The sequence below is a fragment of the Thioalkalivibrio sp. ALE12 genome (genome assembly GCF_000381105.1).
Taxonomy (GTDB): Bacteria; Pseudomonadota; Gammaproteobacteria; order Ectothiorhodospirales; family Ectothiorhodospiraceae; genus Thioalkalivibrio.
Genome location: NZ_KB905906.1, coordinates 414071 through 468703 on the forward strand (window position 1 = coordinate 414071; position 54633 = coordinate 468703).

Annotated in this window: 58 protein-coding genes and 1 tRNA gene (2 of these 59 only partly in view); 33 read left to right on the top strand and 26 right to left on the bottom strand. The window is 68.1% G+C overall.

What is annotated here, in order from left to right; all coding sequences use genetic code 11:
• Positions 1 to 93, bottom strand: partial view of a methionine adenosyltransferase gene (metK, locus tag F614_RS0105265; protein ID WP_018865944.1) — the 5' end (the start) only. The gene continues 1080 nt to the left of window position 1, outside the view; the window shows 93 of its 1173 coding nt (coding positions 1-93); it begins with the start codon at positions 91 to 93; its stop codon lies beyond the left edge, outside the window.
• Positions 94 to 498: 405 nt separating this feature from the next.
• Between metK and tkt the strand changes: the two genes are divergently transcribed.
• From tkt to F614_RS0105295, 6 genes are all read left to right on the top strand, one after another.
• Positions 499 to 2499 carry a transketolase gene (tkt, locus tag F614_RS0105270; RefSeq protein WP_018865943.1) on the top strand — a complete coding sequence of 667 codons (2001 nt, stop codon included), beginning with the start codon at positions 499 to 501 and terminating at the stop codon, positions 2497 to 2499.
• Positions 2500 to 2540: 41 nt separating this feature from the next.
• Positions 2541 to 3539 carry a type I glyceraldehyde-3-phosphate dehydrogenase gene (gap, locus tag F614_RS0105275; RefSeq protein ID WP_018865942.1) on the top strand — a complete coding sequence of 333 codons (999 nt, stop codon included), beginning with the start codon at positions 2541 to 2543 and terminating at the stop codon, positions 3537 to 3539.
• A gap of 138 nt (positions 3540 to 3677) precedes the next feature.
• Positions 3678 to 4856 (top strand): phosphoglycerate kinase, encoded by a 1179-nt coding sequence (locus tag F614_RS0105280; RefSeq protein ID WP_018865941.1) that lies wholly within the window; start codon positions 3678 to 3680, stop codon positions 4854 to 4856.
• Between the two features lie 38 nt (positions 4857 to 4894).
• Positions 4895 to 6325, top strand: a complete 1431-nt coding sequence (gene pyk / locus F614_RS0105285) for a pyruvate kinase (protein ID WP_018865940.1) — start codon at positions 4895 to 4897, stop codon at positions 6323 to 6325.
• 78 nt (positions 6326 to 6403) lie between these two features.
• Positions 6404 to 7468: a class II fructose-bisphosphate aldolase gene (fba, locus tag F614_RS0105290; protein WP_018865939.1), complete on the top strand. Its 1065-nt coding sequence runs from the start codon at positions 6404 to 6406 to the stop codon at positions 7466 to 7468.
• Between the two features lie 104 nt (positions 7469 to 7572).
• A complete protein-coding gene (locus tag F614_RS0105295) occupies positions 7573 to 8349 on the top strand; it encodes a lipid-binding SYLF domain-containing protein (protein WP_018865938.1) in 777 nt (258 codons plus the stop codon).
• Here F614_RS0105295 and bioD read toward each other — a convergent pair.
• The gene (gene bioD, locus F614_RS0105300; protein ID WP_018865937.1) at positions 8289 to 8993 is read right to left on the bottom strand and encodes a dethiobiotin synthase; all 705 of its coding nucleotides are present in this window, start codon (positions 8991 to 8993) and stop codon (positions 8289 to 8291) included. The two genes, F614_RS0105295 and bioD, sit on opposite strands and share 61 nt — an antisense overlap.
• Positions 8990 to 9886 carry a phosphoribosylaminoimidazolesuccinocarboxamide synthase gene (locus F614_RS0105305; RefSeq protein WP_018877228.1) on the bottom strand — a complete coding sequence of 299 codons (897 nt, stop codon included), beginning with the start codon at positions 9884 to 9886 and terminating at the stop codon, positions 8990 to 8992. The genes bioD and F614_RS0105305 overlap by 4 nt, the downstream gene beginning before the upstream one ends.
• Positions 9887 to 10137: 251 nt before the next feature.
• On the opposite strand from F614_RS0105305, the gene purE reads away from it, so the two are divergent.
• From purE to trpC, 13 genes are all read left to right on the top strand, one after another.
• Positions 10138 to 10653 carry a 5-(carboxyamino)imidazole ribonucleotide mutase gene (gene purE, locus F614_RS0105310; RefSeq protein WP_026329809.1) on the top strand — a complete coding sequence of 172 codons (516 nt, stop codon included), beginning with the start codon at positions 10138 to 10140 and terminating at the stop codon, positions 10651 to 10653.
• Positions 10650 to 11819, top strand: a complete 1170-nt coding sequence (locus F614_RS0105315; protein WP_019558415.1) for a 5-(carboxyamino)imidazole ribonucleotide synthase — start codon at positions 10650 to 10652, stop codon at positions 11817 to 11819. Before purE ends, F614_RS0105315 begins: the two co-directional genes overlap by 4 nt.
• Complete coding sequence (locus F614_RS0105320) at positions 11816 to 12433, top strand: class I SAM-dependent methyltransferase (protein ID WP_018881708.1); 618 nt, start codon at positions 11816 to 11818, stop codon at positions 12431 to 12433. The genes F614_RS0105315 and F614_RS0105320 overlap by 4 nt, the downstream gene beginning before the upstream one ends.
• Positions 12434 to 12435: 2 nt before the next feature.
• Positions 12436 to 13101, top strand: coding sequence for an energy-coupling factor ABC transporter permease (locus F614_RS0105325; protein WP_018875970.1), 666 nt, complete (start codon positions 12436 to 12438; stop codon positions 13099 to 13101).
• 143 nt (positions 13102 to 13244) lie between these two features.
• Entirely contained in the window at positions 13245 to 13568 is a 324-nt protein-coding gene (locus F614_RS0105330) for a c-type cytochrome (RefSeq protein WP_026279172.1), read from the top strand.
• Positions 13569 to 13758: 190 nt separating this feature from the next.
• Complete coding sequence (gene rpe / locus F614_RS0105335) at positions 13759 to 14448, top strand: ribulose-phosphate 3-epimerase (RefSeq protein ID WP_018865930.1); 690 nt, start codon at positions 13759 to 13761, stop codon at positions 14446 to 14448.
• Between the two features lie 23 nt (positions 14449 to 14471).
• On the top strand, positions 14472 to 15155 hold the full coding sequence (locus F614_RS0105340; protein ID WP_018865929.1) for a phosphoglycolate phosphatase: 684 nt from the start codon (positions 14472 to 14474) through the stop codon (positions 15153 to 15155).
• Positions 15156 to 15257: 102 nt separating this feature from the next.
• Complete coding sequence (trpE, locus tag F614_RS0105345) at positions 15258 to 16745, top strand: anthranilate synthase component I (protein WP_018865928.1); 1488 nt, start codon at positions 15258 to 15260, stop codon at positions 16743 to 16745.
• A gap of 11 nt (positions 16746 to 16756) precedes the next feature.
• Positions 16757 to 17557, top strand: coding sequence for a triacylglycerol lipase (locus F614_RS0105350; RefSeq protein ID WP_019558416.1), 801 nt, complete (start codon positions 16757 to 16759; stop codon positions 17555 to 17557).
• Between the two features lie 142 nt (positions 17558 to 17699).
• Positions 17700 to 18293, top strand: a complete 594-nt coding sequence (locus F614_RS0105355) for an aminodeoxychorismate/anthranilate synthase component II (protein WP_018865926.1) — start codon at positions 17700 to 17702, stop codon at positions 18291 to 18293.
• Positions 18294 to 18325: 32 nt separating this feature from the next.
• Complete coding sequence (locus F614_RS0105360; protein WP_018875973.1) at positions 18326 to 19504, top strand: multidrug effflux MFS transporter; 1179 nt, start codon at positions 18326 to 18328, stop codon at positions 19502 to 19504.
• Between the two features lie 28 nt (positions 19505 to 19532).
• A complete protein-coding gene (trpD, locus tag F614_RS0105365) occupies positions 19533 to 20567 on the top strand; it encodes an anthranilate phosphoribosyltransferase (protein WP_019558417.1) in 1035 nt (344 codons plus the stop codon).
• Positions 20564 to 21379 (top strand): indole-3-glycerol phosphate synthase TrpC, encoded by an 816-nt coding sequence (trpC, locus tag F614_RS0105370; RefSeq protein WP_018877234.1) that lies wholly within the window; start codon positions 20564 to 20566, stop codon positions 21377 to 21379. The genes trpD and trpC overlap by 4 nt, the downstream gene beginning before the upstream one ends.
• 94 nt (positions 21380 to 21473) lie before the next feature.
• On the opposite strand, the gene crp is transcribed toward trpC, so the two are convergent.
• Complete coding sequence (crp, locus tag F614_RS0105375) at positions 21474 to 22121, bottom strand: cAMP-activated global transcriptional regulator CRP (protein WP_018865922.1); 648 nt, start codon at positions 22119 to 22121, stop codon at positions 21474 to 21476.
• A 233-nt stretch (positions 22122 to 22354) separates the two neighbouring features.
• Between crp and F614_RS0105380 the strand changes: the two genes are divergently transcribed.
• A complete protein-coding gene (locus F614_RS0105380; protein WP_019558418.1) occupies positions 22355 to 22783 on the top strand; it encodes an OsmC family protein in 429 nt (142 codons plus the stop codon).
• 86 nt (positions 22784 to 22869) lie between these two features.
• Complete coding sequence (gene speD / locus F614_RS0105385) at positions 22870 to 23679, top strand: adenosylmethionine decarboxylase (RefSeq protein WP_017942843.1); 810 nt, start codon at positions 22870 to 22872, stop codon at positions 23677 to 23679.
• A gap of 58 nt (positions 23680 to 23737) precedes the next feature.
• Here speD and coq7 read toward each other — a convergent pair whose 3' ends face one another.
• Together coq7 and F614_RS0105395 are read right to left on the bottom strand one after the other, a co-directional pair.
• Entirely contained in the window at positions 23738 to 24379 is a 642-nt protein-coding gene (gene coq7 / locus F614_RS0105390) for a 2-polyprenyl-3-methyl-6-methoxy-1,4-benzoquinone monooxygenase (RefSeq protein ID WP_019558419.1), read from the bottom strand.
• A gap of 63 nt (positions 24380 to 24442) precedes the next feature.
• Positions 24443 to 25741, bottom strand: a complete 1299-nt coding sequence (locus tag F614_RS0105395) for a (Fe-S)-binding protein (protein WP_081619682.1) — start codon at positions 25739 to 25741, stop codon at positions 24443 to 24445.
• Between F614_RS0105395 and F614_RS0105400 the strand changes: the two genes are divergently transcribed.
• The 5 genes from F614_RS0105400 to F614_RS0105420 all read left to right on the top strand — a co-directional run bounded on the left by F614_RS0105400 (position 25740) and on the right by F614_RS0105420 (position 29860).
• On the top strand, positions 25740 to 26477 hold the full coding sequence (locus F614_RS0105400) for a YdiY family protein (protein ID WP_018865918.1): 738 nt from the start codon (positions 25740 to 25742) through the stop codon (positions 26475 to 26477). The two genes, F614_RS0105395 and F614_RS0105400, sit on opposite strands and share 2 nt — an antisense overlap.
• Positions 26478 to 26574: 97 nt before the next feature.
• Positions 26575 to 26880: a ferredoxin gene (locus F614_RS0105405; protein ID WP_018865917.1), complete on the top strand. Its 306-nt coding sequence runs from the start codon at positions 26575 to 26577 to the stop codon at positions 26878 to 26880.
• Positions 26881 to 26945: 65 nt separating this feature from the next.
• A tRNA-Met gene (locus F614_RS0105410) sits at positions 26946 to 27022 on the top strand.
• Positions 27023 to 27189: 167 nt separating this feature from the next.
• Complete coding sequence (locus tag F614_RS0105415; protein ID WP_018865916.1) at positions 27190 to 27399, top strand: hypothetical protein; 210 nt, start codon at positions 27190 to 27192, stop codon at positions 27397 to 27399.
• 211 nt (positions 27400 to 27610) lie between these two features.
• Entirely contained in the window at positions 27611 to 29860 is a 2250-nt protein-coding gene (locus F614_RS0105420; RefSeq protein ID WP_018875990.1) for a hypothetical protein, read from the top strand.
• A gap of 36 nt (positions 29861 to 29896) precedes the next feature.
• Here F614_RS0105420 and F614_RS0105425 read toward each other — a convergent pair whose 3' ends face one another.
• From F614_RS0105425 to F614_RS0105435, 3 genes are read right to left on the bottom strand one after another with little or no spacing between them, the layout of a single operon-like run.
• A complete protein-coding gene (locus tag F614_RS0105425) occupies positions 29897 to 30910 on the bottom strand; it encodes a M14 family metallopeptidase (protein WP_018881703.1) in 1014 nt (337 codons plus the stop codon).
• 8 nt (positions 30911 to 30918) lie between these two features.
• Positions 30919 to 32358 carry a glutamate-cysteine ligase family protein gene (locus tag F614_RS0105430; RefSeq protein WP_018881702.1) on the bottom strand — a complete coding sequence of 480 codons (1440 nt, stop codon included), beginning with the start codon at positions 32356 to 32358 and terminating at the stop codon, positions 30919 to 30921.
• On the bottom strand, positions 32358 to 32816 hold the full coding sequence (locus F614_RS0105435) for a hypothetical protein (protein ID WP_018865912.1): 459 nt from the start codon (positions 32814 to 32816) through the stop codon (positions 32358 to 32360). Before F614_RS0105435 ends, F614_RS0105430 begins: the two co-directional genes overlap by 1 nt.
• Before the next feature lie 148 nt (positions 32817 to 32964).
• Here F614_RS0105435 and F614_RS0105440 point away from each other — a divergent pair, with 148 nt between their 5' ends.
• From F614_RS0105440 to F614_RS0105450, 3 genes are read left to right on the top strand one after another with little or no spacing between them, the layout of a single operon-like run.
• Positions 32965 to 33528, top strand: a complete 564-nt coding sequence (locus tag F614_RS0105440; protein ID WP_017942834.1) for an RNA polymerase sigma factor — start codon at positions 32965 to 32967, stop codon at positions 33526 to 33528.
• A complete protein-coding gene (locus F614_RS0105445; RefSeq protein ID WP_018865911.1) occupies positions 33518 to 34342 on the top strand; it encodes a hypothetical protein in 825 nt (274 codons plus the stop codon). The genes F614_RS0105440 and F614_RS0105445 overlap by 11 nt, the downstream gene beginning before the upstream one ends.
• Before the next feature lie 22 nt (positions 34343 to 34364).
• A complete protein-coding gene (locus F614_RS0105450; protein ID WP_018865910.1) occupies positions 34365 to 34853 on the top strand; it encodes a DsrE family protein in 489 nt (162 codons plus the stop codon).
• A gap of 45 nt (positions 34854 to 34898) precedes the next feature.
• On the opposite strand, the gene murU is transcribed toward F614_RS0105450, so the two are convergent.
• From murU to F614_RS0105465, 3 genes are read right to left on the bottom strand one after another with little or no spacing between them, the layout of a single operon-like run.
• Positions 34899 to 35573: an N-acetylmuramate alpha-1-phosphate uridylyltransferase MurU gene (gene murU, locus F614_RS0105455; protein WP_018880864.1), complete on the bottom strand. Its 675-nt coding sequence runs from the start codon at positions 35571 to 35573 to the stop codon at positions 34899 to 34901.
• A gap of 21 nt (positions 35574 to 35594) precedes the next feature.
• Positions 35595 to 36590, bottom strand: a complete 996-nt coding sequence (locus F614_RS0105460; protein WP_019558421.1) for an aminoglycoside phosphotransferase family protein — start codon at positions 36588 to 36590, stop codon at positions 35595 to 35597.
• Positions 36587 to 37357 carry a phosphodiesterase gene (locus F614_RS0105465; RefSeq protein WP_019558422.1) on the bottom strand — a complete coding sequence of 257 codons (771 nt, stop codon included), beginning with the start codon at positions 37355 to 37357 and terminating at the stop codon, positions 36587 to 36589. Before F614_RS0105465 ends, F614_RS0105460 begins: the two co-directional genes overlap by 4 nt.
• A gap of 161 nt (positions 37358 to 37518) precedes the next feature.
• Here F614_RS0105465 and dksA point away from each other — a divergent pair, with 161 nt between their 5' ends.
• A complete protein-coding gene (dksA, locus tag F614_RS0105470) occupies positions 37519 to 37944 on the top strand; it encodes an RNA polymerase-binding protein DksA (protein ID WP_018865906.1) in 426 nt (141 codons plus the stop codon).
• Between the two features lie 7 nt (positions 37945 to 37951).
• Here dksA and argA read toward each other — a convergent pair whose 3' ends face one another.
• The 3 genes from argA to F614_RS0105485 all read right to left on the bottom strand — a co-directional run bounded on the left by argA (position 37952) and on the right by F614_RS0105485 (position 40169).
• A complete protein-coding gene (argA, locus tag F614_RS0105475) occupies positions 37952 to 39319 on the bottom strand; it encodes an amino-acid N-acetyltransferase (protein ID WP_081619355.1) in 1368 nt (455 codons plus the stop codon).
• A gap of 100 nt (positions 39320 to 39419) precedes the next feature.
• Positions 39420 to 39893, bottom strand: a complete 474-nt coding sequence (locus F614_RS0105480; protein ID WP_019558424.1) for a DUF192 domain-containing protein — start codon at positions 39891 to 39893, stop codon at positions 39420 to 39422.
• A 3-nt stretch (positions 39894 to 39896) separates the two neighbouring features.
• Entirely contained in the window at positions 39897 to 40169 is a 273-nt protein-coding gene (locus F614_RS0105485) for a heavy-metal-associated domain-containing protein (protein WP_018865903.1), read from the bottom strand.
• 82 nt (positions 40170 to 40251) lie between these two features.
• On the opposite strand from F614_RS0105485, the gene ilvD reads away from it, so the two are divergent.
• A complete protein-coding gene (ilvD, locus tag F614_RS0105490; protein ID WP_018865902.1) occupies positions 40252 to 42105 on the top strand; it encodes a dihydroxy-acid dehydratase in 1854 nt (617 codons plus the stop codon).
• A 260-nt stretch (positions 42106 to 42365) separates the two neighbouring features.
• Positions 42366 to 43037, top strand: a complete 672-nt coding sequence (gene radC / locus F614_RS0105495) for a DNA repair protein RadC (RefSeq protein WP_019558425.1) — start codon at positions 42366 to 42368, stop codon at positions 43035 to 43037.
• A 27-nt stretch (positions 43038 to 43064) separates the two neighbouring features.
• Here radC and F614_RS0105500 read toward each other — a convergent pair whose 3' ends face one another.
• The 5 genes from F614_RS0105500 to F614_RS0105520 form a co-directional block, all read right to left on the bottom strand.
• On the bottom strand, positions 43065 to 43643 hold the full coding sequence (locus tag F614_RS0105500; protein ID WP_019558426.1) for a glycine zipper domain-containing protein: 579 nt from the start codon (positions 43641 to 43643) through the stop codon (positions 43065 to 43067).
• 121 nt (positions 43644 to 43764) lie between these two features.
• Positions 43765 to 44946, bottom strand: coding sequence for an 8-amino-7-oxononanoate synthase (gene bioF / locus F614_RS0105505; protein WP_019558427.1), 1182 nt, complete (start codon positions 44944 to 44946; stop codon positions 43765 to 43767).
• A gap of 24 nt (positions 44947 to 44970) precedes the next feature.
• A complete protein-coding gene (locus F614_RS0105510; protein WP_019558428.1) occupies positions 44971 to 45723 on the bottom strand; it encodes a methyltransferase domain-containing protein in 753 nt (250 codons plus the stop codon).
• Positions 45724 to 45735: 12 nt separating this feature from the next.
• Positions 45736 to 46731, bottom strand: coding sequence for a biotin synthase BioB (gene bioB / locus F614_RS0105515; protein ID WP_018865897.1), 996 nt, complete (start codon positions 46729 to 46731; stop codon positions 45736 to 45738).
• Positions 46728 to 47186 (bottom strand): hypothetical protein, encoded by a 459-nt coding sequence (locus F614_RS0105520; protein WP_026329810.1) that lies wholly within the window; start codon positions 47184 to 47186, stop codon positions 46728 to 46730. The genes bioB and F614_RS0105520 overlap by 4 nt, the downstream gene beginning before the upstream one ends.
• 246 nt (positions 47187 to 47432) lie before the next feature.
• Here F614_RS0105520 and F614_RS0105525 point away from each other — a divergent pair, with 246 nt between their 5' ends.
• A complete protein-coding gene (locus F614_RS0105525; RefSeq protein ID WP_019558430.1) occupies positions 47433 to 47993 on the top strand; it encodes a ComF family protein in 561 nt (186 codons plus the stop codon).
• 27 nt (positions 47994 to 48020) lie between these two features.
• Here the strand turns inward: F614_RS0105525 and ubiA are convergent, their stop codons facing one another.
• The 6 genes from ubiA to F614_RS0105555 form a co-directional block, all read right to left on the bottom strand.
• Entirely contained in the window at positions 48021 to 48890 is an 870-nt protein-coding gene (gene ubiA, locus F614_RS0105530) for a 4-hydroxybenzoate octaprenyltransferase (RefSeq protein ID WP_018865894.1), read from the bottom strand.
• Between the two features lie 350 nt (positions 48891 to 49240).
• Positions 49241 to 49807, bottom strand: a complete 567-nt coding sequence (locus F614_RS0105535; RefSeq protein WP_026329811.1) for a peroxiredoxin — start codon at positions 49805 to 49807, stop codon at positions 49241 to 49243.
• Positions 49804 to 52134: a protein-disulfide reductase DsbD gene (gene dsbD / locus F614_RS0105540; protein WP_018877246.1), complete on the bottom strand. Its 2331-nt coding sequence runs from the start codon at positions 52132 to 52134 to the stop codon at positions 49804 to 49806. Before dsbD ends, F614_RS0105535 begins: the two co-directional genes overlap by 4 nt.
• The gene (gene cutA, locus F614_RS0105545) at positions 52122 to 52463 is read right to left on the bottom strand and encodes a divalent-cation tolerance protein CutA (RefSeq protein WP_018865891.1); all 342 of its coding nucleotides are present in this window, start codon (positions 52461 to 52463) and stop codon (positions 52122 to 52124) included. Before cutA ends, dsbD begins: the two co-directional genes overlap by 13 nt.
• Positions 52464 to 52466: 3 nt before the next feature.
• A complete protein-coding gene (locus tag F614_RS0105550; RefSeq protein WP_018865890.1) occupies positions 52467 to 53264 on the bottom strand; it encodes an efflux RND transporter periplasmic adaptor subunit in 798 nt (265 codons plus the stop codon).
• A gap of 38 nt (positions 53265 to 53302) precedes the next feature.
• Positions 53303 to 54633 carry the 3' portion of a TolC family protein gene (locus F614_RS0105555; RefSeq protein ID WP_019558432.1) on the bottom strand. The gene runs 46 nt beyond the window's last position, so only the last 1331 of its 1377 coding nucleotides appear in the window; its start codon lies beyond the right edge, outside the window; the stop codon is at positions 53303 to 53305.

Consider the following 54633-nt stretch of genomic DNA (forward strand, 5'->3'; position numbering starts at 1 on the left):
GGCGTCGACGATGGTGTCGGAGACCAGGTCGGCCATCTTGTCGGGGTGACCCGCAGAGACCGACTCGGAAGTGAAGATGTAATCGTTGGACATTAGGCGTTCCTTTATGGTCGTTTCCATTTAGTTTTGCGCAAAACGACCGCTAGTGTAACGCGACTCGCGGGATTTTTCTAAGCCCCTCCCCGGCGAGGGTAGGGGCATGTGCCCCCCTGGTCGGTGGCGAGGGCGCAGCGTGGCGCGCCCTGGGGGCGACTTGCCCCGGTGCGCGAAAGTGGCCAAAATGCACCGCGTTTGATGGGGAGAGCTGCCCGCCGCGCTGGCTGCGCCGTCGGGTGGTACCTGCTCCCGCAGGCTGCTCGGGCCGCCGCGCGCCGGAGCGCCGGCCGATAACCGTGAGCCCCTCGTTCGGCCGACTCGTCCGGGTCGGTCGCCGCTGTCGCCTCGCGCCGCCGCCCGCCATCAGCCAAACCCAACACTACTTTAGAGCAGGAGATCAGCATGCCGACCCGTAGAGAGCTTGCCAACGCCATCCGCGCCCTGTCGATGGACGCGGTTCAGAAGGCCAATTCCGGTCACCCGGGTGCGCCGATGGGGATGGCAGACATCGCCGAGGTGCTGTGGAACGATTACATGCAGCATAACCCGGCGAACCCGAGCTGGCCGGATCGCGACCGCTTCGTGATGTCCAACGGCCACGGCTCCATGCTGGTCTACTCCCTGCTGCACCTGACCGGCTACGACCTGCCGATGGACGAGATCAAGCAGTTCCGTCAGCTGCACTCCAAGACCCCGGGTCACCCCGAATACGGCTACACCGCCGGCGTCGAGACCACCACCGGGCCGCTGGGCCAGGGGATCTCCAACGCGGTGGGCATGGCGCTGGCCGAGAAGATGATGGCCGCCCACTTTAACCAGCCCGGGCACAACATCGTCGACCACAACACCTACGCCTTCCTCGGCGACGGCTGCATGATGGAAGGGATCTCCCACGAGACCTGCGCGCTGGCCGGCACCCTGGGCCTGGGCAAGCTGATCGCCTTCTGGGATGACAACGGCATCTCCATCGACGGCGAAGTCGAGGGCTGGTTCACCGACGACACCCCGGGCCGCTTCGAGGCCTACGGCTGGCACGTGGTGCGCGGCGTGGACGGCCACGACGCCGATGCGGTCAAGGCCGCGATCGAAGAGGCCCGCAAGCACAGCGACAAGCCGAGCCTGATCTGCTGCCGCACCGTGATCGGCTTCGGTTCGCCGAACAAGTCCGGCAAGGAAGAGTGCCACGGCGCCGCCCTCGGCGACGACGAAGTGGCCCTGACCCGCAAGGAGCTGGGCTGGAACCACGGCCCGTTCGAGATTCCGGACGATATCTACGCCGGCTGGAGCGCGAAGGACAAGGGTGCCAAGGCCGAGTCCGAGTGGAAGGAGCGCTTTGCCGCGTACAAGCAGGCGCACCCGGAACTGGCCGCCGAGTTCGAACGCCGCATCGCCGGTGATCTGCCCGCCGACTGGAGCGAGAAGGCCAGTGCCTTCATCAAGGAGACCGTCGAGAAGGCCGAGAAGGTTGCCTCGCGCAAGGCCTCGCAGAACACCATCGGCGGTTACGCCCCGGCGCTGCCGGAACTGCTGGGCGGCTCCGCCGACCTGGCCGGGTCCAACCTGACCATGTACAGCGGTTCCAAGGGCGTCAGCAAGGACGACGCCGCCGGCAACTACGTGTTCTACGGCGTGCGCGAGTTCGGCATGGCCGCGATCATGAACGGCATCGCCCTGCACGGCGGCTTCATCCCGTACGGCGGCACCTTCCTGATCTTCTCCGACTACGCCCGCAACGGCATCCGCATGTCCGCGCTGATGAAGCAGCGCGTGATGTACGTGCTGACCCATGACTCCATCGGTCTCGGCGAAGACGGCCCGACCCACCAGCCGGTCGAGCAGACCCCGAGCCTGCGCCTGATCCCGAACCTCAATGTGTGGCGTCCCTGCGACGCGGTCGAGACCGCGGTGGCCTGGAAGGCCGGGATCGAGCGCACCGATGGCCCGTCCGCGTTCATCCTGTCGCGTCAGGGCCTGCCGCACATGGAACGTGATGGCGAGCAGCTCGCCAACATCGCCCGCGGCGGCTACGTGCTGAAGGACTGCGACGGCACCCCCGACCTGATCTTCATCGCCACCGGTTCCGAGGTCGAGCTGGCCGTCCAGGCCGCCGACGAACTGGCCGGCGAGGGCAAGAAGGTGCGCGTGGTCTCCATGCCCTGCGTCGAGTTGTTCGAACAGCAGGACCCGGCCTACCGCGAGGCCGTGCTGCCGAACGCGGTGCGCGCGCGGGTCGCCATCGAGGCCGGCGCAACGACCACCTGGTACAAGTTCACCGGCCTCGACGGCGCGGTGTTCGGGCTGGACCGCTTCGGCGAGTCCGCTCCGGGGGGCGCCCTGTTCGACTACTTCGGCTTCAAGCCGGCGAACGTCGCCCAGGTCGCGCGTGACGTGCTGAACGGCTGAGTCCGCAACGATTTCGCATAAGCAATAGAGAGGAGACTCCCATGTCTATCAAGGTTGGTATCAACGGCTTCGGTCGTATCGGTCGCATGGCCTTCCGCGCCATCGCCAAGGACTTCCCGAACCTGCAGGTGGTCGGCATCAACGACCTGCTGGACCCGGAATACCTGGCCTACATGCTGCGCTACGACTCCGTGCACGGCCGCTTCGACGGCGACATCAGCGTCGACGGCGACCACCTGGTGGTGAACGGCAACCGCATTCGCCTGACCGCCGAGAAGGATCCGGCCGCGCTGAAGTGGGGCGACATCAACGCCGACATCGTGATCGAGTCCACCGGCCTGTTCCTGACCGCCGAGACCGCCCAGAAGCACCTGGACGCCGGCGCCAAGAAGGTGGTGATGTCCGCGCCGTCCAAGGACGACACTCCGATGTTCGTCTACGGCGTGAACCACGGTGACTACGCGGGCCAGAACATGGTCTCTGCCGCCTCCTGCACCACCAACGCCCTGGCCCCGGTGGCCAAGGTGCTGAACGACACCTGGGGCATCAAGCGTGGCCTGATGACCACCGTGCACGCCGCCACCGCGACCCAGAAGACCGTCGACGGCCCGTCCATGAAGGACTGGCGCGGCGGCCGCGGCATCCTGGAGAACATCATTCCGTCCTCCACCGGTGCGGCCAAGGCTGTGGGCAAGGTGCTGCCGGAACTGAACGGCAAGCTGACCGGCATGGCCTTCCGTGTGCCGACCTCCGACGTCTCCGTGGTCGACCTGACCGTGGAACTGAACGGCGACGCCAAGTACGACGACGTCTGCGCGGCCATGAAGAAGGCGGCCGAAGGCGAGCTGAAGGGCGTGCTGGGATACACCGACGAGCTGGTGGTCTCCACGGACTTCCGTGGCTACACCGCCCCGTCCGTATTCGATGCCGGCGCCGGCATCCAGCTGGACCCGACCTTCGTGAAGGTCGTCGCCTGGTACGACAACGAGTACGGCTACACCTGCAACATGCTGCGCATGGTGGAGCACGTCGCCAAGTAATGGCGGATGGCCGGGCCCTCTCCGGGGTCCGGCCGTTTCTCTTCCCGGGTCCAGAGGCCTGGGGCCAGTCCCTTCGGGGACTAGCCCGAAGCCTTTTTCCTTTTCTTTCTTTTCAACCGTATTTCGAGAGGTACTCCCATGTCTGTCATCAAGATGACCGATCTCGACCTGCAGGGTCGCCGCGTACTGGTGCGTCAGGATCTGAACGTCCCGGTGAAGGACGGCAAGGTCACCTCCGACGCCCGCATCCGTGCGAGCCTCGAGACCGTGCAGAAGGCGCTGGACGGCGGCGCCGCCGTGATGCTGATGTCGCACCTGGGCCGCCCCACCGAGGGTGAGTTCTCCGAGGAGGATTCCCTGGCCCCGGTCGCCGAGCACATGGCCGGTCTGCTGGGCCGAGAGGTGCGTCTGGTGCGCGATTACCTCGACGGTGTGGACGCCCAGCCGGGCGAGGTGATCCTGCTTGAGAACGTGCGTTTCAACGCCGGCGAGAAAAAGGACGACGAGGCCCTGGCGAAGAAGTACGCGGCCCTGTGCGACGTGTTCGTGATGGACGCCTTCGGCACCGCCCACCGCGCCCAGGCCTCGACCCACGGCGTGGCGAAGTTCGCCCCGCAGGCCTGTGCCGGCCCGCTGCTGGCCAAGGAGCTGGAGGCCCTCGGCCATGCCCTGGAGACCCCGAAGCGCCCGCTGGTGGCCATCGTCGGCGGCTCCAAGGTCTCGACCAAGCTGACCGTGCTGGAGTCGCTGTCCAACGTGGTGGATCAGCTGATCGTCGGCGGCGGGATCGCCAACACCTTCATCGCCGCCCAGGGCCACAGCGTGGGCAAGTCGCTGTTTGAAGCCGACCTGGTGGACGAGTCCAAGCGCCTGATGGAGGCGGCCCGGGCGAAGGGTGGCGAGATCCCGGTCCCCACCGACGTGACCGTGGGCAAGGAATTCTCCGAATCGACCCCGGCCGAGACCAAGTCGGTCGACGCGGTGGCCGATGACGACATGATCTTCGACGTCGGCCCCGAGACCGCGGCGACCTACGCCGAGGCCCTGCGCAACGCCGGCACCATCGTCTGGAACGGCCCGGTGGGTGTGTTCGAGTTCGACCAGTTCGCCGGTGGCACCAAGGCCCTGGGCGAGGCCATCGCCGAGAGCAACGCGTTCTCCATCGCCGGTGGGGGCGACACCCTGGCCGCGATCGACAAGTACAACCTGGCCGATCGCATCAGCTATATCTCCACTGGCGGTGGCGCCTTCCTCGAGTTCCTGGAAGGCAAGACCCTGCCGGCCGTCGCCATCCTGGAAGAACGCGCCAAGGGCTGACGCCCGGGCGCGTCCACCGCTGACGGAGATCGACGCGGATGAGACGTACCAAGATCGTGGCCACCCTCGGGCCGGCCACGGACAGCGACGATGCCATGGAGGCCATCATCCGGGCGGGTGTGGATGTGGTCCGGCTGAACTTTTCGCATGGCGACCCGGACGACCATCGTCAGCGCCTGGCTCGGTTGCGCGCGGCCTCCGAGCGCGCCGGACGCTGTGTCGGGGTCCTCGGTGACCTGCAGGGGCCGAAGATCCGGATCGACCGGTTCCAGCAGGGCAAGGTGCATCTGGAAGAGGGCGCGCCCTTCGCGCTGGATGCCGAGCTGCATCGGGATGCCGGGGATGCCACCCAGGTGGGGCTGACCTACAAGGACCTGCCGGCCGATGTGGTGCCGGAGGATATCCTGCTGCTGGACGACGGCCGCATCGTGCTGAAGGTCAAGGCAGTGAAGGGCAGCCGGATCGAGACCACGGTGCAGGTCGGCGGGGAGCTGTCCAACAACAAGGGTATCAATCGCCAGGGCGGCGGACTCTCCGCTCCGGCGATCACGGACAAGGACCGCGAGGACATCCGCCTGGCTGCCGAGCTGCAGGTGGACTACCTCGCCGTGTCCTTCCCGCGTTCCGCGCAGGACCTGCACCTGGCGCGCAGCCTGCTGAAGGATGCCGGCTGGGAGGCCGGGATCTGCGCCAAGATCGAGCGCTCCGAGGCCCTGGAGGTGATCGACGAGATCATCGCCGCCTCCGAGGTGATCATGATCGCGCGCGGCGATCTGGGTGTGGAGATTGGTGACGCCGAGCTGCCGGGCGTGCAGAAGACCCTGATCACCCGGGCACGGACCCTCAATCGTCTGGTCATCACCGCGACCCAGATGATGGAGACCATGATCCAGAACCCGATCCCGACCCGCGCCGAGGTGTTCGACGTGGCGAATGCGGTGCTCGACGGCACCGACGCGGTGATGCTCTCCGGCGAGACCGCCACCGGGCGCTACCCGGCGCGCGTGGTCACCAGCATGGACCGGATCTGCGAGGCCGCGGAGCGTCAGCGCGCCGCGCGTCAGTCCGACCATCGCATGGATTCGACCTTCGGCCGGGTCGACGAGGCCATCGCGATGGCCACCATGTACACGGCGAACCATCTGGATGTCGCCGCGATCGCCGCGCTGACCGAGTCCGGCTCCACCGCACTGTGGATGTCGCGCATCAGTTCGGGCATCCCGATCTACGCGCTCACCCAGCACGAGTCCACCAGCCGCCGCATGACGCTATATCGCGGCGTCTACCCGGTGACCCTGAACCCGATCCCCGAGAGCCACGAAAGTGTGAACCGTGAAGCGGTGAACTTGCTCAAGGCCGAGGGCGTCGTGCAGGATGGCGGGCTGGTTATCATTACGAAGGGCGACCTGCAGGGCGAGCATGGCGGTACCAACGCCATGAAGATCGTGCGCGTCGGCGAACTGGCCTGACCCGCGCACCGCCCGTGGTCGAGCAGTCAAGAATCGGTTTATCTACTACCTCAGTCCGAATCCCGTAAGGAGGAATCCATGGCACTGATCTCACTTCGCCAGCTTCTGGACCATGCCGCCGAGCATGGCTATGGCATGCCGGCGTATAACGCCAACAACATGGAACAGGTCCACTCGATCATGGAAGCGGCCGCTGCGGTCGACTCCCCGGTGATCATTCAGGCCTCCGCCGGAGCCCGCAAGTACGCCGGCGAGCCCTTCCTGCGTCACAACATCATCGCCGCGATCGAGCAGTACCCGGACATCCCGGTCGTGCTGCACCAGGACCACGGCTCCGAGCCGGCGGTCTGCCTGCGTTCCATCCAGTCCGGTTTCAGCTCGGTGATGATGGACGGCTCCCTGATGCCCGACATGAAGACCCCGGCCACCTACGAGTACAACCGTGACGTAACCGCCAAGGTCTCCGAGATGGCGCACTCCTGCGGTGTCTCCGTGGAAGGCGAGCTGGGTTGCCTGGGCTCTCTGGAAACCGGCCAGGCCGGCGAGGAAGACGGCTCCGGGGCCGAGGGCACCCTGTCCCACGACCAGCTGCTGACCGACCCGGACGAGGCGGCCGACTTCGTGAAGAACACCAAGTGCGACGCCCTGGCGATCGCCATCGGTACCTCCCATGGCGCCTACAAGTTCACCCGTCCGCCGACCGGTGACATCCTCGCCATCGAGCGCATCAAGGAGATCCACAAGCGCATCCCGGATACCCATCTGGTCATGCACGGGTCCTCCTCCGTTCCGCAGGAGTGGCTGGACATCATCAACAAGTACGGCGGCGACATGGGCGAGACCTATGGCGTGCCGGTTGAAGAGATCCAGGAAGGCATCAAGCACGGCGTGCGCAAGGTCAACATCGACACCGACCTGCGTATGGCCTCCACCGGTGCGGTGCGCAAGTTCCTGGCCGAGAATCCGAAGGAATTCGACCCGCGCAAATTCCTGAAGGCCTCCACCGCGGCCATGAAGGACATCTGCCAGGCCCGTTACGAGGCCTTCGGTTGCGCCGGCATGGCGTCCAAGATCAAGCCGATCTCCCTGGACGACATGGTCAAGCGCTACCTGTCCGGCGAGCTGGATCCCAAGGTCAACTGATCCTGCGGATTGCAGCACGAAAAAGGGGGCTTCGGCCCCCTTTTTTTGTGCCATGATGCCGCCATCGGAACACCGTTATGGAGGATTCCTCGATGCACCGAAGGATGCCCCAGATTCTTGCTCTTCTGCTGTTCGTGGCGTTCGCCGGAGCGGCTCAGGCCAACCCGTTCAGCCGCGAGATCGATCCGCAGGACATCATCGACCGCGCCCAGGCGACGGTGGAGAACATGGCCACCCATCCCGAGTACGAGTCCCTGAAGGAGGACCTGCGCGACGCGCGCGGCGTGGTTATTTTCCCGCGCGTGGCACGCGGTGCCTTCCTGATCGGGGGGTCTGGCGGAATCGGGGTGTTCCTCGCGTGGGACGACGAGCGCGGCGACTATTCCCCGGTGGCCTTCTACTCGCTCGGCTCGGTCAGCTTCGGCATGCAGTTCGGCGGCGATGCCGCCGAGGTGGTGATGGTCGCGCGCACCCAGGATGCGGTCGACTCCATGTTCGGCTCCGCGATCCGGCTCGGGGCCGATGCGTCGGTCGCCGCGGGCCCGGTAGGGGCCGGCCGCAGCGCCACCCCCACGGCCGACTTCCTTTCCTATTCCCGCGCACGCGGCGCCTACCTGGGGATGAGTCTCTCCGGTTCGCGTATGACCGTGCGTGACGACTTCAACGAGGCCTACTACGGCGAATCGCAGCGCCCGGTGCATATCATCGAGACCCGCCGGGTCGACCGCGAAGGGACCCGCGCCCTGCGCGAGACGCTGGCCGGTTTCCGTGCCGATGCCGCCGACGAGGAGCCGGCCCCGGCCGACTCCGAAGCCCGTGGTCAGGAGCGCGAGTCCTCCGGCGGGGTGCGCCCGGACAACTTCGAGGTCGAGAGCTTCTGAACCAGCGCCGCGCGGGTGATGCCTTCCGGTGACGTGATGACCGGGGCGCGGGTCCGGGCGCGCAGGGCCGTGGCGTTGTCGAGCCGCGGGTCGCAGTCCGCTCGGCGGCGGTTGAGCACAATCCCGGCCAGACTCAGGCCGCGCCGTTCGAGCGCCTCCAGGGTCAGCAGGCAGGTATTCAGCGTGCCCAGCCGGTCCTCCGCGACCAGCAGCACCGGCAACCCGAGGTGCTCGGCGAGGTCCGCGTTCAGGCCGTCGGCACAAAGCGGCGAGTAGAAGCCCCCCGCGCCCTCCACCAGCCGTGGCCCCGTGCCTTCGCCGGCGCAGGCCGCCGCCAGTTCCGCGAGCGTCAGGTGCACGCCCTGGTTCGCGGCGGCCTGGTCGGGGGCGATGGCATCGGGGAAGCGCCAGGGGGTGACCTGTGCGATCGCGGTGTCCGGCAGGCCGGCCGCGCGGGTCAGGTTCAGCCCGTCCTCGGGCAGCAGGCCGTCGGGGCCCGGCGGGCAGCCCGACTCCACCGGTTTGCGCGGTTGCGGCGCCAGGCCCTGCTGCCGCCAGCACTCCAGCAGCGCGCAGCCGACGAAGGTCTTGCCGACGCCGGTATCGGTGCCGGTGACGAACAGGCCCTGCAGGGTCTCGCTCATGCGGCGCGGGTCAGGCGCTCCAGGGCCTCGCGGTAGCGCGCGGCGGTCTGTTCCACCACCGCCGCGGGCAGTTCGGGGCCCGGCGGCTGCTTGTCCCAGTCCAGGGTCTCGAGGTAGTCGCGCACGTACTGCTTGTCGAAGGACTCGGGGCTGCGCCCCGGCGCGTACTGGTCGGCCGGCCAGAAGCGCGAGGAGTCCGGGGTCAGCACTTCGTCGATCAGGTGCAGCGTGCCGTTGGCGTCGACGCCGAACTCGAACTTGGTGTCGGCGATGATGATCCCGCGCCCGGCCGCGTAGTCGCGTGCCATCGCGTAGATCGCCAGCGCCGCATCGCGGACCTGGCGGGCCCGCTCCGCGCCGATGGTGGCGACCACCGCATCGAAGTCGATATTGGCGTCGTGGTCACCGACGTCCGCCTTGGTGCTGGGCGTGAAGATCGCCTCCGGGAGCTGCGAGGCGAGTTCCAGCCCGTCCGGCAGCGGAATGCCGCAGACCGCGCCGCTCGCCTGGTAGTCCTTCCAGCCGGAGCCGATCAGGTACCCGCGCACCACGGCCTCCACCGGCAGGGCCTCCAGCCGGCGGATCACCAGGCTGCGTCCTTCCAGTGGGGCACGAATCGCCGGGTCCGGGATGACCTGCTCCAGCGGGATATCGGTCAGCTGGTTGGGGATGCCCAGCTCGCGCTGGATCTTGTCCATCCAGAACCGGGTGATCTCGGTCAGCACCCGGCCCTTGCCGGGCACGCCGGTCGGCAGGATCACGTCGAACGCGGACAGGCGATCCGTGGTGACCATCAGCCAGTGGTCGGCATCCACCGCGTAAAGGTCGCGCACCTTGCCGCGATGGACGAGTTCCAGGTCGGGGATATGGCTTTCGAGCAGGGTATCGGTCATGCGGCGATTCTACCGGGCGCGGCCCCTGTACACCACGGCGCCGGGAAGAGCCCGGTCAAGGGCGATCGACAGGAAGACTGGAAGAACGGAAGGTTTTATTTCGGATCGAAAACAGGGTTCGAAGTAGCGTCCTCGACCCATCATTTCTTCCAGTCTTCCCATCTTCCTGTTGAATGCTTTTCGAACGTGAGTCGGGGCTTCGGAGGGGGTGTGGCTTGTCGGGTGGGGCCGGGGTCGCTATCGTTCGGGCCATGACTGAGACGGCTGGCAATAGGGCGCCGCGCGTGGGCGTGGTAATGGGGAGCACCTCCGACTGGGCCACGATGGAGCGGGCGGTGGATGTGCTGGATGAACTCGGCATTCCGTTCGAGGCCCGGGTGGTCTCCGCCCATCGCACGCCGGATCTGCTGTTCGAGTACGCCGAACAGGCGCGCGGGCGCGGGCTGCAGGCGATCATCGCCGGGGCGGGCGGGGCCGCGCACCTGCCGGGGATGCTCGCCTCCAAGACCCCGGTACCGGTGCTGGGCGTACCGGTGGCCTCGCGTCACCTGAAGGGCCAGGACTCGCTGCTCTCCATCGTCCAGATGCCGCGCGGGATCCCGGTGGCGACCTTCGCGATCGGCGAGGCGGGGGCCGCCAACGCGGCGCTCTTTGCCGCCGCGATGCTGGCCAATTCCGATCCCGAACTGCGCGAGCGTCTGGATGACTTCCGCCAGTCCCAGAGCCAGGCCGTGCTCGGGCAGACCCTGCCGCCGGACCCGTCATGATCCAGCCTCCCGCGACTCTCGGGCTGCTCGGTGGCGGGCAGCTCGGCCGCTATTTCGTGGAGGCCGCGCAGGGCATGGGTTATGCCGTCTGGGTGCTCGACCCGGACCCGGCCAGCCCGGCCGGGCGGGTGGCGGCGCGCCATGTGTGCCAGGCCTTTGACGACCCCGATGCCTTGCAGGCGCTGGCCGGGGCCTGCGAGGTGATTACCACCGAGTTCGAGAACATCCCGCGCGCCGCGGTGGAGTGGCTGGATGCCCACGCCTGTCTGCGCCCCGGGCCACGCGCCCTGACGGTTGCCCAGGACCGCCTCGAGGAGAAGGCCTTTCTCGGCGAGATCGGCGTGGCGGTGGCCCCGTGGCAGGCGGTGCCGGCGGGCCTGACGCCCGAGGTGCAAACCGATGCCGGAACCCCGGATTTCCCGGCGATCCTGAAGACCGCGCGCCTGGGTTATGACGGCAAGGGGCAGGTGCGGCTGGCCGCGGCCGGCGAACTGCCGGCAGCGCATGCTGAGCTGGGCCAGGTGGACTGCGTGCTGGAGTCCCGGGTGGAGCTGGAGCGCGAGCTGTCGGTGCTGGTTGCGCGTACCGCCGATGGCGCCACCGAGGCCTTTCCGGTCGCGGAGAACACCCATCGCGACGGCATCCTGCACCTGACGCGCGTCCCGGCACGGGCCGGGGACGAGGTGCGCGAGCGCGCCACGGCCATCGCCCGGCACGTCGCCGAGCGGCTCGACTATCAGGGGGTGCTGGCGGTCGAGTTCTTCCTCACGGCGGACGGCGAACTGCTGGTCAACGAGATCGCGCCGCGTCCCCACAATTCCGGGCATTACAGCCTGGATGCCTGCACTGTCAGCCAGTTCGAGCAGCAGGTGCGCGCGGTCTGCGCCCTGGGGCTGGCGCCGGCCCTGCTGACCGCGCCGGTGGCGATGGTGAATCTGCTGGGCGACCTGTGGCCCGCGGGCGGCTCGCCCGACTGGCGGGGCGTGCTGGCGGCCGGCCGGGCGCGACTGCACCTGTACGGCAAGGCCGAAGCGCGTCCGGGGCGCAAGATGGGGCATGTGAACGTACTCGGCCTGCCCGGCGAGGATGATGCCACCGCCGTGGCCTCCACCGCCGAGACCCTGTGGCAGGGCCTGGCCAGTGCCGGCGGGGAGGGCGAGGCATGACCGCGGCATTCCCCAACACCCAGGCGCGGCGCGCCCGACAGACGGAGCTCAAGCGCGACCTTGAGTTCGAGGACACCCTTGCGGGCGAGCATCTGCGGTTTCGCACCACCTGGGGGCTGTTCTCCCCGCGGCGAATCGACGACGGCACCCGCATGCTGCTGGAGCGCATCGAGGTGCATCCGGCGGACGCCTGCCTGGACCTCGGCTGCGGCTACGGCCCGATCGGCCTGACGCTCGCGCGCAAGGCCCCGCAGGGGCTGACGACCCTGGTCGATACCAACTATCTGGCGGTGGAGTACAGCCAGCGCAACGCCGAGCTCAACGGCATCGCCAATGTGGAGTGTCTGACCAGCAACGGCTTCTCGCGCATCCGCGATCGGCGGTTCGATCTGGTGACCTCCAATCTGCCGGCCAAGGTCGGGCGCGAGATGCTGCAGACCTATCTGCTGGACGCCCACGAGCAGATGAACCCCGGCGGACGCATCTATGTCGTAACCATTACCGGACTGCGGCGGTTCATCGAGAAGGGGTTCAAGGACGTGTTCGGCAACTACGACAAGGTCAAGCAGGGCCGCGAGTACACTGTCGCGGCCGCCGTGCGCGAGCCCGACTGACCATGGTCGAGGGGGCGGGCGAACTCCCGGTCGCGCTCCGCGTGCTGTCCGCCGTGCTGCTGGGCCTCGGCATGCTGGTGATGCTCCGGCGCATGCCCTGGGAGGCCTTCTTCGTGCCCGGTCGCGCGCAGCTGTTCGTGATCGCCACGCTGTGCCTGCTGCTGATCTGGAGCCTGCGGGCGCAGACGCTCGATGGCCTCGCCCTGCACTTCCTTGGCATGACCACCGTGACCCTGATGTTCGGCTGGCAGCTGGCGATCCTGATGGTGTTTCTGGTGGTGGCGACCCTGGGCCTGTTCGGCGCCCTGCCGCTGGCGGCCTTCCCGCTGACGGTCCTGCTGGCCGGCATCCTGCCGGTCGCGGTCACCTGGGGGTTGCTGCGGCTGTCCCAGAACTACCTGCCCGCGCACATGTTCATCTATCTCTATGCGGTGGGCTTCCTCGGCGGCGCGCTTTCGGTGGTAGCGACCGTGCTGGCCTCGGCGGCGATCTACGGCCTGTTCACCGAGCTGGCCTGGGTCGACATCTATCGCGACTACCTTCGCTACCTGGCATTGCTGGTGCTGCCCGAGGCGGTGGTCAACGGGATCGTGATTACCGGGCTGGTGATGGTGCGCCCCGAGTGGCTGGCGACCTGGTCGGACGAGCGCTACATCCACGGCCGCTGAGGCCGAGAATGGCCTGGTGCCGCGCTGCAGGGATGCCCCTGTTTGATTCTGTGTTAATGCAGCATTCAGGAACACCCTGCTACCGTTCGCTTCAAGACAGGGCGATGACCCTGTCCAGGATCGTGAACGAGGAGACCACAACAATGAAAACCAAGCTGTTCGTGCTGGCCGGTATCGCCGGCAGTGTCCTGATGCTGTCCACCATGGCGCAGGCCGCCGACATCCAGGCCGGTCAGTCCAAGTACCAGAACACCTGCGCCAGCTGCCACGGCGCGCAGGGTCAGGGCCAGGCGATCTTCCCGGCGCTGGCCGGCAAGGACGCCGACTACCTGACCGACAAGCTGGAGCGCTATCGCGCCGGCGAGGAGGTGGGTGACCACACGGCCCTGATGCGTCCTCAGGCCCAGGGGTTGAGCGATGACGACATCGCCAATCTGTCCAGCTACATGGCGGCCGAGTTCAACTGATCCGGGCGCACTGCCGCTGGCAGGCGAGACCGCGACGGGCCGGGGGGTTTCCCCCGGCCCGTTTGCGTTGGAGGGCGCGTCACATGCGTCGCCTTTTGCCTGGCATGGCGGCATCCGGTAAAGTTTCGCGGTTCCGAGAGCGTGGCCGATGGTCGGCCCCGCTATCCCAGAGATCCCTGCGAGGCTTTCCATGGCACAACCCGATTTCATCGCCCCGTCCATCCTGTCCGCCGATTTCGCCCGTCTGGGCGAGGAAGTCGACAACGTCCTGGCCGCCGGTGCCGATACCGTCCACTTCGACGTGATGGACAACCACTACGTGCCGAACCTGACCATTGGCCCGCTGGTCTGCGATGCCCTGCGCAAGCACGGCGTGACCGCGCCGATTGACGTGCACCTGATGGTCAAGCCGGTGGATCGCATCATCCCGGACTTCGCCCAGGCCGGTGCCAGCTACATCACCTTCCACCCGGAGGCGTCCGACCACATCGACCGCACCCTGCAGCTGATCCACTCCGAGGGCTGCAAGGCCGGACTGGTGTTCAACCCGGCCACGCCGCTGTCCTATCTCGAATACGTGATGGACAAGGTCGACATGATCCTGCTGATGTCGGTGAACCCGGGCTTTGGTGGCCAGAAGTTCATCCCGAACACCCTCGACAAGCTGCGCGCCGCGCGCAAGATGATCGACGACTCCGGGCGTGACATCCGCCTCGAGATCGACGGCGGCGTGAAGGCCGACAACATCCGCGAGATCAAGGCCGCCGGGGCCGACACCTTCGTCGCCGGGTCCGCGATCTTCGGAGCCGGCAGCGACTCCGATCCGAACCGCTACGACAGCATCATCCAGCAGATGCGCGACGAGCTGGCCAAGGCCTGAATCGACGGCCACTGGAGACCGGGATGTCCCTGAAACGCCCCCGCATGATCCTGATCGACCTGGACGGCACGCTGATCGACAGCGTGCCGGACCTGGCCTACAGCGTGGACGCGATGATGCGCGAGCTGGGGCTGCCCGAACGCGGCGAGCCGGCCGTGCGCAACTGGGTCGGCAACGGGGTGGAACGGTTGGTCAAGCGGGCGTTGGTGAACGACCTCGAGGGCGAGCCGGACCCGGAGGCCTTCGAGCGGGCATTGCCCGTCTTCATGCGCATCTACCAGGAGAACACCGCCGGGCGCTCGCCACTGTACCCGGGCGTGCGCGAGGGGCTGGACCAGCTGAAGGCCGCGGGCTTCCGCCTGGGCTGCGTGACCAACAAGGCCGAGCGCTTCACGGTGCCGCTGCTGCGCGAGAAGGGCATCCTCGACGACTTCGAGATCGTGGTCGCCGGCGACGCCCTGCCGCAGAAGAAACCGGACCCGGCGCCGCTGCTGCATGCGGCGAAGGAGTTGGGTGTAGACCCCTCCGAGGCGCTGATGGTCGGGGACTCGAAGAGCGACGTGAAGGCGGCACGCGCGGCCGGCTTCCAGATCGTCTGCATGACCTACGGCTACAATCACGGCGACGACATCCGCGACGAGAACCCGGACGCGGTTCTCGACCGGCTGGACGAGCTGCCCGGACTGCTGCCCGCTCGGGCGGCCTAGGGAAACACGGACCCATGATTGCAACGGACCGGACAACGGAGCGATGGCGAGACGGCGAATGATCCGCCGCGCCGTCCGTCCCCCTTGTCAGGAACCGTTGTGATGACCCCCGAACAGTTCGATCAGCTGGCCCGCGAGGGCTATAACCGCATCCCGCTGGTGCGCGAGGTCCTGGCGGATCTCGAAACCCCGCTGTCCATCTTCCTGAAGCTGGCCAACCGGCCGTACTCCTACCTGTTCGAGTCGGTGCAGGGCGGGGAGCGCTGGGGTCGGTATTCCTTTATCGGGCTGCCGGCACGCACCCGCGTGCGGGTGCACGGCCATGACATCACGGTGGAGACCGATGGCGAGGTGGTCGAACAGACCACGGAGACCGACCCGCTGGCCTGGGTCGAGGCCTACCAGGCGCGCTTCAAGGTGGCCGAACTGCCGGGCCTGCCGCGCTTCACCGGTGGTCTGGTCGGCTATTTCGGGTTCGAGACCGTGCGCCTGATCGAGCCGCGCCTGGAAGGCCCGGAAAAGCCCGATGCCCTGGGGCTGCCGGACATCCTGCTGATGGTCTCGGAGGAGGTCGTGGTCTACGACAACCTCTCCGGCCGGCTGTACCTGGTGGTGCACGCCGATGCGACCCAGGCCGATGGCCAGGCCGTGGCGGCCACGCGTTTGGATGAGCTGGAGACCCGTCTGGGCGAGCCCCTGGTGCCCCCGGAGGATCCGCCGCATCCGCATGCGGTGCCGGAGTACGTGCCGGGCTGGTCGGCCGAGGGCTTCCAGACCGCGGTCGCGCGGGCGCAGGAATACATCATGGACGGCGACGTGATGCAGGTGGTGCTGGCGCAGCGCATGAGCGTGCCATTCTCCGCGCCGCCGCTGGACCTGTACCGCGCCCTGCGCGCGCTGAACCCCTCGCCGTACATGTACTACCTGGACCTCGACGACCACCACGTGGTCGGGGCCTCGCCGGAGATCCTGGTGCGCCTGGAGGACGACCGCGTGACCGTGCGCCCGATCGCCGGGACCCGCCCGCGCGGGCGCACCGAGGAGGAAGACCGCGCGCTGGAGGCCGAACTGCTGGCGGACCCGAAGGAGCGCGCCGAGCACCTGATGCTGATCGACCTCGGGCGCAACGACGTCGGCCGGGTCTGCGAGATCGGCTCGGTGGAGGTGACCGACACCATGAGCATCGAGCGCTATTCGCACGTGATGCACATCGTCTCCAACGTGGAGGGCCGACTGGCCCCGGGGCACTCGCCGATGGATGTGCTGCGCGCGACCTTCCCCGCCGGGACGGTCTCCGGTGCGCCGAAGATCCGGGCACTGGAGATCATCGACGAGCTGGAACCGGTCAAGCGCGGCCCGTACTCCGGCGCGGTCGGCTACCTCTCCTGGTCCGGCAACATGGACACCGCGATCGCCATCCGCACGGCCGTGCTGCACGACGGCGAGCTGCATATCCAGGCCGGGGCCGGCGTGGTGCACGACTCGGTACCCGAGAGCGAGTGGCAGGAGACCCTGAACAAGGGACGTGCGGTGGTGCGCGCGGCCGAGACCGCCCTGGGTGGCCTGGGGCCCCGGCGCCACCGCGACTGAGAGGACCAACTATGCGCGGCCGCCTTTGCATTTTGTTGCTGGCGCTGCTGGTATGGCTGCTACCGGGGCTGGCGGCGGCGCAGATCGTGGTGCTGGTGCCCGGTGGCTGGGATCGCGGCGACGGCTTTCGCCATGCCGGCGTCACCGCGGCCCTGAACGCCGCCGGGTATGCCGATGGCGGCCGGGCCCGGGCTCGGCCGGAGGCCCCCTGGTTCGATCGTGCTCCCGACCCGGCCCCGCGCCAGTTCTATACCGTGGACCTGCCGGCGGGCGGAGTGCCGCCCGAGCGCGCGCGGGCGCTGGGTCAGGTCGTCGAGGCCCTGGCGCGGCGCCATCCGGGGCAGGAACTGGTGCTGGTCGGGCATTCCAGTGGCGGTGTTGTGGCGCGCGAGCTGCTGGTGCGCCAGCCGCACCCGGCAATCTCCACTCTGGTGACGTTTTCCGCTCCGCATGCGGGGAGCGGCTGGTCCGCCCTGGCGCGTTCGGTGACGGATGCGCTGGCCGATTCGGCCCTGGGGTTGTATGCCCCGTTTATCGGGATCGAGGGTATGCACCGGCGCGAGGGTCTCTGGGGGCCGGAGGGCACCTCGCCGGATGCGGCCCACCTCGAGTGGCTGAATACGCGGGAACACCCGCCCATCCGCTACGTGTCAGTGGTGCGCCTGGCCGACCCGTGGGTGGATGCGGCCAGTCAGGACATGAATCGTCTCCCGGCCCTGCGCGGCCGGGCGCATACCCTGCCGAGCCCCGGCGGGCACCGGCTGGAGGCCGCCGACGGCACCCTGCTGGCCGCGCTGCTGTTGCCGCGATGAGCGTGCCGGGTTTCGCCAGCGCCCATGCGGTTGCGGGCCGGCGGACCCGGGGCCGGGTTATGCTGGGCCCTGTCCGCTCCACGCGCGTGAACATCGATTCGCGTAGCGGTCCTGTTTCCTCCGTTCTGCAGGGACGTTCGACATGATCCTGATGCTCGACAACTACGATTCGTTCACCTTCAACCTGGTCCAGTATCTGGGCGAGCTGGGGGCCGAGGTGGTGGTCCACCGCAACGACTGCATCACCCCGGACGGGATCGCGGAACTCGCCCCCGAGGGGATCGTGATCTCGCCGGGACCCTGCACGCCGAACGAGGCCGGGGTATCGCTGGAGGTGATCCGGCGCTTCGCCGGCGCGATCCCGATCCTCGGAGTCTGTCTCGGGCACCAGGCGATCGGCCAGGTCTTCGGCGGGCGCGTGGTGCGCGCCCGCGAGATCATGCACGGCAAGACCTCGCCGGTATATCACACCGGGGTGGGGGTGTTCGCCGGGCTCGAGAATCCGCTGGAGGCCACGCGCTACCACTCGCTGGTGGTCGAGTCGTCCTCGCTGCCGGAGTGCCTGGAGGTTACCGCCTGGACCCAGCGCGAGGACGGCGCGCGCGACGAGATCATGGGCCTGCGCCACCGCGAACTGGACGTCGAGGGCGTGCAGTTCCACCCGGAATCCATCCTGACCCGCCAGGGCCACGAACTGCTCGACAACTTCCTCCGTCGCCTGCCCCAGCCGGCGTGACCCAGACTCGACGCACCCGGTGGCGCTTCGCGTTGCTGGTGGCGCCGCTGTCGATGCTGGCGCCGTTCTCGCTGGATACCTATCTGCCTTCGTTCCCGGCGATGGCGGAGGCCCTGCGGGTCGACTCCGGCGCGATGCAGGCGACCCTGTCGGCGTACCTGGTCGCCTTTGCGCTCGCCACCCTGGTGGCTGGTCCGCTGTCGGATACCTTCGGTCGGCGCCCGGTCGTTCTGTGGGCGCTCGCCGGCTACGTGCTCAGCTCGCTGCTGCTGGTGCTGGCGGTGGAGTACTGGCAGGTGATCGGGTTGCGGGTGGCCCAGGGGCTGTCCGCGGCGGCCGGGATTGTGGTCGGGCGTGCAGTGGTGCGCGATCGCTTCGAGGCCACCGATGCGCGCCGTGTACTGGCGCTGATCACCATGATGTTCGCGATTGGCCCGGCGGCCGCCCCGATTGTCGGCGGCTATCTGCAGGCGGGGTTCGGCTGGCGCTCGGTATTCCTGTTCCTGACCCTGTACGGCGTGATCCTGTTGCTGGCGATCCGGGCCTGGCTGCCGGAGACCCTGCCACCGGTCGGCCGTGCCTCGGGCAAGCCGGCTCTGATCCTGCGGGGGTATCTCGGGACCCTGCGCAACCCGCCGTTCCTGCGCCCGGCCCTGGTACATGCCGGGCTGTTCGGGGCGATGTTCCTGTTCGTCGCCGCCTCGCCAACGGTGATCTATGTCCACCTGGGCGGACAGGAACAGGACTTCTGGTGGCTCTTCCTGCCGCTGGTGGGCGGCCTGGTGGTGGGCGGTTTTGTGGCCGGGCGCACCGCCAGTCTGTTGAGTCCGCCGCTGGCGATCAGTATCGGCGTGGGGCTGGCCGGGATCTCGCTGGCGCTGGTGGCGCTGGGGATCCTCACCGAGGGTTCGGTGGTCGCGGTGACGCTCCCGTTCGCGCTGTACAGCTTTTCCCTGGCCACGGCCGTTCCGTCGCTGAACCTGCTGGCGCTGGACTGCTATCCGGGCGCCCGTGGCATGGCCTCGGCCATGCAGGCCTTCCTGCAACTGGGGTTCAGTGCCCTGCTGGCGCTGTTCCTGGTGGACCGACTGGACGACCACCTGCCGTGGCTGATCGGCGGGTCGCTGGTAATCTGGGCCGCCGCGGCGCTGCTGTGGTGGAGCGGCCCGGAGGCGCGTGGTCGTCGCGCCCCGGCGCGGACGTTAAACTAACGGCTTCGATTTTCCGCAGGAGCAACCCGTGACGGTGCAACAAGCGATAGCGGCTCTCATCGAGCGCCAGGACCTGGACGCGGCAACCATGACCGCGGTGATGCAGGCGGTGATGACCGGCGAGGCCACCGATGCCCAGATCGGGGGGTTCCTGGTGGCCCTGCGCATGAAGGGCGAGACGATCGAGGAGATCCGCGCGGCGGCCGGCGTGATGCGCTCGCTGGCCACTCGGGTGGACGTGCCGCGAACCGGGCTGGTGGATACCTGCGGCACCGGCGGCGACGCCTCCGGTACCTTCAATATCTCCACCGCCTCGGCGCTGGTCGCGGCGGCCGGTGGCGTGCGGGTGGCCAAGCACGGCAACCGTTCGGTTTCGTCGAAATCCGGCTCCGCCGATGTTCTGGAGCACCTGGGGATCCATCTCGGGCTGTCGCCGGAGGCGGTCGGGTCCTGCATCGAGGAGGTCGGCGTCGGCTTCCTGTTTGCCCCGGCCCATCATGGCGCGATGAAACACGCGATCGGGCCGCGCAAGGAGCTCGGCGTGCGCACGCTGTTCAATGTGCTGGGGCCTCTGACCAACCCGGCCGGGGCGCCGAACCAGGTGCTCGGCGTGTTCTCGGATGCCTGGGTGCGGCCGCTGGCCGAGGCCCTGAAGGGCCTGGGCAGCGAGCATGTGCTGGTGGTGCATGCCGAGGACGGCCTGGACGAGATCAGCATCGCGTCGCCCACCCGGGTGGCCGAGCTCAGGGACGGCGAGATCCGGGAATACACCATCCGTCCGGAGGACTTCGGGCTGGCGACCACCGCACTGGATGCCGTGCGCGTCGACAGCGTGGAGGCCTCGGCCGACATGCTGCGCGGCGTGCTGGACGGTCAGGTGGGCGCGGCGCGTGACATCGTGCTGCTGAACGCCGGGGCGGCGATCTACGCCGGCGGTGGCGCGGACAGGCTGGCCGCGGGCGTCGAGGCCGCCGCCCGGGCCATCGACTCCGGCGCGGCCCGCGAACGGCTGGAGCGCCTGCAGGCGACCAGCGCACGACTGGCAAACAAGGAAGCACAATGACCGAAGCCAACGCAGTACCCGATATCCTGCAGCGCATCCTGGAGCGCAAGCGCGAGGAGCTGAAGGAGCGCGAGGCGTTCTGGCCGCTGCGCGAGCTGCGCGGCTGGATGGGCTCGGCGCCTGCGCCGCGGGGGTTCCGCGCGGCATTGCAGCGCGACATCGACGCCGGCCGCGCCGCGGTGATCGCGGAGATCAAGAAGGCCAGCCCGAGTCAGGGCCAGATCAGCCCCAACTTCAACCCGGAGGCCTTCGCCCGCAGCTACGAGGAACACGGGGCCACCTGCCTGTCGGTGCTGACCGACGTGGACTTCTTCAAGGGGCGCGATGGCGACCTGCGCGATGCGCGCGTGGCCTGCCAGCTGCCGATCCTGCGCAAGGACTTCGTGATCGACCTCTATCAGGTCTACGAGGCGCGGGTGCTGGGGGCGGACTGCGTGCTGCTGATCGCCGCGGCGCTGGACGACACGGCCCTGCACGAGCTGTACTTCCTGACCCGCGAGCTGGGCATGGATGCCCTGGTGGAGGTGCATGATGCCGAGGAGCTGGAACGGGCGAGGAAGATCGGCGCCGACCTGATCGGCATCAACAACCGCGACCTGCACAGCTTCGAGACCCGACTGGAAACCACGCTGGAGCTGAAGGATCAGGCGCCGGAGGGCGCGCTGCTGGTAACCGAGAGCGGCATCCACACCCGCGAGGACGTCGCGCGCATGCAGGCTGCCGGGATCCATGCCTTCCTGGTGGGCGAGGCCTTTATGCGGACCGAGGATCCGGGCAAGGCCCTGGGGCAGTTGTTCCGCGGCGAATCGTAACCGCCTCCAGCGGGGCGTCGTGCCTTCAGGCTGGAGGCGGTGGCCAGGTACTACGCCCTTTCCGGCCGCAGGGCCCGGCGCGGCGGCACGGGCGTCAGCGCGTGCCGAAGACCACGATGGTCTTGCCGTGCGCGGTGATCAGGCCGCGCTCTTCCAGATCCTTCAGCACGCGACCGGCCATCTCGCGCGAGCAGCCGACAATGCGCGCGATCTCCTGGCGGGTGATGCGCAGCTGCATGCCGTCCGGGTGGGTCATCGCGTCGGGCTGGCGGGCGAGATCCAGCAGGGTGTGGGCGATACGGCCGGTGACGTCGACGAACGCGAGGTCCATCACCTTGCGCGAGGTCTGACGCAGGCGGGTGGCGATCTGGCTGGTCAGCAGCATCAGGATCTCGGGGTCGCGCTGGACGATCTCGCGGAACTGGGTGTAGGGGATCTCCGCGGTCTCGGTGTCCTCGCGGGTGGTGACGGTCGCGCTGCGCGGGTCGTCCTCGAACATGCCCAGCTCACCGAAGAACTCGCCCTTGTTCAGATAGGCCAGCACCAGCTCGTGCCCGTTGTTCTCGCCCAGTACCGAGACCGAGCCGCTGACGACGTAGTACAGCGTGTCGGGAACCGTGCCCGAATGGATGATGGTGGTGCGCTTGCGGTACTGGCGGCGGTGGCAGTAGCCGAGAAAACGCTCCAGCGCGGGCGACGGCTGGGCCGGGCGGTAGACGAACGGGTTGTTCAAGGCTTCCATGGTCACGTCCGATAGCAGCTTCCTGTGGATGTGCGCCAGTGTAATGCAGCATCTGGCCCCCGCACGCCGGGGTGGCTGGAACCGTTCACAAAATCCGCCGACAGGCCACTGATTTTGTGCAGCAGGTCCGCCCTGAGTAGAGTCCCTCTGCAGTATAGGCATGGATCCCTTCATCCAACAGCAGGAAGGGAGCACTGGTTCATTGATTGGCACCTCTTTAAAGGACGAGCGCGATGCAGGTGAAAGTGAAATGGCTGGACCAGGTGGCCTTTGTCGGCGAGACCGACAGCGGTCATGCGGTGGTGATGGACGGCGCGCCGGACGCGGGCGGCCGCAACCTGGGCGCGCGGCCGATGGAGATGCTGCTGCTGGGGATGGGCGGTTGTACCAGCTTCGACGTGATTGCGATGCTGAAAAAGGCGCGCCAGCAGGTGCTGGACTGCGAGGTGACGGTCGAAGGCACCCGGGCGGAGACCGTGCCCAAGGTCTTTACCGATATCCACGTGCATTTCCGGGTGTACGGCCATGACCTGTCGGAAAAGCAGGTGGGACGCGCGGTCGGGCTCTCGGCCGAGAAGTATTGCTCGGCTTCGCTGATGCTGGGGGCCTCGTCGAAGGTGACCCACGACTTCGAGATCGTCGAGGGGCCGGCCCCGCGCTGAACGGGAACCCGGGTTCTTTCCTTGGACTCGGAGGCCGAGGCGTCTACAATTCGCCGCTCGCTGCGGCCCGGGCAAGAGGACACGCCATGCCTCGTCACAAGAAGCAGATCAAGCTCCACGGTTTCAATAACCTGACCAAGAGCCTGAGCTTCAACATCTACGATATCTGCTATGCCTCGGGTGACCGGCATCGCGACGAATACATCGCGTACATCGACGAGGCGTACAACGCCCAGCGGCTGACGCAGATCCTCTCCGATGTGGCCCATCTGATCGGGGCCAATATCCTCGATATCTCGCGCCAGGACTACGATCCGCAGGGTGCGTCGGTGACCATGCTGATCTCGGAAGAGCCGGTTGCCACCGAGAAGATCGGCTACACCGAGGGCCCAGGCCCGCTGCCGGAGACGGTGGTCGGTCACCTGGACAAGAGCCACATCACGGTGCACACCTACCCGGAGGCGCACCCGGAGGGCGGGATCGCAACCTTCCGTGCGGACATCGACGTGTCCACCTGCGGGCGCATCTCGCCGCTGCGCGCCCTGAACTACCTGATCCACAGCTTCGAGTCGGACATCGTGATCATGGACTACCGCGTGCGCGGCTTCACCCGCGACGTGCGCGGCAAGAAGCACTTCATCGATCACAAGATCAATTCCATCCAGGACTTCCTCTCGCGTGACACCAAGGAGAAGTACCAGATGGTGGATGTGAACGTGTACCAGGAGTACCTGTTCCACACCAAGATGGTGCTGAAGGACTTTGATCTGGACAGCTACCTGTTCGGGCTGGGCAAGGACGACTACTCGGCCAAGGAGGCCAAGCGCATCTCCAAGCTGCTCAAGCACGAGATGATGGAGATCTTCTACGGCAAGAACATGAGCCGCCCGAGCTGAGACGGCAGGCGCCGCGCGTTGTGCGCGGCACCCGACGCCCGTCCTCTCGCCTGGCGGATCAGATCCAGTAGGCGGTGCGCGTCATCACGCTGGAGGTCAGGGGCATCAGCAGGTTGCGCACCGGCCACGGTGGCGCCTTGCCGCCCAGCGCCATGGCGTGCGCGCCGTGTTCCACCTCGTCCTGCTTCATCTGCGCCAGGATGCGTGCCGAGACCTCGTCCTGTGCTGGCAGCCGCTCCAGGTGGCGGTCCAGGTGACGTTCCACCTGGCGTTCGGTCTCGTCGATAAAGCCCAGGCTGTAGGCGTCGCCGGTCAGGCCGGCCAGGGCGCCCATCCCAAACGAGCCGACATACCAGAACGGCCCCAGCAGGCTGGTGCGTCCGCCCAGGTCGTGCACCCGGCGCGCGCACCAGTGCAGGTGGTCGCCCTCCTCGCGCGAGGCCTGGTCCAGGTGGTCGCGGATCGCGGGGGTGCGGGCGGTCAGCGTCTGGCCCTGGTAAAGCCCCTGCGCCGCGACTTCCCCGGCGTGGTTCACGCGCATCAGACGGGTGGACAGGTCGCGCTCATGATCCTCCAGATGCGGGCCGATATCGTCCCCGCCCGGCGACGGGCGGCCGGTGGAACGGGCCTGGCCGGAGATGACCTTGACGAAGGCATCGGCCTGGTTGATCAGGTGATCCAGCGGGGAGAGTCGGCGCATGGTTCCGGTCCGGTTGGGGCATCAAGGCGTACCCCTCAAGGGTACCGCAAGCGGGGCCCGGGATCAGCGCCCAGCGGGGCCGTGGGCGCGGTTTTTCAGGCGCCGCGCCAGGAAGCGGGCGGGTGACAGGATGGCCGGCCCGCCGGCCTGCTCGCTGGCCAGGGCGCGCAGGTGCACGCTGCACCCGACATTCGGACTGATGATGACGTCCGGCGCGCCCCGGCTCAGGGCCTGCAGCGTCTCGGTGCCCAGGCCGTCCGCCATGGCCGGCTGGGTCAGCATCGCGGTGCCACCCGCGCCGCAGCAATTCGGTGCGCCGGCCACAGGCGTCAGGGAGACCCCGGACAGGCGCTCCAGCAAAGCGGGCAGTTCGCGCGCCTCGCGGGTGACGTTGCGCTGGGTGCAGGGCAGATGCAGCGCGATCCGGACGGGGGTGTCATCCCAGAGGTCCGCGGTGGTGCCCGCTTCCAGGTGCTGCGCCAGGAAGCGCGTGAGGCTCAGGCTGCGCCGGCCCAGGGTGCCTTCGGGGTATTCGCGCAGCGTGGCCTCGCAGCCACTGTCGAGGGCGATGACTGGCTGATCCCCGTCGCCAAAGGCCTCGAGGTTTCGTGTCTGCAGGGCCTGCGCGGCCGCGCGATGGCCGGTGTGCTGATCCAGCGCGCCGCAGCAGACCTGCCGCTGCGGGATCGCCACGCGCAGACCGAGGGCCTCGAGGACGTGCAGCGCCGCGTCCAGGTCGGGCCCGGTAAAGAAGCGGTCCATACAGCCGGTGAACAGCAGGACGTCGGCGTCGTCCGGCGTCGCGGTTGGGCGCAGCCGGGGGGCGGGGGCCAGGGAGTCCCGAGTATGGGCGAGGCTGCGTTCCCAGCCGCCGCGCGGGAGCAGGCGCTCCGCCCCCAGGCGTGCACCGGTCCGCGCGACCAGTCCCCCAAGGCTGCGCAGGGTTGGATGCAGCAGCGCCCGATGCTGGACGCTGTGCCGCCAGCGGTCCGCCCGCGACGGGGTGGCCGGGTGCTCGTCGAGGATCTCGCGGGCGCGATCGATCAGCGCCCCGAAGGGCACCCGTGCCGGGCACACTGCCTCGCAGGAACGACAGCCCAGGCACCCCTCGAGGTGCCCGCGCAGGCGCTCGGATTCGGGCGCAAGCCGGCCTTGCGCCAGACCCTGCATCAGGGTCAGTCGTCCACGCGGAGAGTCGCCCTCGACGCCGTGCCAGCCATAGGTCGGGCAGTGCGGCAGGCACAGCCCGCAGTGTACGCACTGGTCGGCGGCGGAAAGCCCCGAGAATCTCAGGGGCTGGTCCGATGCCCCCAGCGGCTTTGCTAGGGTTTCGCCTTCATTTGATTCCGGGAGGTTTCCCATGCTCGTGCGTTCGTTTCGGCCCGTCGGGTCCGCGTTTGCCTCGCTCATCCTGCTGAGCATACCAGTCTCGCAGGGCCTGGCCTGGGAGGCCGAAGGCTGGCAGTCGACCATCGAGCTGGGGGCTTCCAAGACCACGGGGAACACCGAATCCACCACGGCCACGGGCCGCTTCCGCGCCGAGCACACCACCATCGACTGGCGGAATCGCATCCGGCTGGATGCCTACTTCCACGAGGAGGATGACGAGACCACCGGCGAGCGTTACGTCGCCGGCTACCAGGCGGACCGCAAGCTGGGCGAACACGACTATCTGTTCGGGGCGCTGCGCTACGAGCGGGATCGCTTCAGCAACTACGACTACCAGGGCTCGGCCACGGCCGGTTACGGTCGTCGCCTGATCGACGGCGAACGCGTGCGGCTGGACGGCGAGATCGGTGCCGGTATGCGCCAGGTGCGCATCCGCACCACCGGCGAGACCGAGAGCGAGCCGGTCGGCCGCCTGGCCGGCAACTTCCGCTGGGAGATCAGCGAGAACGCCCGTCTCACCGACGAGTTGCTGATCCTGACCGGCAGCGACAACACCGAGATCGAGAACATCCTCGCCCTGACCGCGGATGTCACCAGTCGGATGTCCCTGCGCACCAGCTTTACCGTCAAGCACAACACCGACGTCGAGCCCGGCGTGGAAAATACCGACACCATCACGGACGTCAGTCTGGTTTATCGCTTTCGCTGAAGCGTCGGCGCGCTGAAGGCACCGACGCGAACGTTGCCATCCGTCGTGTTGCGGGCGGCAGGGTTATCATAAGCCGCAGGGATCACTGGAGACTTCCATGGGCTACTACCAGCGCCATATCTTCTTCTGCACCAATTGCCGCGAGGACGGCAACTGCTGCGAGGACCACGGGGCGACCGAGATGCGCGCCTACGCCAAGACCCAGGCCAAGGCCATGGGCATCCACGGCAAGGGCCAGGTACGCGTGAACACCGCCGGTTGCCTGGATCGCTGCAACGAGGGTCCGGTCGCGGTGGTCTACCCGGAGGGCGTCTGGTACACCTACCAGGACGAGCGCGACATCGACGAGATCCTGGAAGAACACCTCAAGAACGGTCGCGTGGTCGAACGCCTGCAGATCTGAACCCCGCCCGGCGCCGCGCTGGCTTGACTTTATGCGCCGGCCTCCGGAGAATTCGCAGCCCGCGTGGCTACGTAGCTCAGCTGGTTAGAGCACATCACTCATAATGATGGGGTCCCCTGTTCGAATCAGGGCGTAGCCACCATCGAATCCCGGACAGGGGCTGTCAGCGATATGGCAGCCCCTGTTTTGTTTGGGGCCCCGGGTGGGGCGGTGTTGTATTGCCGGTATGCAGGGGCTCGGATAGACTGCGCGCCGGGTCGCGTGCCTGCGCGCGGGCGGCCCCTCAAGGGAGCAACCTCGGACGAATCCATGAAACGCTACGGAATCCGCATCCGCCTGCCGGAAGGCAGCACCATGGCCATGCCGCACCTGCTGGGGCCGGACTGGGAATCCTATCGCTGGTACGACAGCGAACAGGCGCGCGAGAAGGCGCTGGCCGACATGCAGCGCGACCTCCCCAACTACCGCAAGGGTGATCACGTCGCCCAGGTCCTCGAGCGCGTCGAACGCGACGCCTGACCGCCTCCGTCTGTCCGCCGGTCGCCCGACCGGTGCTCGCATGATCACGTCATCCTGACCGACTGGATGCCGCGAACGGCGTCCTTCGCATCTTTGTGCCTCCTCGTGGTTGAAACATGCCCCCCTGCGTGCTTTAGTGCGGGGCACAAACGGAATTGCATCACATTTTTGGGGCCTATTCCGGCCGCTCGGACTGCAGGAGTCGTTGACCATGCCGACAGAAGACACCAGCGAGAACATGGACCACGCAGTGCAGACCGAGCCGGAGGCGACCCGGACTGCCGATACCGAGACCTCGATCCGCAATCCATCGCGGGCGGCCCGGGCGACCCAGCCGCGCAACGCGGCGCGGTCGAATGTCCTGGAGGGTCAGGTCGAGCGCGGCGGCGAGCCCCACTACTTCACCGAACGCGATCTGGACCGGATCCTCGAGAATCTGGACCACCTGCGCAATTCGGTCTTCCCGCGCCTGACCAAGGGCAGCCCGACCGAGGAACAAAAGCAGCAGTTCTTCCCGTCGGTGTGTCTTATTGGCGTTGGCCGCTGCGGTTCGAACATCGCGCTGGACGTGGCGGCGCTGGTGCACAGTGCGCGCTCCAACTATCTGCGCGAACTGGATAACGAGGAGGCCGGTGGGCGCGAGAAGGAAGGCCGTCCGCTGCGCTGGATTCGCAAGAGCCTGAATCTGCCGCCAGCCAACGCGGTGAAGCCCGTCTTCCTGATCGAGCCGATGGTGATGCTGGGCGACCTCGACAAGGACATCGAGGGCCGCATCCGCTTCTCCAACCGCGCGGGGCAGAACAACTTCATCGACAACTACAACAAGATGAAGATCATGGACCTGTCCGAGGTGCACGCGGGTGGCGCGGGCAATGCCCCCATCCTGGGCCAGTACCTTGCGCGCATCATTCTGAACAAGGACACCGACCAGTTCGCCAACGAGGACTGGAAGTTCATCCATTCCTATCTGATCGATTCCTGCGGTATCAAGGCGAATCAGTCACGACTGTACTTCTATATCTTCAGTGCCGGCGGCGGCACCGGCTCCGGGATGGCCTCCGAATTCGGCCTCGCGCAGCAGTACTCCTATATGCGCAAGACCTTCGATCCCAAGCTGGAGAAGCGCGAGGCCGCGAATCGCGACCATTCCTTCGTGTTCGAGCCGATCTTCGCGGCGGGGATCTGCATCCTGCCGAACATCCAGGACAACCGCGTCGAGATGTCCGAGGCGCTGCACATCAACGCGGGGCGTCTGCTGTGCAAGTACCTGGCGGAGGAATGGGACTTCTCCTACAACTTCGAGGCCGAAGAGACGCGTGACGAGGACATGATGCATCGCATCCGGCCGTGGAACGCGATGATGCTGATATCCAACGACATCATGCGCTACGCGGAGGAGACCGACGACGGCAACATCCGCCACGTCGACGTGAACGCGATGGAGCGTTACGCCAACCAGTACATCTCCCAGCAGATCTTCAACATCCTGACCGCGCAGGCGGTGACCACCGACTACGACGAGGACTACTTCCGGCGTGCCGGGGTGGATATCGGCGAAACCATTCGCCTGGATGCCAACGACCTGTTCATGAGTCTGGCCGGTCCGGTTGCGGTCGCCTACGCGGAATCGGAGGTGACTACTGGCGAGGAGGCTTCCTCCAAGAGCTCTGCGCTGGATATCGACGACTTGTTCTTCCGCTCGATCGACCTGCCCCACTTCAACAAGCAGACCGAGGCCATCGAAGGGATCAGCCTGCTGCCGATCGACGCCCCGCGCTACCGCGAGGCACTGAAGGGGTACAAGGAATCGGACATGGACGCGACGCACCTGCGCGATCTGCATTTCTTCAAGAACTGCTCGTCCATTGTCACGATTCTGTCCCTGCCGAAGGACTACAAGCTGTCCTACATGGACCTGAATCGCCTGAAGTCCCACCTGAACGGCCTGTTCCCGAATACCACGCTCAAGCGCTACGCCCTGGTTATTGGCGCCTCGGCCAATCTGTCGCTGACCACCCTGGTGGTGAAGAGCCCGTGCCTGTCGGACGACTTCCTGACCCTGTTCGTCGCCTACATCAAGCGCTGCTTTGCCAACGACAAGACGCGCTTCGACGACACCCTGGACCATGCGGTGCTGGATCTCATCCGGGCCGAGGAGTTCGACGAGGCGCGCATCGACGAGATGCTGAACGAACACGAGAACCCCACGCGCATCCTCGATACCAACTGGTACGCGATCAAGCCGATGTACGAGAAGAAATACCGCGAGATGTGCAGCAACGAGAAGAGCTTTGTCTCGATCAACGACATCCGTCTGAGCCGCGAGAACGTCAAGCAGGCGATCCGTTACCTGCGCGAGATCTACCGTCACCGCACGAGCAAGACGCAGATCATCAGCCTGAACGACGGCGGCAAGGCGGCTACGGCGGCGTCGAAGCGCCGCGCCAGCAGCAAGAAGTAGGGTGGCGGCCGCCGCAACGGCAGCCGCTGGGGCGCGTCAGGGAAGGGACAGCGGCTCCATCAGGTAGCACAGGCAGTCCTGGGCGATGACCCGGGTGTCCAGTGTGAGCATGGACGGCATGGCCGGGCGCTTGAGCCGGATCTCCTGGCCGGCGCGCTCCAGATATTCCCCGGTGACCTCCGAGCCGTCCTCGGCGATCGCGACCAGCGGCTCGTCGGCATCTTCGTGCACCTGTACTAGACGGGAACCGGCGGGCAGCAGCTGGAAGTTCAGGCCGTCGAGATCGGGTTCCAGGCGCACGTCGTGCTGTGCCTCCAGCCCGGCCTGCAAGCCGGGACGCACCCGGACTTGAGCCACCGTGTGGAAGAGCTCGATGGCGCCCTCCCGTGGCGGCTCGGGCGCGAAGTGGTCCAGATGCAGCACTGCGTCGATCATCTCGCGGGCGTGGTCCACACCGGCGGCGTCACCGGGGTGGCCGCACTCCAGGGTGACGGCCGGCGCGATGCGGGCCAGGGCCATGGAGGCGACCCCGCGCGGCCGGGTGAAGTAGACCACGGTGCGCCCGAACAGCGCGGCCAGGTTCAGAAACGGGGGGTCCAGGCGATTGATGCAGGCGTAATGGGGATTGCGCCCGGTGTTGTTGTGCAGGTCGATCGCGGCGAACAGGCCGCGTCCCTCCAGGCGGCGGCAGAGCGCGGCAAAGACATCGGCCTCGCGCGAACCGGCCTGTTCGGTGCCCGGCCAGATGCGATTGAAGTCCGGCTGGTCGTCCAGGTGGCGCTGATTGACGGCCGCCGCCTGCGGGTTGCCCACGATCAGCGTCAGGGCGCGTGGCAGCGGCCGCCCGGTGTAATGACGCAGGAGCTGCTGTACCGCGTGCAGGCCCACCGGTTCGTTGCCGTGCAGCAACAGGACCACGGCCACCGCGGGTTCGCGCTGGCCTTCCAGGTGGATCAGGGCCGGGCCGGGCACGCACTGGTGCAACGTCTCGGGCGTGGCTTCGAGGAAGCCGTCGGGTAGTTCGAAGTGTTCGATGATGGATTGCGTCACGGGTTTCCTCAGAGTCCCCAGGTGTGGACCGGCGCGCCGGTGTTCTGCCAGCCACGATAGGCGCGAACCAGCCCGGGCCAGTCGCGCCCGTGGCGCGCGACCCAGTCCCGCTGCCAGCGTGCGCCGGTCTGGCGGCTGGCCACGCGCGCGGCGATGATCCCGAGCAGGGCGTCGCGTTCGCTGCGCTCGATGCCCAGGCGCTCCAGGCCTTCGGCTGCCCGGGGCAGCAGGTCGCGGGTGATCAGGCGGGGCGCCGGGGCCGGTTCGCGGTGGCCCCAGCGCAGGCGCGCGTCCAGTCCGTGCCGGGCTGCATTGTAGAAGTTGTCGCGGGCCTCGGAAAACGGGGTCTCCAGCGTGCCGTCCGGCGATTCGGCGACCAGGTGCTCGATCAGGCCCAGGGCGAAGGCCGTGTTGGCCAGCATGTCGATCAGTGAGGGGCCTGCGGGCAGGCAGCGGAACTCCAGGCGCAGACTGCGGTGGCCATCGGCATCGCAGCCGACGATGGGGCGGTTCCAGCGCCAGATGGTCCCGTTGTGGAAGGCGAGGTGAGCCAGCTGGTCGGCCGGTTCGTCCAGTGCCACCGGCAACAGGACCGGAAAGTGCTCCAGGTTCTCGGTGAACAGCTCGCCGATCGAGTCATGCAGATAGCCGGTGCCGAAGGTCACGCGCCGGATCGGGCCGCGTGCCGAGTTGGCGAATCCGCCTACCTCCACGGACTGCTCGAACAGCGGGATGCGGCTCTCGGCCCACAGGTCGTGGCCGAAGATGTAGGGCGTGTTCCCGGCGGCGGCGAGGACCGGAGCGGCCGCCACCAGCGAGGCGTTGTAGGCCCGATGGGCGCGATCGGGCCGGGTCTCGATATGCACCTGGAAGGAGGTCGCCGCGGCCTCCAGCATCACATCCGCGTGGCGGTGCTGCAGGTGTTCGTGGCCGACGATATCCACCTCCAGCGGGCGCTGGGCGCGCTGTTCCAGGATGGCGCTGTTCAGCGCCCGATAGCGGGCCTGCCGGGACATGTGGTGGAGCCCGAGATCGGCTGGCTCCAGGGTCGGCAGGCTCCCGGCCATCAGCAGGTCGGCTCCGGCATGACGGGCGGCTCGCCGCGCCTGGCGCAGGGTCTCGCGCAGCTCCTCGAGGATCGCGCCGAAGCAGCCGGGGCCGGCGCGGAAGACGCTACTGTTCAGTTCGACATTGAACTGGGCCAGCTCCCGGGTGGCCAGCGGGCTGTCCATCGCCGCGAGAAAGGCCTCGTTGACCGGCAGCGGGCGCCCTTGTGCGTCGCACAGCCAGGCCTCGATCTCGAAGCCGAGTCGCGGCGGCGGCGCGGGGTCGGCGGCCGCCTGTGTGCGCAGCCAGTCCAGCAGCCGGGCCGTCTCGTCGGCCAGAGCCTGGTGAAAACGGTCGAAATCCGCCGCGCCGAAGTGCTCCTCGCGGATTTCCCGGCCCACTAGTCCTCGTCCCGGCCGTCGGTGTCCGGGGCCTCGTCGTAGAGGCTCTCCAGGAGGTCGCCCCAGATCTGTTCGTGGTGCTCGATGAAGGCCAGCAGGTGCTTGCGGAAGGCGAGGTAGTCGGCCTCGAAGGTCTCGAAATCGGCACCACCGTTCAGCAGCTTGGCGGCGCGGTCGGTCTGCTGCAGGCTGTCGCGCAGGTTGAGGCTGGCGGCCATCGCGCCCTTCACGCGTTCGCGTTCGTGCGGGATCCAGGCGCGGTCCGACAGCATGGAGCGCAGGTTCTCGCCCAGCTCCAGCAGGCGCTTGCGCAGGCGCGGGACGGCCCCGATGGTGCCGGTCTTGAGTTCGCCCCAGACCGCGTCGGTGATCAGCCGTGACCAGCGCTCGCGCAGGTCCTGCACGGTGTCGGGGTCGAACGCGAACGCGCGCTCCAGTTGTTGCGGATCGAATGGCATTGGGTATCCTGATCGACGGAATCGGGGGTGCGCGATTTGTGCGGTCGCAAGGCCGGAGTATCGGAATAGCCCCGCGCCCGGTAGCGTCCTACAGGGTACAAGAACAAGCAAGGCCGCATGTACGGCCTGCGGATGGAGGAAACACAACATGGCAACCTGGTTCGCGCAGCGTAGGCTGCGCCAGAAGGTATGCGACCTGCGGCCCCAGATGTACCGCATGGCCTTTGCGTGGTGTCACGATGCCGCGCTGGCGGATGATCTGGTGCAGGAGGCGATGATGAAGGCCCTGACCCGGCTGAAGTCGCTGCAGGACGAGAGCGCCCTGAAGGCGTGGGTGTTCCGGATCATGACCAACTGCTACCGCGACTGGGGACGGCGGCAGAAGGACACGGTGGACGTGGACAGCATGGAGCTGCCCTGCGAGGACTGCCCGGAGCAGCAGACCGAACGCAACCGCATGGTGGCGGACGTTCACCGGGCGATGGCCGAACTGAGCACCGATCACCGGCAGGTGGTCGCGCTGGTGGACCTCGAAGGCTTTGCCTACTCCGAGGTCTCGGAGGTGCTGGATGTACCCATCGGCACCGTGATGAGTCGCCTGAGCCGGGCTCGGGCACAGTTGAAGAAGGTGCTGCTGGAGCAGCAGGCCGACACGGGGAAAGCGGCCGATACACCCTATCTCAAGGTAGTGAGGAATCGGCATGTCGAATGAACGACTGAGTGCAAGGAACCGCCCCAGCGAGGAGATCCTCAACGCCTTCGTGGATGGCGAGTTTTCTCCCGAGGATCGTCTCTACACCCTGAAGACGATTGCCTCCAGCGAGCACCTGAGCCGCGAAGTCTGCGACATGCACCAGCTCAAGGAGCTGGTGAACATGGCGTACGAGGATGTGCCGGCTGGTCGCACCGGGGCCCCCGGCGGGCGCTGCCGGTTGTCGCGCGGCGGTCGTTCGGCCTGGTTCCCTTCGGTCGCCGCCGGGGTGCTCGCGCTGGTCGTGGGTTCGCTGGGCGGCTACGAGATCACCCGGGATGCCGGTTTCTTCGGCGGCGAGCCGTCGGCCGCGATCGATCAGGACGCCGGGGCCATGGCGCAGATGGCCGCCAGCGATGACGTCGCGGGCGGCGCGGCGGCGCCACAGCAGGTGTTTTCCGCCACCGAGACCGACCAGATCCTGCTGCATATCAATGAAGCCGATCGCCGCGCGATGGCGGAGCTCCTGGATGACATCGAGAGCATGTACCGCGAGGCGGCCGCCGTCGGGCGCGATCTGAACGTGCAGGTCGTGGTGCACAACAATGCGATGGACCTGCTGCGTACCGACAGCGCCCCGTATCCGGAGCGGGTTGCCAGCATGGCGCAGGATTACCCCACGCTGCGCTTCACCGCCTGTGCCCAGACCCTGAACCGCCTGGCGCGCGAGGAGGGCAAGACGGTCGACATCCTGCCGCAGGCCGAGCTGATCGATTCTGGCGTCGCCGAGGCGGCCCGCCGTCAGGCCGAGGGCTGGATCTACATCAAGGTCTGATCCGGCCTTGCCGGCACCCCGCATGTCGCCCGCGAACCGCACAAGACGCCCCGGCTGGTTTCTGGCCGGGGCGTTTCTGTTGATGCTGATCGCGGGCGGCGCGACGGCATTGTTGTTTGGCACGGTCGCCGACGCCCCGGCCGCCGACGAGCCGCTCCGGGTGGTTTATCACATCAATTCCGATGACCCGGAGCTCCACCTGAATGCCCTGCGTAATCTGCAGAATCACATTGATGGCAGCCCTGATGGCTCACCGCTGGAGATCAAGGTGCTGATGCATGGCAGTGGCATCACCCTGCTGCAGCACGCGCGCAGCGATCCGGATCTGCGCAGTACGGTGAATACCCTGAAACTGCAGGATGTCCGTTTTCTGGTGTGCGGCAACACGATGGCCTCGCGCGGGCTGGAGCGCGAGGATCTGCACGAGGTGGCGGAGCAGGATGTGGTGCCCAGCGGCATCGTGGAACTGACCCGGTTGCAGCGCGCCGGGTATACCTACATCAAGCCCTGATCGGGGCGATGGCGCGGGTGCCGTTCACTTCGTGACGGCGGGCGCTCAGCGTTTCCCCAGCTCGGCGTCCAGAGCCGCCAGGCGCTCCGGGGTACCGATGTCGCGCCAGTCTCCAGTGTGGTACTCCCCGGTGACACGGCCGGCGGCGATGGCCGGGCGCAGCAGGGGGGCGAGCGCATGGCGGCCGGGCGGCAGATCGCGGAACAGGGTCGGGTCGTACCAGCCGATGCCGCTGAAGGTCAGGGCCTCGCCGTCGTCGAGTCCGATCTGTGCGTCCTTCAGGGTGAAGTCGCCCCGCGGGTGATGCTCCGGGTTGTCCACCAGCACAAGGTGCGCGAGGGGCCGGTTGGTGGACCGGCGCAGGGTCTCCGGCGGGGTCAGCGGATGGTCGCACCAGACATCGCCGTTGACGACCAGGAACGGCGCGTCGCCCAGCAGCGGCAGCGCCTTGCGGATGCCGCCCGCGGTCTCCAGGGCCTCCTCGGGCTCTGGTGAGTAGTGGATCGCCAGACCGGCGTGCTGCGCGCCCAGCGTCGTGCGGATCTGCTCGCCCAGGTGCGCCAGGTTGATCACCACCTCGCGGTAGCCCGCGGCCGCCAGGCGGTCCAGGGTGTAGGTGATCAGTGGGCGCCCGCCGACTGGCAGCAGGGGTTTCGGGCAGTGGTCGGTCAGCGGGCGCATGCGTTCGCCGCGGCCGGCGGCCAGGATCATCGCGCGCATGGATCCGTGTGTCCCCATGGTCTAGTTGTCCTGCAAGCGTTCGGGCATGTCGGTACGGAACCAGGCAGCGACCGGCCCCAGCTCCGGATGCATCAGCCCCTGCGCCAGCAAGCGGTGCAGGCGGGGCAGGTGCTCCAGGTAGCGGGGCTTGGCATCGCGCCGCGCGAGGCGCACGAAGATCCCGAGGATCTTGGTGGTGCGCTGGACGCCGAGGACCCGGTAGTGGTGCATGAAGGCCTCGCGCTCGCCGCTGGTCCCGGCGAAGTAGCGTTGCAGTCCGCGTTCCACCGTGTCCGGTGATACCTCGCGACGGGCATCTTCAAGCAGCGAGACGACATCGTAGGCCGGGCTGCCGATGACCGCGTCCTGGAAGTCCAGCACGGCGCAGCCGCGGTCCTCGCCGGGCGGCAGCATCAGGTTGTCGACGTGGAAGTCGCGCAGCACCAGCGTGTCGTCGAGGGCGGGGAGACCTTCGAGGGTCTCGCGCCAGGCTTCCAGGAACATGTCGCGCTGCGTCGGTTCCATCGCGGTACCGTGTTGTTCCGGCCAGTACCAGTCGACAAACAGGGCGACCTCGTCGAGCAGACGCGGCATGTCGTAGGCGGGCAGGGCCGGGGCCGTCGCGGCCCTGGCCGGCCAGGCGCTGTGGAGCTGGAGCAGGGTGTCGATGGCGCGGTCGTACAGCGGGCCTTCTGCGGACCCCTCGGCCAGTGCCCGGGTAACGGTCCGGTCACCCAGATCCTCGAGCAGGACGAATCCGGCTGCCGGGTCGTGCGTCAGCACGCGCGGCGGGCGCAGACCCAGCGCCTCCAGCAGCCCCGCGATCTGCACGAACGGTTCGGTGGCCTCGCGCTCCGGCGGGGCGTCCATCAGCACCACCGGCTCGCCATCGCGGTGCAGGCGGAAATAACGGCGGAAACTGGCATCCGCACGCAACAGGGCAAGGTCCGTGAAATCGCCTGGCTGGCGCGCGAGCCAGGACTGGAGCTGATGGCTGCGGGTATCGTCCGGGATCATGTGCAGGCCTCCCCGGATACGCGCTGGATGCGGGTGTCGAGCCGTCCGTCCGGGTGCAGGTCCAGCACGCGATAGCCGGCGGCCTCGGTATCCAGCGCGAAGCGTTCGGATCCGGGGGCGAACTGGATGCAGGTGGAGGGGCAGCCGAGCAGCTCGATGCCCTGGCGTTTACCGCGGAAGTCCTGGTGAATATGGCCGAACAGGCAGGCGCGCACACGCGGGTGGCGATCCAGCACCGCGAACAGGTCGTCCGGATTCGACAGGCCGATCCGGTCCATCCATGCGCTGCCAATCGGGACGACCGGGTGATGAATCGCGATCAGGCCCCAGTGGTCCGGATGGGTGGTCAGCACCTGATCCAGTCGATCCAGCTCGGCGGGTTCGATACGGCCGGCCGCCTGGCCCGCGACCGCCGAATTGACGCCGATCAGGAGCCAGCCGCCCAGTATGCGATGGCCGTCCAGGGGATACCCGGCCGCGTCGAACGCGCGGTGCAGGGTGTGCCAGTCGTCGTGATTGCCGGCCAGCCCGGCGACGGGCCAGCCCTTTACGTACTGGTCGAGCAGGCCCAGCAGACGCGCATAGGCGGCCGGCGCCGGATCCTCGGCCAGGTCGCCGGTCAGCCAGAGCAGGCCCGGGCGATCCTCGTTCCGGGCCAGTGCCTCGAGGACCCGTGCGAGCTGGCGGTCGCTGTCGGGGTAGCCGGCCCGGATCGGGCCTGGCTCCCGTCCCAGGTGGGTGTCGCTGATCTGGAGGATGCGCTGCATGCGGGCTGTGTCGGTGTCCGTGGTTCCAGGGATGTGCATCGGGGCGGGTTTTTCTGTTTGCCGCCCGACGGGGGGATTGCCCTATACTCGATCGGGTGTACCGCGTATCGCGCCGGGGCCTTTCCGCATGGGGCGGAAAGGGGCCTGGCGAGGGGCCCGAGATGAGCCAAGATGCCAAGACCCGCCCGGATTCCGGGTACCGCCCGTCCGAGGACGAACCCTACATGAATCCGCGTCAGCTGGACTACTTTCGCGCCAAGCTCGAGGCCTGGCGTGCCGAGCTGATCGAGGAATCGGAACAGACCCTGGAGCACCTGCGCAGCGAGAGCTGGCAGGAGCCCGACCCCAACGACCGGGCGAGTCACGAAACGGATGCCGGCTTGGAGCTGCGCACGCGGGATCGCTACCGCAAGCTGCTGAACAAGATCGACGCGGCGCTGGCGCGCATCGACCGCGGCGAATACGGCTACTGCGAGGAGACCGGCGAGCCGATCGGGATTGCCCGACTGGAGGCGCGGCCCATCGCCACCCTGAGCGTTGCCGCCCAGGAGGCCCACGAGCGCGATGAGGCCCGCTACGCGCAGTAGTCCCTGGCTATGCTTCGGTCAGGTTGCGGGTGAAGACCCGCGAGTTGCGCGCCTGGTTGTACCGGGTCTGGCGGCTCGCGGGGAGGTCATCCACCTGGCCCGGGGTGTAGCCACGCTCCTGGAACCACTGCGCGGTGCGCGTGGTCAGCACGAACACCCGCCGGATCCCCTGCTCCCGCGCCAGCTGTTCCATCGCCTGCAGTAGTCGGTCGCCGCGCCCGCTGCCGCGGTAGTCGCCATGCAGGGCCAGGCAGGCGATCTCCGCCGCATCCGCCTCGAACGGATACAGCGCGGCCGTGCCAATGATCAGGCCGTCCGCCTCCAGCACCTGAAAGCGGTCGATCTCCAGCTCCAGGTGTTCACGCGCGCGGTGCACCAGGATGCCTTCGGCCTCCAACGGTTCCAGCAGCGCGTGGATGCCGCCCACGTCGTCGAGCGTGGCCGGGCGCAGGCGTTCCAGCGGCTCGCGCGAGACCAGGGTCCCGATCCCCTGACGGGTAAAGAGTTCGGTCAGCAGCCCGCCGTCGTCGTGCCGATCCACCAGGTGCACCCGCATCGCGCGCTGGTGGCAGGCATCGATTGCGCTTCTCAGGTGGTTCGCCAGTTCCTCCGGCAGGTCGGGGCTGGTCTCCAGCAATTCCTGCGCGGCCGGTACGGTGAGCTGGTCGAGCACGCCGTGTTCCGGGTCACGCAGCACGCCGGCCTCGGTCAGGAAGATCAGCTTGTCGGCATTCAGCGCGATCGCCACCTGGGTGGCGACGTCTTCCCCGGAGAGATTGAAGACCTCGCCGGTGGGGGAGTAGCCCAGCGGTGACACCAGGGCGACCTGCTCGCGCTCCAGCAAGGCCGCAAGCGCGTTGGTGTCCACCCCGCGGACCTCGCCGGTGTAATGGAAGTCCACCCCGTCGCGCACGCCCAGCGGGCGGGCGGTGACGAAGTTGCCGCTGGCCACACGCAGCCGCGCGTTGCCGGTACCCGGCTGGCCCAGGCTGCGGGACAGCAGCCCCTCGATCTGCAGGCGCAGTCGGCCGACCGCATCCAGCACGGCTTCCAGCGCCGGGGCGTCGGTCACGCGCAGGCCATTGGCATAGGCCGGGGTCAGCCCGCGCTCGCCCATGCGGGCCTCGATCTGCGGCCGGGCGCCGTAGACCAGCACCACCCGGATGCCCAGGGCATTGAGCTTGGCGATGTCGCGCATCAGCGCCGGGAATTCCGGCGCCTGGGCGGCCTCGCCCGCCAGCGCGATCACCATGGTGCGTCCGCGGTGGGCCGCGATATAGGGCACGGCATCGCGGAACCACGCGAGTTCCCCGGGCTGCGGGGCTCGCCGCGACGGTGTGTGCTGGCCTGCGGGTGTTGGGGGGGCGGTAGCCACGGCGCGTTCCGTTTCCTTCGGATGTCCTGAGCCGACAGTCTAGGGAAACACGGATCAATTTGCGCGTCGGCAGCCCGGGCCGAGTTGTGCTGGAAAGGTGTCAGTCGTTCCCGCCGACGATTCGCTCCAGGCCGGGTACGCGATCGCCGGCCGCGACGCCGTGCTGCTCGAACCAGCCGGCATTGACCTCCAGCGCGTAGCGCACGGGGCGTTTCGCCTCATGGATGCGGGTGGAGTGGGGTGTCATGGATGCGATGTTGGTGATGGTGTGATCGGTATCGATAAAGGCCACATCCAGCGGGATGCGGGTGTTCTGCATCCACATGCCGTACTGCGCCGGACGCGGCCATATGAACAGCATGCCGTGGTCGTCCGGCAGGTGGTCGCGGTGCATCAGGCCGATCCGGCGGGCGCGGTCCGTCGCGGCGATCTCGACGGTAAGGGTCTGTTCACCGATGTCCAGGTCGGCCGTCGGGAGCCCGTTTTCGGCCTGCGCGCACCCCGCGCCAAAGCCGACGAACAGGATCAGCCAGGCCAGCCCGGCCCAGGCCCGGCCCGGCGATCGGAGTGGCACGGCCTAATCGCCGCTCATGCGCCCCACAGCGCAGCTGGCGAAGGACTTGGCCTTGGCACTGGTGGAACGCCAGCCGGAGACCGATCCCACCTCGGGGTAGCCCATGCTGGCGAGCTTGGCGGCGACCGCTTCGCGGGCGCTGTCCGGGGCCTGGACCTCGACGGCGCCGCCTTCCACGTCGACCTCGGCCTCAGTGACGCCTTCGACCTGCAGCAGGCCCTTGCGGATGGAGCTGGCGCAGCCGCCGCACTTGATGTTCTCGACCTCGATTTTCATTGCCGGGACCTCGGGATACTGGGGTTTGTACGACTCATTATGTACGATTCCGCTTCTGCGTAAACGTTCACGAGACCCGACCATGCCCGCCTATCGCTCCCGCACCACCACCCACGGCCGCAACATGGCCGGCGCCCGCGCCCTGTGGCGCGCCACCGGCATGAAGGATGGCGACTTCGGCAAGCCGATCATCGCCATTGCCAACTCCTTCACCCAGTTCGTGCCCGGGCACGTGCACCTGAAGGATCTGGGCCAGCTGGTCGCCGGCGAGGTGGAGAAGGCCGGTGGTGTGGCCAAGGAATTCAACACCATCGCGGTGGATGACGGCATCGCGATGGGTCACGGCGGGATGCTCTATTCGCTGCCCTCGCGCGAGATCATCGCCGATTCGGTCGAGTACATGGTCAATGCCCACTGCGCCGACGCGCTGGTGTGCATCTCCAACTGCGACAAGATCACCCCGGGGATGCTGATGGCCGCGATGCGCCTGAACATCCCGGTGGTGTTCGTCTCCGGCGGCCCGATGGAGGCCGGCAAGGTGCAGGCCCCGGGCAGCGACAAGGTCATCCATCTGGACCTGGTGGACGCGATGGTCAAGGCCGCCGACTCCAGCGCCAGCGACGAGGAGGTGGAGTCCATCGAGCGCTCCGCCTGCCCGACCTGCGGCTCCTGCTCCGGCATGTTCACCGCCAACTCGATGAACTGCCTGACCGAGGCCCTGGGCCTGTCGCTGCCGGGCAACGGCTCGCTGCTGGCCACCCATGCCGGGCGCAAGTCCCTGTTCGAACAGGCCGGCCGGCGCGTGGTCGAGCTTGCGAAGCGCTATTACGAGCAGGACGACGCATCCGTGCTGCCGCGTTCGATCGCTACCTTCGAGGCCTTCGAGAACGCGATGAGCCTGGATATCGCCATGGGCGGCTCCACCAACACCGTGCTCCATCTGCTGGCGGCCGCGCGCGAGGGCGAGGTCGACTTCACCATGGCCGACATCGACCGCCTTTCGCGCAAGGTCCCGAACCTGTGCAAGGTGGCCCCGGCCACCCAGCTCTACCACATGGAGGACGTGCATCGCGCCGGTGGCGTGGTCGGCATCCTCGCCGAGCTGGATCGTGGCGGGCTGATCCACCGCGACATCCCGACGGTCCACGCCGACACCATGGGCCAGGCCCTGGAACAGTGGGACGTGATGCGCCACGCCGCCGAATCCGAGACCCTGTACAAGGCCGCGCCGGGCGGCGTGCCCACCCAGGTCGCGTTCAGCCAGGACAAGACCTGGGACAGCCTGGATATCGACCGCGAGAACGGCTGTATCCGCGATATCGAACATGCCTACTCGACCGACGGCGGCCTGGCCGTGCTCTACGGCAACATGGCCCCGGACGGCTGCATCGTGAAGACCGCAGGCGTCGACGAGAGCATCCTGAAATTCTCGGGTCCCGCGCGGGTATTCGAGAGCCAGGACGCGGCCGTCGAGGCAATCCTCGGCGACCGCATCCAGGCGGGTGACGTCGTGATCATCCGCTACGAGGGCCCGAAGGGCGGCCCCGGCATGCAGGAGATGCTCTACCCGACGTCGTATCTGAAGTCCAAGGGGCTGGGCAAGGAATGCGCGCTGATCACCGACGGGCGCTTCTCCGGCGGCACCTCCGGGCTGTCCATCGGCCACGTCTCGCCGGAGGCCGCGCAGGGCGGCGCGATCGGCCTGATCGAGGAGGGCGACACCATCGTGATCGACATCCCCGGGCGCGAGATCCGCATCGACGTCGACGACGCCATCCTGGCGGCCCGGCGCGAGGCGATGGAGGCCCGCGGCGCGAAGGCCTGGAAGCCCGAGTCGCGGACCCGTCCGGTCACCCAGGCCCTGCGCGCCTACGCCCTGATGACGACCTCCGCCGCCTTCGGCGCGGTACGCGACATCTCCCGCTTCGAGGACTAGCCTTACCAGGGGTACAGCGCGATTTTGGTGACGCTTTGCGTCGTGGGTACGTGGGTTGATTGCACCACAGAGTGCACAGAGGACACGGAGAAAATCGAAGAAGGTTTCACGTCGGTTTCGATCGATTTTCTCTGTGCTCTCCGTGTCCTCGGTGGTTAGAAGCGGACCCCAAAAGACCGGCCCTTGCGCCTCATTGGTCGAAACGGTATCAAAGCCCAGCACCCTAAAACACGATACGACCGAACCACAGGGAGGTGGGGATGGCGATTACCGACTGGCCCGCGGCCGAACGCCCGCGGGAGAAGCTGATCGAGCGCGGCGCGGCCGCGCTTTCCGATGCGGAGCTGCTGGCGATCTTTCTGCGCACCGGCGTGGCCGGCAAGAGCGCGGTCGATGTCGCGCGCGATCTGCTTAACCGTTTCGGCGGGCTTCGACCCCTGCTGCAGGCCGATCAGACGGGGTTCTGCGCGGCGCCGGGGCTGGGGGATGCCAAGTACGCCCAGCTGCAGGCGGTACTCGAGATGGGTCGGCGGCACCTGGCCGCCGATCTGGAGCGTGGCGATGCGCTGACCTCGCCGACCGCCACCCGCCAGTTCCTCGCAGCGCGTCTGCGCGACTATCCCTTCGAGGTCTTTGCGGTCCTGTTTCTGGATAACCGCCACCGGGTGATCGCCTTCGAGGAGCTCTTTCGCGGCACCATCGACGGCGCCTCCGTACACCCGCGCGAGGTGGTGCGGCGTGCCCTGCGGCACAACGCGGCGGCGGTGATCCTGGCGCACAACCACCCCTCGGGCGTGGCCGAGCCGTCGCGCTCGGATGTCGCCATTACCCGCCGCCTGGCCGATGCCCTTGGGCTCGTGGACGTCCGGGTCCTCGATCATGTGATCGTCGCCGACGAGAGCGTGTCCCTGGCCGAGCGCGGCGAGTTGTAGCGCCTTGTCCCTGGCTGGCCCCGCCGGTCAGCCGCGGATCTCCCAGTGCCCGGGCTCCGACGGACAGGCGGTGCCGGTGTGACGCTGGCCGTCGATGGTCATCTCGAAGTCGCGGCAGCCACTGTCGCGGTTGCGGCGCGGGGTCAGCTGTACCGGCTGGTCATGGGCGTTGCGCCAGTGCACGGTCTGGCCGGTCTCGGCCAGTTCCAGGGCGTGTCCCATGCAGGCCTGGTCGTTGCGATCCATCTGGCGGCCGATCATGCCGCCCAGCACCGCGCCGCCGGCCGCGCCAATCAGGATCGCGACCGGGTCGCCATCGCCAACCCGATGGCCGATCACAGCCCCCGCGCCGCCACCGATGGCGGCCCCGATCGCGTCGCGGTTGCAGCGCCCGTCCATCACGCCGTAATCCCGCCCCCAGCGGTCATAACTGTGACCGTGGTAGCCGTGATAGCCCGGGTCGTTCTGCGCGCGCCAGCCGTGGGCCGGTGCCCAGGGCGGTGGCGAGGCCAGGGTATCGGCGGCAAATCCGAACAGCAGTGCGGCGGCCAGTACCTTCAGGTGCGCGGGCAGGCCGCGACGGGGTTGGGTGCGTTTCCGTGCCATGGTCCGTCTCCTTTTGATCGGATACAGGCCCAGCTTGGCGTTGTTTCGCTGAACGGTTGTTTAACGTGGCGGGGTGTTTTGTGGAAGCGTGAACGGCTGCGTGTCGGGACTGTGCGCGGTTTCACGTGGTGGTGGCGGCGAGCGCGTGCTCCAGCGCCCGTAGCAGCGTATCCACTTGAGACTCGGTGTGGCTGGCGGACAGGGTGATGCGCAGCCGCGCCTGGCCCTCGGGGACCGTCGGCGGGCGGATGGCCGGGATCAGGAAGCCGGCGGCCAGCAGCCTCTCGGCCACGGCGCTCGCGCGGCGGGCGTCACCGATGTGGACCGGCTGGATCGGGGTCAGGGGCGGCGGGTGCTGCAGGCCGAGCCGGTCCAGGCCTGCCCCCAGGCGTTGCAGTAGGCCCTGCAGGTGCGCACGGCGATCCTCGGCGGCCTCGGCAATGCGCACGGAGGCGAGCGTGGCGGCGGCCAGGGCGGCCGGCATCGCGGTGGTGTAGATGTAGGGCCGAGCGGTCTGGATCAGGGCCTCGATCAGGGCCTCGGAGCCGGCGACGAAGGCCCCGGCGGTGCCGAAGCCCTTGCCCAGCGTGCCCATCAGGATCGGGACGTCGTCCGCGCCGAGGCCGTGGTGCTGGCAGCTGCCGCCGCCGGTCGTGCCCAGCACCGACAGGCCGTGGGCATCATCCACCATCAGCCAGGCGTCGAACTCGCGCGCCAGCGCGGCCAGTTCCGGCAGCGGGGCGATGTCGCCGTCCATGGAGAACACCCCGTCGGTCACGATCAGACGGTGACCGCGATCGGGGGCCTGCTCCAGGCGTTCGCGCAGGTGCCCGGGATCGGCATGGTGATAGCGCTGGCTGCGCGCGCCGGCCAGGCGCACGGCGTCGATCAGCGAGGCATGGTTCCAGCGGTCCTCGAACACCGTGTCGTGGCGGCCGGCCAGCGTCTGTACCAGCGCCAGGTTGGCCATGTAGCCGGTGGAGAACAGCAGCGCGCGCTCGCGCCCGGTAAAGCGCGCCAGCGCCTGCTCCAGTTCCACATGCGCGCGGGTGTGGCCGTTGATCAGGTGGGCCGCTCCGGCCCCGACCCCGTAGCGGTCGAGGGCCTCGCGGGCGGCGGTGGCGACGGCCGGATCGGCTGCCAGGCCCAGGTAGTCGTTGGAGCAAAAGGCGACAACCGGCTGGCCGTCGATGACCTGTTCCGGCTGCTGCGGACCGTCCAGCGTGCGCAGACGGCGCCAGCGTCCGTCCGTGCGCACGCGGTCGAGGCGGGTCTGCAGAAAGGCCTGCAGCGACTTGCTCACGGTGACTGGCTCACGGTGAATCGTTCACGGCCGCAGCCCGGCACGCAGGAAGATCGGCCAGTGCACGCGGGCGGTGATGTCTGCGTTCGGCCACAGCGCGCGCAGGGCCGGCTCCAGTGCGGCCAGCGGATCCTGCCCGGCGGCCTGCGCGCGGCGGATGGCCGACCAGGTGCCGAGATAGCCCAGCAGGGTGTCGCGGTCCCAGTCGCGGTCGATCCGAAACTCGGGCGTTTCGATCTCCGGCCAGGGGAACGGCAGGTCGCGGTAGTGGCTGCGGATGTGGCTGCGCTCTTCCGGCCACCAGGGCGCCAGGGTGGTGTCGTGGAAGTCGGTCAGCAGGCGGTCCAGCGCCGGATCCTCGGCGCGCAGGATGCCGTAGCCCCAGATCGCCAGCAGGCCGCCCGGGCGCAGGACGCGTGCAACCTCGTCATGGAACTCGGAGTGGCGAAACCAGTGTGCGGCCTGGGCGACACAGGCGAGATCTACCGAGGCGTCGGCCAGCGCGCAGGCCTCGGCGGCGCAGGCGATGCGGTCGATCCCGGTGGTCGCCGGCAGGGCGGCCAGCAGGGCCGGGGCGGCGTCTGTCGCCACGACCTGCGGGAAGTGCGGCTGCAGGCCCTGCGCGGCCTGGCCGTTGCCGCTGGCGCAGTCCCAGGCCCGTTCGTGGCGCGGGGTGTGCGCGGCCAGCCAGTCAAACAGCTCGGCGGGGTAGTCCGGGCGGTGGCGGGCATACGCCGCCGCCACCGCCGAGAAATGATCGGGAAAGTCGCCCGCCACCGGCCGCTTGGCTCAGGCCGATGCGGAGGCGGGCCGGTCCGATTCCGCAGGGGCTTCCGGCCCGGTCTCCGGGCGCAGGCCCAGGCGTTCGAACAGCGCGAGGTCGTGATTCTCGCCGGGGTTCGGCGTGGTCAGCAGGGTGTCGCCGTAGAACAGCGAGTTGGCGCCGGCCAGGAAGCACAGGGCCTGCATCTCGTCGGACATCTCGGTGCGCCCGGCGGAGAGGCGCACGTAGGAGGCCGGCATCAGGATGCGGGTCGCGGCGATGGTGCGCACGAACTCCAGCGGGTCGAGGTCCTCGATCCCGTGCAGCGGCGTGCCCTCGACCTGGATCAGCTGGTTGATCGGGACCGATTCCGGGTGCTTCGGCAGGTTGGCCATCTGCTGCAGCAGGCGCGCGCGGTCGCGCCGCGACTCGCCCATGCCGAGGATGCCGCCGCAACAGACGTTCATGCCGGCCTCGCGCACATGCTCCAGGGTCTCCAGGCGGTCCTCGTAGGTGCGCGTGGAGATGATGTGCCCATAGAACTCCGGCGAGGTGTCGAGGTTGTGGTTGTAGTAGTCCAGCCCCGCCTCGGACAGGCGCTTCGCCTGTTCGGCCTTCAGCATGCCGAGGGTCATGCAGGTCTCCAGCCCCTCGTCCTTGACGGCGCGTACCATCTCGATCACGCGCTCCAGGTTCTTGTCGGTGGGGTTGCGCCAGGCCGCGCCCATGCAGAAGCGGGTCGCGCCCTGGGCGCGGGCGTTGCGCGCGGCCTCGAGCACTTCCTCCAGCGGCAGCAGGCGCTCGCGCTCCAGTTCCACGTCATGGTGCGCGCTCTGCGGGCAGTAGGCGCAGTCCTCCGGGCAGGCCCCGGTCTTGATCGACAGCAGCGTGCTCACCTGCACCGCATTGGGGTCGAAGTGCTCCCGATGCACCGTCTGCGCGCGAAAGATCAGGTCGTTCAGCGGCAGGTCGAGCAGGGCCTCGACCTCGTCGGTATTCCAGTCGTGGCGGGGCGTGCTCATAGGTGGTGGTCCTTGTCGGATTCGGCGGGGATCTCGACGTCCGCCCAGGGCTCGCGGTAGATGGTGAACAGCGCGTAGATCGTCCAGGGCAGCAGGATGGCCGCGGCGATCGCCCAGTAGGCGCGGTAATAGTCGAGATCCGGCGGGAAGAAGGTGGCGACCACGATCAGCGCGCCCATCAGGGCGTAATAGCGGTACGCGGCCCACTGGGTGTGGTGGCCGACCCGCGGATCGGGATGGTGTTTGTTCAGGGCGTAGACCAGCATGGAGCCGCCGAACCACAGTACCAGCGGGACGATCCCCATGATCGCGGCGATGATGAAACCGACCCCGACGCCCTCGCTGCTGACCACGAACAGCGGAATGCCGGCGATCGACACGCTGATCAGGTTGCCGATGTCGAACATCGACGCGGCGCGCCGAGAGCTGCGCCCGGAGACGGTCCTGGTGGCCATGGTCTACCCTGCATGCAAAACGCAGAGCATACCATCATGCCCCTGACCCCTTCATCGCAACCGGGCCCTGTGCATGCCGTGGCCGCGCGCTGGACGGCCTGGTCCGCTGCCTGCGCCGAGTGGCTGGCGGAGGCCCTGTACCCGTCCCATTGCGGCCTGTGCCTGGCGCCCGGACCGGCGGTCTGCACGGGCTGCCGGGGCGATCTGCCACCACTGGAGCGCCCGTGTCCCACCTGTGCGCTCCCCTTGCCGACGGCCGGGGTGTGCCCGGCCTGCGTGCGCCAGCCCCCGGCGCTGGACGCGCTGCACGCTGGATGGGCCTATGCCTGGCCGCTGGACCAGTTGATCCTCGCCTACAAGCATGGCGGCAATGTTCGGGCCGAGCGGGCCCTGGCGGCGCTGGCGGGCCATGTCGCCCGGGTGGCCTTTGACGGTGGCGGCCAGGGACGTCGGTCCTCGCCCGATACGGTGCTGCCGGTGCCGCTGCACGGGCGGCGGCTGCGCGAGCGCGGTTTCAATCAGTCGGATGTCCTGGCTCGGCGCGTGGCGGCGGAACTGGGGGCGGCGCTGGAGACCCGGGCTTTGCGGCGCATTCGGGCCACTGCGTCGCAACAGGCGCTGGGCCGCAAGGCCCGCCGGAGCAATGTGAAGGGGGCCTTTGCCTGGCGCGGCGAGGATCTCGCGGGGCGGAATGTGCTGCTGGTGGATGATGTGGCCACCACCGGGGCGACGCTGTCGGCGCTGGCCGGCGTGCTGCGGCGGGCGGGTGCCGAGCGGGTGGAGGGGCTGGTACTGGCGCGTGCCTGAGCCGCCCCGGGGGCGCGTGGGGGCGGGTCAGGCGCCGAGGTGATGGTCGGCGATCATCGCCAGCAGGACCACGGCGCCCAGGTAGTGGTTGTTTTTGAAGGCCCGCAGGCAGTCGGCAGGCTCGCGCTCGAAGATCAGGAACTGCTGGTAGAACATCAGCATCGCCACGATCACCAGCCCGGCCGTGTAGTAGCCCCCGAACCCGGCGTGCTGGCCGACCAGGTAGAGCCCGTACCAGACCAGGACCTGCAGCCCGGCGGTGATCAGGCGGTCCAGCTCGCCGAAGGCGATCGCGGTGGACTTCACGCCGATCTTCAGATCGTCCTCGCGATCCACCATGCCGTAGAAGGTGTCGTACACCACGGTCCAGGCCAGAACCGTCACGAACAGCAGCCAGGCGACGGGCGGTGGATGCTCGCCGGTGACCGCGGTGAAGGCCATTGGCACGGCCCAGGCAAAGGCCGCGCCCAGATGGACCTGCGGGAAGTGGTGGAAGCGCTTGGAGAACGGATAGGTGCCGGCCAGCGCAACGGCCACCAGGGAATACAGGATGGTCAGCACATTGGTGAACAGCACCAGCACGAAGGCGACCACGCTGAGCGCCACGAAGGTGCCCAGGGCCTCGCGCGGGGTGATCGTGCCGATCGCCAGCGGACGGTCGCGGGTACGGGCCACGTGGGCGTCGAAGTCACGGTCGGCGTAGTCGTTGATCGCGCAGCCGGCCGAGCGCATCAGGACCACGCCGGCGGTGAAGATGAAGATCAGATAGGCGGGCGGCCAGCCGTCGGCCGCTACCCACAGGGCCCAGAAGGTGGGCCATAGCAGCAGGTAGATGCCCACCGGGCGATCCAGTCGGATCAGGCGGGCGAGTTCCCACAGGCGTTCGCGCTCGGTCATGGCGGCTTAGGGAGACACTGATTGGATTGCACGCTCGCGCTCGAGTCGCTTTTGCGTGCGAACAAGGCACGGTGACTGCCGTGCAGTCATTCTGCACAAGGGAACCGTAACGCCGTTCCCACGCAAAAGCGGCCGAGCCCCTTCGTGAAATAAATTGTGGGGGTGGCACCCCCTGTTCCCCGATCCTGCGTTGCGGCCCTTGCCGGTAGAACCACTACCGGCTGCGCACCGCGCCTTGTCTCGAGAAACAGGGGGTACCAACGCGAGCGTGCAATCCAATCAGTGTCTCCCTAACTTACCAGCCTTGTGGCGCAAGGGCGCCGGGCGCGCCACTCCGGCACTTGGGGATGCTACAGGTGCGCCTCCAGCCACCCGTCCAGGTCTTCCGGTTCCACCTCGCCGCGATGGGTGTCGAGGATGGTGCCATCGCGGGCGATCAGCACGGTGTAGGGCAGGGCGCCAATGCGGTTGCCGTATTCGCGGCCCACGGCGACCGCCTCGTCCTGACCGATCAGGACCGGGAATTCGATCCCGAAGTCGTCCACGAAGTGCTGGGTGGCTGTCTGTTCGTCCACCGCCACCGCGACGATGGTGAAGCCGTCGTCCCGGTGCGCCTCGTAGGTGTCCTGGAACAGCGGCATTTCCTTCTTGCAGGGCGGACACCAGGTGGCCCAGAAGTTCAGCACGATCAGGTCGCCGTCCCATTCGCTGAGCTGGCGTTCGTCCCCCGCGAGATCGGGCAGGGTGAAGTCGATGCGCTGGTTACCCGAGGCCGCCTCGGCTGCGACCTCGGGGGCCGCGTCGGTGGTGGCGCCAGCGGTATCCATCTCCGGTTCCGGATCGCCGCAGGCGGCCAGCATGAAGGCGCCGGCCGTGGCGAGTGCCAGCCCGGGGAGCGCGTGCGTGTGATGCCTCATGGTGTCACCCCGATGGCGCTTTCCACATGCGCCAGGAAACGGTCGGCATTCAGGTACCCGACGTTGCGGTAGTTGCGCAGTTCATTGCCGTCAGCGTCCCAGAAGATCATGGCCGGGGGCCCGAACAGGTTGAACTCGCGCATCAGGTTGCGGTGCTCCGAGGTGTTGTCGGTGACATCGGCCTTGAGCAGGTGCACGTCCGCCATCGCGTTGATGACGCGCTGGTCCTGGAAGGTGGTGCGGTCCAGGCGCACGCAGTCCACGCACCAGTCGGCGTAGAAGTCCAGAAACACCGGCTGGTTATTGCCCTGTGCCTGCTCCAGCTCGCGTTCGAGATCTTCGAGGCTGTCGATGTAGGTGAACTGCATCTCCGTCGGCCCGGCCTGTTCGCCGCTGGCGGTCACCGCGGGCTGATTGAGCGTGGCCAGCGGGCGGAAGATGTCCTTGCCGCCGGTGGCCGCGCCCAGCATCAGCAGCACGCCGTAGATCAGGAGCACCACGCCCAGGCCTTTCCACAGGGTGTGCCAGCCGGAGGTGCCCTCCGGCAGGGTCTTGAGTGCACCCATATAGACCGCGGTCACGATCAGCAGGATGGCCCACAGGAACATCGCGATCTCGCCCGGGATGACCCGTTCGAGCAGCCAGATGCCGATGGCCAGCAGGCCGACCCCGAAGGCCGCCTTGATGGTGTCCATCCACGGGCCGGCCTTCGGCAGCAGGCGTCCGGCGGAGGTGCCGATGGCCAGCAGCGGGGCGCCCATGCCCATGCTCAGCGAGAACAGGGCGATACCGCCCAGCACCGCGTCACCGGTGTGGCTGATATAGAGCAGGGCCCCGATCAGCGGCGCGGTCACGCAGGGGCCGACGATCAGGGCGGAGAGAAAGCCCATGATCCCGGCGCCGACGTAGGTGCCGCCTTCCTGCTTGTTGCTGATCTGCGACAGCTTGCTCTGTACCCCGGCCGGCATCTGCAGGTCGTAGAAGCCGAACATCGACATCGCCAGCGCGATGAAGATGGCGACGAAGGTGCCGATGATCCAGGGGTTCTGGAACGCGGCCTGCAGGTTGGCACCCGCCAGGCCCGCGAACACCCCGGCCACGGTGTAGGTCACCGCCATCGCCAGCACGAACACCAGCGAGATCAGGAACGCCTTGCGCGTGGTCAGGTTCTTCTGCCCGATGATGATGTTCGACAGGATCGGGATCATCGGGAACACGCAGGGCGTGAACGTCAGCAGCAGCCCGAAGCCGAAGAACGCCAGCGCCACCAGCCAGATCTGGCCGTCGGCCAGCTGGGCCGCGATGCGGTCCTGCTGGGTGACGGGCGCGGCGGCCTCGTCGTCCTCGCGCGGCTCGTCGCCGGTCTCCGGCAGGGCATCGGTGTCGGCCTCGGCGGCCAGGTCGGAGGCGAAGGTGACCGACACCTCCTGGGTCAGCGGCGGGTAGCACACGCCGGCGTCGGCGCAGCCCTGGTAATCGATCGCCAGGGTGATGTCGGCGACGTCGTCCGCGTCACGCAGCACCGGGACGAGGATCTCGACCTGGTCGCGAAACACCTGGCTCTCGCCGAAGAATTCGTCTTCCTGCAGCTCGCCGTCCGGCGGGTTGACCGGGCCCAGTTCGATGCCGTCGCCCTCGGCGATGCGCACATCCAGCTGTTCGCGGTAGAGGTAGTAGCCCTCGGCGATATCGAAGCGCAGGATCACCGCGTTCTGGCTGATGGCCTCCAGCGATGCGGCGAAGGCCTTTTCCGGTTCCAGCAGGTCATCGGCGGCGCCCAGATCACCGGACAGTTCGCCAAGGTCGCCCAGCGCGCTGCGTTCCTCCGCGGGCTCGTCGCGGGGTTCTTCGTCCGCGTCGGCCTCGCCGTTCCCGCCCGGCAGGCCGGGCAGCTCGATGGAGACGGTCTGGAAATGCGGCGGATAGCACACGCCGAGATCCGCGCAGCCCTGCGAGCGCGCGGTCAGTTCGATGGTTGTGCTCTCGGCCGCCACGATCGGCAGCTCGACCTGCACCTGGCCACGATAGGTCTCGACCCGGCCGAAGAACTCGTCTTCCTTGACCTCGCCGTCCGGGATCCGGGCTTCGCCCAGTTCGAGTCCGTCGCTCTCCGGCGTGAACTCGAATTGCTCGCGGTACATGTAGTACTCGTCCGCGATGTCCCAGGTGAGGCGCACAGTGTCGGCGTCGATCGCCTCGGCACTGAGGGCAAAGGCGTCGTCCGGGTCCAGCAGGTCGTCCTCGAAGACGGCCTGGGCCAGGGCGGGCAGCAGCGTCAGGGCGAGGAGCAGGCTCGCCAGCCAGGTGCGCGGGTTCAGGAGGTGCATTGTGTAATCCAGTCCAGGTAATCGGGCAGCCCGTGTTCGATCGGCAGGGCGATGATCTCGGGTGTCTCGTAGGGGTGTTGGTCCGCCAGGCGCGTCTGGAGTTCGTCCAGACGTGCGGGCGAGGTCTTGATCAGTAGAGTGACTTCCGCGTCGCTCTCGATATTCCCTTTCCACAGGTAGACCGAGCGTCCGGGCGGCAGGATGTGCACGCAGGCCGCCAGGCCCTGTTCCACCAGGGTGCCGGCCAGGGTCTCGGCCGCGGCCGTGTCATCCAGGGTGGTGATCACCAGCCAGGCGCGGGCTTCGGTGGCTTGCCGGGTGGTACTCATGGTTCAGGAATCCCGTTCGATGCGCGCCGTCTGGCCCGGCCGCAGCGGCACACCGTCCGCCGGGGAGAACTCGACCTCGACGCGGTAGCCGCGTTCGGGCTCCTCGCCGGTCGGCTCCCAGCCCACACGCGCGATGGTGCCGGGCAGGCGCTGGTCGCCGACTACGACCGTAACCTCGGTCCCGGGTTCCAGGGTCGTGGCCGTGTCGGCCGGGACGGTCGCCGTGGCACGCATCGGGTCGGTGGTGCCGAGGATCGCGAGCACCGGCGGCAGCAGGGCCGGGTTCACGTACTGGCCGGGGTTGGCCTCGACGCGCACCAGGCGCCCGCTGGCCGGGGCGCGGATGGTGGCGTCGTCAAGATCGGCGCGGATGCGGTCACGCTGGGCGCGGGCCTCGGCCAGGCGCGCGGCGACCGTCGCGTAGTCGATGCGGGCCAGTTCCAGCTCGCGCGCGGCGATCAGGGTCTGGTCGTAGAGGTCCTCGGCCTTGTCGCGTTCGCGTTCGGCCTCGTCCAGTTCCATCTGCAGGCGCTCCAGCGTGGCCCGGGCGGCCCGCAGGTCGGCATCGGTGCGTCGAGTGTCCAGGCGGAACAGCACGGCATCGGCTTCGACCTGATCGCCGGCGCGGGCCTCGATCGACTCGATGCGGCCGGCAACCGGGGCGGTGATGCGGTAGCGCTCGCCCCAGTCGAGCTGGGCCGCGAAGCCGTCCTCGGCCAGCAAGGGCGCAGGGGTGACGGCGAGCAGGGCCAGCAGGCTGGCCGTGGTCAGCAGGGATGGGCTCGTGAATACGCGGGACATGGGCAGTTCTCCCGTCCGGTCGCCAGTGGGCCGGCGGCTCAAGGGGTTTCCTGGGTGGCGCGGAACGGGCTCAACTCGTCACGGCCGCTTAGCAGGGCCAGGCGCTCGTAGGCCAGGGCCAGTTGGTATTCGGTGCTGGCATTGAAATGCGCCGCGGCGCTTTGCTGCACCATCGAGTCGCCCAGATCGGCCTGGTCCTCGATGTCGTAGAGGTAGCGCGCGCGGTCGATGTAGAGCTCGCGGTAGTCCATGCGCCAGGCGGCCTCGTCGCGCTGGGTGCGCAGGGCGCGGATCTCGTCGTGCAGTTCGCGCAGGCGGTTGCGGGCCTCGATGCGTGCCTGGCCCAGTTCGGCCTCGGCGCGGTGACGGGCGGCGACGGCCTGGCCGATGCGGCTGTCGTGGCGACGGCCTTCGTACAGCGGGATCTCCAGCACCAGGCCGGCGGCGAACGGGTTGCGGTCGCCGCCGCCGAGGTCGCGGTTCCACCAGCCGGATTCGGCCTCCGCATACAGGCGCGGACGGCGCTGGGCGCGCGAGGCGGCCACCTCGCGGCTGGCGGCCTCGACCTGGCGGCGTTCGGCCAGCAGGCGCGGGCTGGTGTTGTCGAGCTCGGCCAGCAGGGTGTCCAGATCCGGCAGTTCCGGCAGGTCCAGCGGCAGCATGGGAGCGAGCACGGTGCGCACACGCCGGTCCGGGCGGTTCAGGGCCTCGGCCAGGGCGGCGCGGGTGCGGGCCTGGTTCTGCAGGGCGCGGGTGCGCTGAACGCGCAGGGTCTGATATTCGGATTCAAGGCGAAAGACCTCGATATCCGACACCTGACCGCGCTGGTTGCGCTCCTCGGCGCGTTCCTTGGAGACGTAGGCCGCGGCCATTGCCTCGGTGTCGCGGGCAAAGGCCAGATCGGCCAGCAGCACATCGAAGTAGCGCTCGAGGACGTGGATGCGGTGGCGGGCGTGGGCCAGTTCCTCGTGCTGGCGGGCGGCAACCAGACGCTGCTCGCTGGCCGATTCGCGCGCGTGGGACTGGCCGAAGTCGCTCAGCAGCTTGCGCGCCACGATGGCGGCGCGTGAGTCGTTGCGGCTGCGGTCCTCGATCTGGTCGTTGGGTTCGATCCAGCGGGCCTCGAGCCGGGCGTTTACGCTGACGTCGCGTTCGGCACGGGTCGCTTCCAGCTCCGCGCGGGCCTGCTCGCGTTCGGCGCGTGCTGCGCGCACCCGTGGGTGCAGGGCGTCGACGCGTTCCAGTGCGTCACCGACCCGCATGGGGTTGGGCAAGGGCCCGGCATCGGCCGCGCCGACGCTGTCCTGTGCCATTACCGCTCCGGCCAGCGGCCACAGGAGCAGGCCGGCCAGCAGCAGGCGGGCCAGTC

What these genes read in the sequence shown, in the direction of transcription:
- purE (WP_026329809.1), top strand. Translation starts at nt 10,138, where the DNA reads ATGACTGAGACGGCTGGCAATAGGGCGCCGCGCGTGGGCGTGGTAATG.
- F614_RS0105305 (WP_018877228.1), bottom strand. Translation starts at nt 9,886, where the DNA reads ATGACCGATACCCTGCTCGAAAGCCATATCCCCGACCTGGAACTCGTC.
- rpe (WP_018865930.1), top strand. Translation starts at nt 13,759, where the DNA reads ATGGCACAACCCGATTTCATCGCCCCGTCCATCCTGTCCGCCGATTTC.
- F614_RS0105465 (WP_019558422.1), bottom strand. Translation starts at nt 37,357, where the DNA reads ATGCAGCGCATCCTCCAGATCAGCGACACCCACCTGGGACGGGAGCCA.
- bioD (WP_018865937.1), bottom strand. Translation starts at nt 8,993, where the DNA reads ATGAGCGAGACCCTGCAGGGCCTGTTCGTCACCGGCACCGATACCGGC.
- F614_RS0105395 (WP_081619682.1), bottom strand. Translation starts at nt 25,741, where the DNA reads ATGGGAAACCTCCCGGAATCAAATGAAGGCGAAACCCTAGCAAAGCCG.
- F614_RS0105350 (WP_019558416.1), top strand. Translation starts at nt 16,757, where the DNA reads ATGCGCGGCCGCCTTTGCATTTTGTTGCTGGCGCTGCTGGTATGGCTG.
- F614_RS0105440 (WP_017942834.1), top strand. Translation starts at nt 32,965, where the DNA reads ATGGCAACCTGGTTCGCGCAGCGTAGGCTGCGCCAGAAGGTATGCGAC.
- F614_RS0105280 (WP_018865941.1), top strand. Translation starts at nt 3,678, where the DNA reads ATGTCTGTCATCAAGATGACCGATCTCGACCTGCAGGGTCGCCGCGTA.
- trpC (WP_018877234.1), top strand. Translation starts at nt 20,564, where the DNA reads ATGACCGAAGCCAACGCAGTACCCGATATCCTGCAGCGCATCCTGGAG.
- tkt (WP_018865943.1), top strand. Translation starts at nt 499, where the DNA reads ATGCCGACCCGTAGAGAGCTTGCCAACGCCATCCGCGCCCTGTCGATG.
- F614_RS0105460 (WP_019558421.1), bottom strand. Translation starts at nt 36,590, where the DNA reads ATGATCCCGGACGATACCCGCAGCCATCAGCTCCAGTCCTGGCTCGCG.
- cutA (WP_018865891.1), bottom strand. Translation starts at nt 52,463, where the DNA reads ATGAGTACCACCCGGCAAGCCACCGAAGCCCGCGCCTGGCTGGTGATC.
- F614_RS0105450 (WP_018865910.1), top strand. Translation starts at nt 34,365, where the DNA reads ATGTCGCCCGCGAACCGCACAAGACGCCCCGGCTGGTTTCTGGCCGGG.
- F614_RS0105340 (WP_018865929.1), top strand. Translation starts at nt 14,472, where the DNA reads ATGTCCCTGAAACGCCCCCGCATGATCCTGATCGACCTGGACGGCACG.
- dsbD (WP_018877246.1), bottom strand. Translation starts at nt 52,134, where the DNA reads ATGCACCTCCTGAACCCGCGCACCTGGCTGGCGAGCCTGCTCCTCGCC.
- F614_RS0105435 (WP_018865912.1), bottom strand. Translation starts at nt 32,816, where the DNA reads ATGCCATTCGATCCGCAACAACTGGAGCGCGCGTTCGCGTTCGACCCC.
- F614_RS0105320 (WP_018881708.1), top strand. Translation starts at nt 11,816, where the DNA reads ATGACCGCGGCATTCCCCAACACCCAGGCGCGGCGCGCCCGACAGACG.
- F614_RS0105500 (WP_019558426.1), bottom strand. Translation starts at nt 43,643, where the DNA reads ATGGCACGGAAACGCACCCAACCCCGTCGCGGCCTGCCCGCGCACCTG.
- F614_RS0105295 (WP_018865938.1), top strand. Translation starts at nt 7,573, where the DNA reads ATGCCCCAGATTCTTGCTCTTCTGCTGTTCGTGGCGTTCGCCGGAGCG.
- F614_RS0105420 (WP_018875990.1), top strand. Translation starts at nt 27,611, where the DNA reads ATGCCGACAGAAGACACCAGCGAGAACATGGACCACGCAGTGCAGACC.
- murU (WP_018880864.1), bottom strand. Translation starts at nt 35,573, where the DNA reads ATGCGCGCGATGATCCTGGCCGCCGGCCGCGGCGAACGCATGCGCCCG.
- dksA (WP_018865906.1), top strand. Translation starts at nt 37,519, where the DNA reads ATGAGCCAAGATGCCAAGACCCGCCCGGATTCCGGGTACCGCCCGTCC.
- fba (WP_018865939.1), top strand. Translation starts at nt 6,404, where the DNA reads ATGGCACTGATCTCACTTCGCCAGCTTCTGGACCATGCCGCCGAGCAT.
- F614_RS0105330 (WP_026279172.1), top strand. Translation starts at nt 13,245, where the DNA reads ATGAAAACCAAGCTGTTCGTGCTGGCCGGTATCGCCGGCAGTGTCCTG.
- gap (WP_018865942.1), top strand. Translation starts at nt 2,541, where the DNA reads ATGTCTATCAAGGTTGGTATCAACGGCTTCGGTCGTATCGGTCGCATG.
- F614_RS0105405 (WP_018865917.1), top strand. Translation starts at nt 26,575, where the DNA reads ATGGGCTACTACCAGCGCCATATCTTCTTCTGCACCAATTGCCGCGAG.
- F614_RS0105485 (WP_018865903.1), bottom strand. Translation starts at nt 40,169, where the DNA reads ATGAAAATCGAGGTCGAGAACATCAAGTGCGGCGGCTGCGCCAGCTCC.
- F614_RS0105445 (WP_018865911.1), top strand. Translation starts at nt 33,518, where the DNA reads ATGTCGAATGAACGACTGAGTGCAAGGAACCGCCCCAGCGAGGAGATC.
- bioB (WP_018865897.1), bottom strand. Translation starts at nt 46,731, where the DNA reads ATGAGCACGCCCCGCCACGACTGGAATACCGACGAGGTCGAGGCCCTG.
- trpE (WP_018865928.1), top strand. Translation starts at nt 15,258, where the DNA reads ATGACCCCCGAACAGTTCGATCAGCTGGCCCGCGAGGGCTATAACCGC.
- ubiA (WP_018865894.1), bottom strand. Translation starts at nt 48,890, where the DNA reads ATGACCGAGCGCGAACGCCTGTGGGAACTCGCCCGCCTGATCCGACTG.
- F614_RS0105315 (WP_019558415.1), top strand. Translation starts at nt 10,650, where the DNA reads ATGATCCAGCCTCCCGCGACTCTCGGGCTGCTCGGTGGCGGGCAGCTC.
- F614_RS0105535 (WP_026329811.1), bottom strand. Translation starts at nt 49,807, where the DNA reads ATGAGGCATCACACGCACGCGCTCCCCGGGCTGGCACTCGCCACGGCC.
- speD (WP_017942843.1), top strand. Translation starts at nt 22,870, where the DNA reads ATGCCTCGTCACAAGAAGCAGATCAAGCTCCACGGTTTCAATAACCTG.
- pyk (WP_018865940.1), top strand. Translation starts at nt 4,895, where the DNA reads ATGAGACGTACCAAGATCGTGGCCACCCTCGGGCCGGCCACGGACAGC.
- F614_RS0105520 (WP_026329810.1), bottom strand. Translation starts at nt 47,186, where the DNA reads ATGGCCACCAGGACCGTCTCCGGGCGCAGCTCTCGGCGCGCCGCGTCG.
- F614_RS0105355 (WP_018865926.1), top strand. Translation starts at nt 17,700, where the DNA reads ATGATCCTGATGCTCGACAACTACGATTCGTTCACCTTCAACCTGGTC.
- F614_RS0105380 (WP_019558418.1), top strand. Translation starts at nt 22,355, where the DNA reads ATGCAGGTGAAAGTGAAATGGCTGGACCAGGTGGCCTTTGTCGGCGAG.
- F614_RS0105325 (WP_018875970.1), top strand. Translation starts at nt 12,436, where the DNA reads ATGGTCGAGGGGGCGGGCGAACTCCCGGTCGCGCTCCGCGTGCTGTCC.
- F614_RS0105400 (WP_018865918.1), top strand. Translation starts at nt 25,740, where the DNA reads ATGCTCGTGCGTTCGTTTCGGCCCGTCGGGTCCGCGTTTGCCTCGCTC.
- coq7 (WP_019558419.1), bottom strand. Translation starts at nt 24,379, where the DNA reads ATGCGCCGACTCTCCCCGCTGGATCACCTGATCAACCAGGCCGATGCC.
- F614_RS0105550 (WP_018865890.1), bottom strand. Translation starts at nt 53,264, where the DNA reads ATGTCCCGCGTATTCACGAGCCCATCCCTGCTGACCACGGCCAGCCTG.
- F614_RS0105415 (WP_018865916.1), top strand. Translation starts at nt 27,190, where the DNA reads ATGAAACGCTACGGAATCCGCATCCGCCTGCCGGAAGGCAGCACCATG.
- crp (WP_018865922.1), bottom strand. Translation starts at nt 22,121, where the DNA reads ATGGAAGCCTTGAACAACCCGTTCGTCTACCGCCCGGCCCAGCCGTCG.
- ilvD (WP_018865902.1), top strand. Translation starts at nt 40,252, where the DNA reads ATGCCCGCCTATCGCTCCCGCACCACCACCCACGGCCGCAACATGGCC.
- radC (WP_019558425.1), top strand. Translation starts at nt 42,366, where the DNA reads ATGGCGATTACCGACTGGCCCGCGGCCGAACGCCCGCGGGAGAAGCTG.